This is a genomic window from Pseudomonas sp. NPDC078416 (genome assembly GCF_050268485.1).
GTDB lineage: Bacteria > Pseudomonadota > Gammaproteobacteria > Pseudomonadales > Pseudomonadaceae > Aquipseudomonas.
Genome location: NZ_JBNNGV010000003.1, coordinates 173,015 through 230,509, shown reverse-complemented (window position 1 = coordinate 230,509; position 57,495 = coordinate 173,015). Strand labels below are relative to the sequence as shown.

Below are 57,495 nucleotides of genomic sequence, written 5' to 3'. Positions count from 1 at the left end.
GTGAAGGGGCGCACGTCGAGCACTCTGACCTGCGCCATGGCGGGGTGACGGGGGTTGAGCAGCAGGTTACGCGTGTGGGTGATGGTCGCGGAAGGCACGATCAGACCGAGTTGCTCGCGCCGTTCCAGCCAGGCGCTGCCGAAATCCATGCTGGGCCGGTCAGCCGGCGTGACGTCCCAGCCCGGCGGCAGCTGCGCGAGGGCAGGCTGCCAATACAGCGCCGGGTCATCGGGCAACTGCAGGTGAACGAGCTGAAAACCCGGCTGCGGCAGGCTCGCGCATTGAATGAGCGTGTCCAGCGCGCAGCCTGACGCGCTCAGCGCCAGGTAGACCGCAGGCTGGTCGGCATGATTCCAGCGTCCGCCGAACTGCGCGGCGCCCATGCCCGACAGATCATTCGCTGCACTGTTCTTGCTGATCCTCCAGGCCTGCATCAGACGACCCCGCCGTGCTGCAATGCGCTGAGCACCCGGCGTGCCTGGCGCGCGCCGATTTCGGTCTCGCACAGGGCGATGGGCGTTTGCCCGTTGAGCGCGCGGTTGGGGGCGACCATCCAGCGGCGGGCGGTGTTCTGGTCTTCAAAGAGTTCGGCGGCGTGGGTGGCGAGGGCGGCAACCCGGTCGAGGCGCTCGGAGCCGACGATGTCCAGCGGACGTTGCTGACGCTGGCGGCGCTCCAGGGTGGAGACCGAGGTTGCCAGCAAGGCTTCCAACTGGCTGTTGCTGAGGCGGAAGGCATTGCGCAGCACCTTGACCCAGCCGGGCGGGAAGCCCGAGCGGATGTAGTCCAGCCGTTCGGTTTCGTTGCGTGCGTTGAGCTGGTCGGCGATCAACCAGAATGAGGGGGCGGTGTCGGTTATCGCTGCTTGAAGAGTCGAAGGCACGTCCATGCTCCTTGTGAGATCCGGTGCAGCGACCTTACGCCGCTGTCAGGGTTTCTCAAGCGAGAAGCTGTTACCGGCGTTTGCATGCCCGGCTTCTTTTGTATGCCTGGCTTCTTTTGTAGGACCGGTTTCAGCCGGGAAAGCGTCCGAGCACATCGCTACCTGTTCGGTGGCCTGCTCCGATACCGGACTCTCGCGATCAAGAAGCGCACGTTTGCGCTCGACACCCCAGCGATAACCCGACAACGCGCCATCGCTGCGCACCACGCGGTGACAGGGAATCGCCACGGCAATGCGGTTTGCCCCGCACGCCTGAGCAACCGCGCGGCTGGCGGTCGGCGCGCCGATCCGTTGGGCGATTTGCGCGTAGCTCGCGGTGGTGCCCGGCGGGATCTGCGCCAGTGCCTGCCAGACCCTCTGCTGAAACGCCGTGCCTTGCAAATCCAGCGGCAGATTCAGGCCCAGCTTCGGCGCCTCGATAAACCCTACCACCTCGGCCATCATCCGCTCGAAGTCGGCATCGCCGCCGATCAGCGTGGCGCTGTGAAACTGATTCTGCAGGTCTTGCACCAGTCGATCGGGGTCATCGCCGAGCAGAATCGCGCACACGCCGCGCGCACTTTGAGCCACCAGAATTGCGCCAAGAAAGCACTCGCCGACGGCAAAACGAATCGCCAGGTTGGCGCCGCCCGTGCGGTAGTCCGTGGGGCTCATGCCCAGCAGGCCGGCGCTGGCTTCGTAAAAACGGCTGTTGGAGTTGAAACCGGCGTCGTACAGGGCGTCGGTGATGCGCCCGTGGTCGATCAGTTTGCTGCGCACTTTGTCGGCGCGGTGGGCGTTGGCGTAGCCCTTGGGCGTCAGGCCGGTGACGGCTTTGAAGACGCGGTGGAAATGCCAAGGGCTCATGCACGCATGGGCAGCCAGCTCGGCGAGGGGCGGCAGCCACTCCGCTTCGGCGATCAGTCGACAGGCGCCAGCGACCACGGCAGCGTGCTGCTCGGCCAGACCGGTGCGGTCGGCGGCGGCACGTTTGCTCGGGCGAAACCCGGCGGCTTCGGCCTCGGCGGCACTGTCGAAGAACACCACGTTCTCCGGGCGTGGCAAGCGTGCGCTGCTGCTCGGGCGGCAGTAGACACCCGTTGTGCGCACGCCATAGACGAACTGCCCGTCGGCGCTGGCGTCCCGGGACACCACGGCGTTCCAGCGCGGGTCGAGCTCGACACTTTCGGAGGACTGATTGCTCGGTTGGCGGCTCATTGTCGGCAGCTCTCTGACGGTTCACTGGCCTTTACGTTAGCCGCCGCAATGAAAGGCGACACCCCGAGTCTTGCGTTCAAACTCTTGTGTTCAAGCCCACGCGCTCACGTCAGCCCGGCATCGGCGGCAAGGTGCCAAGCAACGACACTGCCGCAAGCGCGCCGGCGCCAAACAGGCATTCCAGAAAGACGCTCAGCCTCAGGCGAGCCATGGGCAGATCAGCCGACCGGGCCAGTTGCCGGTTCAGCGCGGCGAGCGACAGCATGCCCAACACCATCGTTACCTTGACGGTCAGTACCAGGCCGAACCCGGCAAACGCCGGCTCAGGCCAGAGCCCGCCGCTCAGCGCACGAACGTTGATCAGGCCCGTGGCGATGATGACTGCCACCAGTCCGTAGCCGATGCCGCTGAAACGCCGCAACACGAAGGCGAGGTCAACCCCATCATCAGCCTTCAGCAGCAGGGCCAGCATTAACAAGCCGCCGAGCCAGGTGCCGACGCCGAGCAAATGCAGCATCTGGTTGACGATCAACAGCTGGCCTTTGAGCCCATCGAACATTGCGCCGTGACCGACGGGTGCCAGGGTCAGCAGCAACAAGGCATTGAGGACGAGCAAGAGGCTCGGCTTCACCCGGCGATTGAGGATGACCACCAGCGCGTTCAGCAGCAGATGAACCACCCACACATGACCGAACCAGGTACTGCCCAGCACCAGCCCAACAGTGGACGGATCGATTGCGCTGCTCCAGTCGCTGCTCAGGTAAGCAGCCGTCAGCATCAGCCAGGCCAACGCGCTCGCCAGGGCGAGGGCGGCGACCCACCCGAGCAACTGACCCAGGCGAGGCCCCGCGGGGCTGGCCTCAAACGGTAGCAGGTGCCGGGCAAACAACAGGCTGCGGAACGCGCCGACCCCGAACAGCAACAGCACTGCGCCGAAGTGGAGGAACCGGCACAGGATCAGTCCTTCGTGCATGGGGTTATGGCGTCACCTGAAAGCGGTAGGTGCCTTCGCTCTTGTGGGTGTCGACCGACACGGCGTGCCATTCCACCTTGTATTTGCCCGGGACCATCGGCACGGCCGGGGTCACGATCAGGACTTTCTGGTCGTTGGGATCGGTTTCGACGTTGCGCGTCTGGATGATTTCCGTCGGCGTATCGGGCGCGTCCAGGCTGATCACTACTTTGGTGAATGTGGCTTCGACGCCTTCGGAGAAGACCAGACGCAGCTCTTTGGGCGCGCTCACTTCGCTGTCGGCAGCGGGCTGCTGGCTTTCCAGATGGGCGTGGGCGGAGGCGGCAGTGGAGGTCAGACAGGCCAGCAGGGACAGGCAGGAGAGGATGTGCTTGAAACGTTGGGCAGACATCGGCGGGACCTTTGCTTGGGCGGCAGTTGCAGCGAATGGATGACGGAATCGACCACGGTCGACTCGGGATGATCGGATCGCTACTAGACCAGAAAGTGCAGAGGGACTCCAGCGATTAAGCCGGGTGCGACGTCGGAACCAAGACGTCTTAAGAAAGGAAACCAAGGCGGCGGGGTGAGGGCGCAAATGGGCTGCGTCGCCTGAACGACGCAGCCTTGCAGGATCAGACCTTGAAGAAACTCACGCGGTCGGTGAGCACGTCGGCCAGGGTCGACAGCTCGCGGCTGGAGCGTGCCACCTGATTGGAGCCGACGGCGGTTTCCAGTGCCGAATCGTGGATGCGGTTGATGTTGACGCTGACGTCATCGGCCACCGTCCGTTGCTGCGCGGCGGCGCTGGCGATCTGCGCGTTCATGTCGTTGAGCGCGCCGACTTCGTGGCGGATTCTGACCAGCGCGGTTTGCGCTTCGTGGGTCTGCTCGACGGTACGCTGGGCCATTTCGCGGCTTTCGCGCATCAGGTCAGCGGTCTTCACCGCACCGCTTTGCAACTGACCGACCATGTCGCGGATTTCCTTGGTCGACTCTTGAGTGCGGTTGGCCAGGGAGCGGACCTCGTCGGCCACTACAGCGAAGCCGCGGCCTGCCTCGCCGGCGCGAGCGGCCTCGATGGCAGCGTTGAGCGCCAGCAGGTTGGTGCGTTCGGCGATGGAGTTGATCACCGCCACCACGTTTTCGATGGCGCGGCTGTCGCTGGACACCTGGCCCACCGAATCCGCCGCGCTTTCCAGCTTGCGTGCCAGTTGGTCCATCGCCTGGGCGGTGCCTTCAACCACACGCTTGCCGTTCTCGACTTCGCTATCGGCGGTCTGGGTGGCATTTGCCGCCTGATTGGCGTAGCCCGCGACTTCTTTTACGGTGCTGGCCATCTGGTTGATCGCCGTGGCCATCTGCTGGGTTTCGCTGGCCTGCAGGCGCATCTGCTCGCTGTTGCTGTCGGAACTGGACAGCAGCTGGGCGGAGGAGTGAGTCAACGCCGCTGCGGCCGAGCGCACTTCGGTAATGGTGGCGGACAGGTGCAGGTTGGTTGCCTTGAGTGCTCCCATCACGCTGTCGGGGTAGGACGTTTCAATTTTGTCGGTCAATTCGCCGGCTGCCAGACGGCGGATCGAAGCCGCGACCTGGTGGGGTTCAGCACCGAGGGTCGACTTGAGGCTGCGGATGATCAGCAGCGAGGCGATGATGCCCAACACCACGGCGATGCCGGTGGCCAGCAACATCAGCGACGCAAATTGCGAGGCCGTGGCCCGTACCGACGTGATGTGGTCACCAATGGACGCTTCTTCGAGGTCGATCAGTGCGTTGATGCGCGCGAGCCAGTCTTTGTAGGCGCCGGACACTTGTTCCATCAGCAGCGTCTGGGCCTGATCGATCTCGCCTCGCTGACGCAGTTTCAGCAGCGTTTCGGTGGCGCTCAGTGCAGTGCGTTCGGCCGTCTTGATGTTGGCCAGTAGCTCTTGCTCACGGGGCGACGCGCCCTTGGTCTGGTAGATGCGGTCCATGGGCGCGGCCGAGGCTTGATAAAGGCCGTCCAGTCGCTCGATGTCACGCAGGTGGGTGGCGAGGCCTGCGTCGTTGCGCACCAGCACGGCATCGCGCAGGGCAATGGCGCGGTCATGCACGCTGCCGCGGAAGTTAATCGCGTAACGCTGTTTGACGGAGGCGTCTTCACTGACGTCGGTCAGGGCGGATTCCATCAAGTGGACCCGGTTAACGCCCACCAGGGTGACGAGAATCATCAGCGCGAGAACTAGTCCGAAGCCCAAACCCAGGCGTTTGGCAATTGAAAGATTTTTAAACATGGAGTGCACCAAAAATGAAGGCGTCCGTGATATTAGAACGCTATTACTTGGTGCGCTTTATATCGGAGTTTCCAGGGGGCTGCTGAGGTATTTTCGCTATTAAGGCAATAGAGCCCGTTGGTCTTTTTAGAGGGAATTTTTCTGTTGTTGAGTGTTCGGGGATAGTCCGCGAATGCTTTGCAGGGGGCGGGCATAAAAAAAGCCACCGCACTGACGTGAGGTGGCTAAAAGTCTTACCAAAGGAATGATGAAGCGGAGCATGATTCGATTGCCTGACGCTGCGGAGTCGTCCGGCAATTGATTCGTGTTCTTCATCGCCGACGACGGTAACACCGGCGTAAAGTTTTCGACTATTACGAAGATTGATAGTGACTATCAAGACGTGTTGGGAATCCCGTCGGTCGGATAGTGCTACAAGATTTTCGGCCCTCAAGTGCGTGGTATACCCTGAACAGAGCGGTCATCAACAATAATCAATGTGCTCCTTTGGCTGGAACAGCCGTCCAGTCACTGGCATGTGTGTTTCTTTTCCATCTGCCGCAACGCCCGCTCCAGCGCTGAATCATCGTGTGAGTTTGAAACAGTGCCCCGGATCCAGGGGGCGCACGCGCTGGGGCTTAATCGAGACAGGGGATAACAATGACTTTCGTGAAATGGAATCTGATGACGCTGGCGGTTTCGCTGGGTGTCAGTCAATTGGCAACGGCAGCGGTTGTCAGTGATCAATCGGAGGCCAAGGGCTTCGTCGACGACAGCAGTCTGACTGTTCACCTGAAGAATTATTATTTCAACCGGGACAACAAGAACGGCAAGGATGACAGCAAGGACTGGACCCAGGGCGTGCTGGGTAATTTCAGTTCCGGCTTCACCCAGGGCACCGTGGGTTTTGGCGTTGATGCCTACGGTTATTGGGGCCTGAAGCTTGATGGCGGTGGCGGGACCACCGGCACTGGCAACCTGCCGGTGGACAGCCATGGCAATCCCCAGGATGAATACGGCACGGCCGGCGGGGCGCTGAAGATGCGCATCTCGAAAACCGAATTGCGTTACGGCAATCTGCAGCCCCAGGCCCCTGTGTTTGCTGCGGGCGGCTCGCGACTGTTTCCGCAAACCGCGACGGGTTTTAACCTGCTGAGCAGTGACATCGCCAATCTGGAACTCGACGGCGGCCACTTCACCGGCAGCAACGGCCCGATCACGACCAACAATGATCACGGCATCTGGGCGGCGTATGCCAACGTCGAAGCCAGCAGCATTGATTACGCAGGCGGTAAATATGCGCTCACCGATAATCTTTCGGTCAGCGTGTACGGTTCGGATCTCAAGGACGTCTGGCATCAGTACTACGGCAATGCCAATTACACGTTACCTATCTCTGATCAACAGTCGCTGAACTTCGACTTCAATATCTACCGCACCAATGACAGCGGCGCCGCGAAGGCGGGCGATATCAGCAACACGACCTGGTCGCTGGCGGCAGCTTATTCATTCCTGACTGCCCATACGCTGACCCTGGCGTATCAGAAAGTGCATGGCGACACGCCGTTCGATTATGTGGCCTTCGGTAATAACGGCGCGGGCGACACCGGGGATTCGATACTGTTGGCCAACTCGGTTCAGTACTCCGACTTCAACGGTCCGGGGGAAAAGTCCTGGCAGGCGCGGTACGACCTGAACATGGCGAGTTACGGCGCGCCGGGGCTGAGTTTCATGGTCCGTTATATCCACGGTGACGACATTGATGGGTCTCATATCCCGTCGAACAGCACTTACACCGGTTATGGCGATGACGGCGACCACCACGAAACCAACCTTGAAGCGAAGTATGTTGTGCAATCCGGTCCGGCCAAGGACTTGTCCCTGCGCATGCGTCAGGCCTGGCACACCGCCAACGGCGATCAGCCGGATGGCGACGTGAAGGAATTTCGTTTGATCGCGGATTATCCGATCAATATTTTCTGATCGGGTGGCGGGGTGATTTGAATCCCCGCTGCATAAAAAAGCCAGGCTGTCCGCGAGGAGGCCTGGCTTTTTTGGTTTTGTCACTGGCCCAGAGATGTGTCGGCAGGGCGGGCCTCTTCCCGGCTGAAGCCGGTCCTACAACGGCATCGCGTGCAATCAGCGGGGAGGCCGCGGCATGCACTGTGTAGGACCGGCTTTAGCCGGGAAGAGGCCGGTATGAACGACACACCTCTCAATGCCAGTCAGTCAGGCTTGTGATCCCCGCGAATCGAAAAATTCGCCATGTGCTCCAAGCCTTTGATCAGCCCCGAGTGGTCCCAGCCGCTGCCGCCCAATGCCGCGCAGGTGCTGAACACTTGCTGGGCATTGGCCGTATTGGGCAGGTTCAGTCCCAATTCCCGCGCGCCTTCGAGGGCCAGGTTCAGATCCTTCTGATGCAGCGCGATCCTGAAGCCCGGGTTGAACGTCCCCTTGATCATCCGCTCGCCATGCACTTCCAGAATCTTCGACGAGGCAAAGCCCCCCATCAGCGCTTCGCGCACTTTGGCCGGGTCGGCACCGTTTTTCGAGGCGAACAAGAGGGCTTCCGCCACCGCCTGAATGTTCAGCGCAACGATGATCTGGTTGGCGACCTTGGCGGTCTGGCCGTCACCGTTGCCGCCGACCAGGGTGATGTTCTTGCCCATGGTCTGGAACAGGGGCAGGGCGCGTTCGAAGGTCGCCTGCTCGCCGCCGACCATGATGCTCAGCGTGGCCGCCTTGGCGCCGACTTCGCCGCCCGACACTGGCGCGTCGAGGTACTGCGCGCCGGTGGCGTTGATTTTCTCGGCGAACGCTTTGGTCGCCGAAGGGGAGATCGAGCTCATGTCGATGACCACTTTGCCGCCACCGGTGCCTTCGCTCAGACCGTTTTCGCCGAACAGCACGTCGTTGACCTGCGGGGTGTCGGGCAGCATGACGATGACGAATTCCGCCTCTTGCGCCACTTCCCGCGGGTTGGCCAGCACCGTCGCGCCGCCGTCCACCAGTGACGCGGGCGGGGCAATGAAATGCCGGGAGAGAATCAGTTGATGACCTGCTTTCTGCAGGTTTTCTGCCATGGGCAGGCCCATGATGCCGGTGCCGATGAATCCGATGTTAGCCATGAGAGGTGACCTCTTAGTGATGTCTTGCGCGGTTCCTGTGGGAGCGTGGCTTGTCCCGCGATCTGCTGCGTAGCAGCAGTAAAATCTGTTAGCGCGGTGTGCCAGACGTACATCGCGGGTTGATTCACGACCGGTTCCCGGCCGATCGCGGGACAAGCCACGCTCCTACAGGACTGCATTCCGGGCAACGCCAGGTTGAGTTTTGGATCAGGTATCGCGTGTCAGATCAGGTTGTGCTCTTTCAACCACCCAAGCCCTGCTTCGGTGGTGGTCAGCGGCTTGTATTCACAACCGATCCAGCCGCGATAACCCAACCGGTCCAGGTGCTTGAACAGAAAGCCGTAGTTGATCTCGCCCGTGCCCGGCTCATGTCGACCGGGGTTGTCCGCCAGCTGCACGTGACGGATCGCCGGCAGGTGGTTTTCGAGGGTGCGGGCCAAGTCGCCTTCCATGATTTGCATGTGGTAGATGTCGTATTGCAGCGACAGATTGCGGCTGCCCACCTTCTCGCGAATCGCCAGGGCCTGTGCGGTGGTGTTCAGGTAGAACCCCGGAATGTCCAGGGTGTTGATCATTTCCATGACCAGATCGATACCCTGGGCTTGCAGGCGGTCGGCGGCGTATTTGAGGTTGTCGACGAAGGTCTTTTCGATCAGCCCGTCGTCGAACCCCTGGGGCTTGATCCCCGCCAGGCAGTTGATCTGGGTGTTGCCGAGCACTTTGGCATAGGCGATGGCCAGGTCGACGCCGGCGTAAAACTCCTCGACCCGATCGGGGTGACAGGCGATGCCGCGTTCGCCCTTGGCCCAGTCACCTGCCGGCAGATTGAACAGCACTTGGGTCAGCCGGTTGCGGTCCAGTTCGGTCTTGATCTGGGCGGAGCTGAAGTCATAGGGAAACAGGTACTCGACGCCGCTGAAACCGGCGTCGGCGGCGGCTTCGAAGCGTTGCAGAAACTCCACTTCGGTGAACAGCATCGACAGGTTGGCGCATAAACGTGGCATGACGTACTCCTTGTTCGTGTTCTGAGCTCTTTTTCGGAATTCTTATTGGCAACCGGCGCGATCAATCCAGCAGGCTGACGGCGGTGGGAGCGTCGGCGCGGCTCTCGGCCAGTGACTCGAATTCGTTGATCGCGTTGATCTCGGTGCCCATCGCAATATTGGTGACGCGCTCCAGGATGATCTCCACCACCACCGGCACGCGGTGGTGCTGCATCAGGCGGGTGGCTTCGGCGAAAGCGGCCTGCAGGTGCGCCGGGTCCAGCACGCGAATCGCCTTGCAGCCCAGGCCTTCGGCAACCGCGACGTGATCGACGCCATAGCCTTCCAGCTCGGGCGCATTGATGTTGTCGAACGCCAGCTGCACGCAGTAATCGATGTCGAAGTTGCGCTGGGCCTGACGGATGAGGCCCAGGTACGAGTTGTTCACCACCACGTGGATGTACGGCAGCTTGAACTGCGCACCGACGGCCAGTTCTTCGATCATGAACTGGAAGTCGTAATCCCCCGACAGCGCGACGACGTTGCGACTCGGGTCGGCCTTGACCACGCCCAGCGCCGCCGGAATGGTCCAGCCCAGCGGCCCGGCCTGTCCGCAGTTGATCCAGTGACGCGGCTTGTAGACGTGAAGGAATTGCGCGCCGGCGATCTGCGACAGGCCGATGGTGCTGATGTAGCAGGTGTCCTTGCCGAAATACTGGTTCATCTCCTCGTACACGCGCTGCGGCTTGACCGGGATGTTTTCGTAATGGGTCTTGCGCTGCAGCGTGCGCTTGCGTTCCTGGCAGCTCGCAAGCCAGTGGCTGCGGTTCTTCAGCTTGCCGGCGGTGTGCCACTCGCGCGCCACTTCGATGAACATCGCCAGCGCGGCGCCCGCGTCGGAAACGATGCCCAGATCGGGGGTCAGCACGCGGCCGATCTGCGTCGGCTCGATGTCCACGTGGATGAACGTGCGGCCTTCGCTGTACACCGGCACGGTGCCGGTGTGGCGGTTGGCCCAGCGGTTGCCGATGCCGAGGACCAGGTCGGCCTCCAGCATCGTTGCGTTGCCGTATCGGTGCGAGGTCTGCAGCCCGACCATGCCGGCCATCTGCGGGTGATCGTCCGGGATCGTGCCCCAGCCCATCAGCGTGGGGATCACCGGAATGCCGGTCAGCTCGGCGAATTCCACCAGCGCGTCTGACGCATCGGCGTTGATGATGCCGCCACCGGCAACGATCAGTGGACGCTCCGACGCGTTGAGCATCGCCAGGGCTTTTTCGACCTGCTTGCGGCTGGCCTGGGGCTTGACCACCGGCAGCGGTTCATAGGCGTCGATGTCGAATTCGATCTCCGCCATCTGCACGTCGAAGGGCAGGTCGATCAACACAGGGCCGGGCCGGCCGCTGCGCATCAACTGAAAGGCCTTCTGGAACACGTACGGCACCTGGCCGGGTTCCATGACCGTGGTCGCCCACTTGGCGACCGGCGCGGCGATGCTGGCGATGTCCACGGCCTGGAAGTCTTCCTTGTGCATCCGTGCCCGCGGTGCCTGGCCGGTGATGCACAGAATCGGAATCGAGTCGGCTGAGGCCGAGTACAGACCGGTGATCATGTCGGTACCCGCAGGGCCCGACGTGCCGATGCACACACCGATGTTGCCGGCGATGGCGCGGGTATAACCCTCGGCCATGTGCGAGGCGCCTTCGACGTGGCGCGCCAGGACGTGGTCGATGCCGCCGAGTTTCTTGAAGGCGGCATACAGCGGGTTGATCGCGGCGCCCGGAATACCGAAGGCGGTGTCGACGCCTTCGCGACGCATCACCAGAACGGCGGCTTCGATGGCTCTCATGACGGTCATTTGTTAGTCTCCTGAACTCGATAGTTTTTGTACGTAAACAGCCTGATTTGAATCCGATGTTTTGTGAATGGCTGTTTTTATCCGTTCTATCGGTATCTGGAGTATCGAATGGATCGCTATACGGAATTGCGCAGCTACGTCCTGGTGGCCACCCGTGGCAGTTTTGCCGCGGCGGCGCTGGTGGAAGGGGTGACGCCGGTGATCATGGGCCGGCGGTTAAGCGCGCTGGAGGATCGTCTGGGCGTCAAGCTGATTCATCGCTCGACGCGGGGCCTGACCCTGACCGATGCCGGCGAGTCGTACCTGGAGAATGCGAAGCTGGTGCTGCAGTCGTTCGAGGAACTGGACGCCAGCATCAGCGAGAACGAAAGCAGCGTGCGCGGGCACCTGGTGGTGTCGGCGCCGGCAGGGTTTGGCCGTCAGCACGTCGCGCCCCATGCGCCGGAATTTCAGGCGCGGTTCCCGGATTTGCAGCTCTCATTCAACCTCACTGACAACGTGGTGGATCTGGTGCGCGAGGGTTATGACATGAGCATCCGCATCGGCGAGGTGCTGGACCCGAACTACGTTGCGATCAAGCTGTACGCCAACAAACGCGTGGTCTGTGGCTCGCCTGCTTACTTCGCCGAGCATGGATTTCCCCAGGCGCTTGAAGATCTGGCGCAGCACAATTGCCTGTCGTTCAACCTGCAGGGTGGCCAGCATCGCGGCTGGACATTTCAGCGAGACGGCAAGCCGGTGGCGATCAAGGTCGCGGGCAACCTGTATTGCAATGATGGCGAGCTGTTGTATGACTGGGCCAAGCGCGGGCTGGGCCTGAGCTGGCGTTCGACGTGGGAGATTCAGAACGAGGTTGAAAGCGGCGCGCTGGTCACCGTGCTGGATGAATTCGCTTTGCCCAGTTACGACATCCAGGGCGTGTACCCGCAACAGCATTACCTGCCGGCGAAGGTGCGTTTTTTTATCGCGTTTCTGAAAGAGGTCTACAACCGCCCGGGGTATTGGCGGCAGGGGTGAGCCGTGATCCCCTAAACACCCGAATCAAAAGCTTCCCGGCTGAAGCCGGTCCTACGGGGTAATCGCATTCTCTGCAACGCCACGTTGTCTCTGTAGGAGCCGGCTTGCTGGCGAATGCGCTGGGTCAGTCACCCTCGCAGTGTCGGAGTGATCGGGTTCGCCAGCAAGCCGGCTCCTACGGACTGTGTGTGGGGCAAGTGCGCGCTGCCGTGCAGATCCCCGAGCTGGAGGCGGTTAAATCAACTCCACCGACACCGGTGGCAGCCCGCGAATCTCGCCAATCGCCAGACCCGGCGCGCGGGTCTTGTACATGCCGGTGTAGGAACCGGTCGTGATCACCATCTCCGGCGTCACGCTTAACCCATTCTGGGTGTGGTGATTGACCAGCCACGGCAGCAAACGCCGAGGGTCGCCCGCCGGGTTCGCTCCATCCCCCGGAACGATATCTTTATCACCATAGGTAAAGCTGAGCGCAGGCTCATCAAACGGAAAACGGGCGTCGTAATCGATGAATTCCCCGATGATGAGCGCCCCATGGTTGAGCAGGTCGCCCAAGGCCAGCAACGGTTCGATCTTCGGCCAGGCTGCGAAACGGCTCGACACCACTTCAATGGTCGCGCCCATCGTCGCGATGCTGCCCAGCACTTCTTCATCCGAATACGCTTCGTCGCGAGGGGTGAATTCGCGACCCAGACGAAAAGCGATCTCCAGCTCCAGAATCGGCGACGGATAGTCGACGCACTCCACCTGGCTGCCGCTGGCGAAAATACCGTCGTCCGGCAGCAGCGCGCCATTGATTGGCCCGGTCGGCGACTTGGCGCCGACCTTCCAGCCGCCCACAGTTGTGTCGCGCAGACGCAGAATCTCGCGCTGCAGGGCATAGGCACTGGCCGCATCGGCGGGCACGTATTCAGGGCGGATGTCGGTGATTTTCTGACCGGCGCCCATGGCGGCGACGATCAATTCGGCAATGTTCGCTGGGTGAGACGATGGGTTCACGCGGGTCTTCCTTCAGGCAATTGATGGAGAGCGCCCCGGTTCCGTTGCCGATCAGGCGAGGGACGGCGGAGCCAGCGTGACTACTCTAACCCTATTTCAACCGGTCGGCAGAGGCTGGGCTGCGGACGCGTGCCCGCGCTCAAACTCGCCCGGCGCTGTAATCCAGGTCCGCGCGTAAACGCTGAACGCAGAAATCAACGAACGAGCGCACTTTGGATGAGCCTCTTCGCCCTTCGACGTAGACCACGTAAACCGGCATCGGTGTGATCTCGAAGTCTTCGAGCACGGCGCGCAATGTGCCCGCCTGCAGGTGTCGGCGAATCTGATAGGACGGCACCTGAGTCAGGCCCCAGCCATCAAGGGCGGCATGAATGGAGGCTGTGAACGACGTCAGGGACAGGCGCGATTGCACCTTTACTTCCTGATGCTGGCCGTCGATGCGGAAGGTCCACGGCGGGTGGCGGCCGGTGATTATCACGGAAACGGTTTCGCGCTCGATGAGTTCGTGGGGATGACGGGGGGTGCCGTGGGCGGCGAGGTAGGCGGGGGAGGCGCAGACCATGCGCCGGACGCTGCCGACCTGAATGGCGGTCATCGATGAGTCGGGCAGCTCGCCGATGCGCACCGAGACGTCGATGCCTTCTTCCAGCTGCCCGGCAACCCGGTCCATCAACAGACCACGGATCTGAACCTCGGGATGCTGACTGAGGTAGTCGGTCATGACCGGCGTCACGTGCAGGTCGCCGAACACTTGTGGCGCGGTAATGGTCAGCAACCCGCGCGGCGTTGCATGAATGCCGGCGGCGGCGCTTTCGGCCTCGTGCAGGTCGGCCAGCAGGCGCCGGCAGTCGTCGGCGAAGCGCACCCCGGCCTCGGTCAGGCGCAATTGTCGGGTGGTGCGCACGATCAGCAAGGTGCCGAGCCGCGCCTCCAGCTGCGCGACGGCCCGGGTCACGGTGGCCGTGGACACGTTCAGGTTACGCGACACCGCCGCGAAGCTGGGGCCTTCGGCAACAGCGGCGAAAAGGGTCATTTCCTGAATGCGGTCCATTGAGCGTCCGTTTTTCGAGCCGACGATAGCGGCAGTCTGCGGCAAATCCGGGTGAGCGGAAAGGTCTGATCCAGACGGTCAGAAAAACACCCGGGCGGTCATGTTTGCTTGGTGCTCCGGCGGTGCCTTCTATATTCTTGCTGACGCTGGACGCCTCGAACGAAAGCCGGCGCTCGACACGGCAAGGGACAGACCCGCATTCACGCACGGCCAAAGGAACGCAGATGAGCACCACCAGCACGCCGCTCTCCGGCGTCAACCAGCCATTGAAGGGCATCGCACTGATTCTGTTCGCGACCTTTCTGTTCTCCAGTCATGACACGCTGTCCAAATACCTCTCCGGCATCTACCCGATCATGATGGTGGTCTGGGTGCGCTATGTGGTGCACACCGGGTTGATGGCGTGCATTTTCATGCCCTCGGCGGGGTTGCGCGTATTGCGCACCAAGCGCCCGGGGCTGCAGGCTCTGCGGGCGGTGTGCCTACTGGGCACCAGTCTGCTGTTCACCAGCGGCCTGATGTTCATCCCCATCGCCGAAGCGACGGCGGTCAACTTCCTCGCGCCGCTGTTGGTCACGGCCTTGTCAGTGCCGCTGCTCAAGGAGACGGTCAGCCGTGGTCAGTGGATCGCCGTGCTGGTGGGCTTCAGCGGGGTACTGGTCATCGTGCATCCCGGCGGCGAGCTGTTCCGGCCGGCGGTGTTACTGCCGCTGGGCTCGGCCTTCTGTTTCGCCTGCTATCAGTTGCTGACCCGTCTGGTCGCGGCCCACGACAGCCCGACCACCAGCAACTTTTTCGCCGGGCTGTTCAACAGTCTGTTGATGAGCGCCATCGTGCCGTTCTTCTGGCAATCGCCGGAGTGGAAGCACATCCCGTTCATGCTGGCCCTGGGCACCTGCGGCATGGTCGCGCACCTGATGCTCACCCAGGCGTTTCGCTTCGCCGCGCCGGCGATGCTGGCGCCGTTCGGTTACTGCCAGATCGTCTTCGCCGGGCTGTGGGGCTACATCGTGTTCAACCATTCGCCGTCGCTCGTCGCACAGGCCGGCATCGCGATCATCTGCCTCAGCGGCCTGGCGGCGGCGTGGCAGCAGCGCAAAAAGGGCGGCTGAGGGAGCATCGCCCCGCGCAACGCCCCCTGTAGGAGTGAGCTTGCTCGCGATAGAGGGCGGGTCAGGCGCCTGAGGGGTGATGTACAAACCGGTTCGCCAGCCAGTCGGCGCCTGCGGATTCAACCCACTTCTACCGGTTTACGGCGCCACCTCGCGCGGCGCCATGAAATACATCCAGATCAGCGCAATGAAGTACATCACCGGGATCAGGGTGAACAGCACGCTGTAGTTGTTGTGCGTCGCGGTCAGCACGGCGCCGACGATCTGCGTCATGAACATCCCGCCAATGGCCGCGCACATGCCGCCGAAGCCGAACACCGTGCTGATCATGTGCCGGGGCGTGTAATCCATGACCAGGCTCCAGATGTTCGCCGTCCAGGCCTGATGCGCACCGACCGCCAAGGCGATGGCCGCCACGGCAACCCACAGACCGCTGGCATTGGCGGCGAACACCACGCTAATGATCGTCAGCGCGAACACCAGCATCGACAGCAGGCGCGCGGTCATCGGGCGCATGCCCCGGCCGATCAGCCACGAAGACAGTATCCCGCCGCCGACACTGCCGAAATCGGCGGTCAGCCAGATCAGCATCAGCGGGATGCCCATCTGCGTTACGCTGATGCCCAGGTGGTATTGCTGATTCAGAAACGGCGGCAGCCAGTACAGGTAAAACCAGAACACCGGCGCGGTGAGGGCGTAGGCGAGGGCAAAGGCCCAGGTGCCGCGCATTTTCAGGATGCGCGAGAACGGTACTTTCTCCCCTTCAGGCTGCGTTTGCGCTTCGGCATCGCCGTTGATGTAGGCCCGCTCACTGGCGCGCACGGTGGGATGTTCCTGGGGATTGAAGTACGTCAGCCGCCAGGTGATGACCCAGACCAGCCCCAGCGAGCCCATGCAGATGAACGCCGCCTGCCAGCCCCACACCGTCAGGATCAGCGGCAACAAGGCAGGCGTGACCATCGCACCGACGTTGGTGCCGGCGTTGAAAATGCCGGTGGCGACGGCGCGCTCGCCGGCCGGGAACCACAGCCGGGTGACCTTGACGCAGGCGGGGTAATTGGCGGCTTCGGTCAGGCCGAGAATGAACCGGCAGACCATGAAGCCCGCCGCTGAAGTCGCCAGACCGTGGGCGCCGGTGGCGACACTCCACAACAGCACCGCGAGAAAGAACGCGCGCTTGACCCCGACCCGATCGATGAAACGCCCCTGCAGCAGAAAACCGATGGCATAGCCGACCTGAAACCAGAAATTGATGTTGGCGTAATCCATCGCCGTCCAGCTCATCTGCGCCGCCAGGATCGGCTGCATCACGCCCAGTGCGGCGCGGTCGATGTAGTTCAGCGTGGTGGCGAAGAACACCAGTGCGAGCATGCCCCAACGGGTTTTGCCGACGGCCAGGGCGCTGCGAATCTTCTCGTTCATGCCGGCATGAGGGGGCGCGGGGCTGGAGGCGGCCGGGGCAGGCGAAGCAGAGGGGGAACGCATAAGCATCAAGCCTGTTGTTGAAATTGTTATGGTGGTGTCTGCGCAGCAGGGGTTGCATGGGCCCGCGAAGCATCATGTCGCTAACCGGACGCTTCATTTCATCTGATGTCGCGTCCAGCGGCGCGAATAATCCCACGAACACCCGCCAGGTTCGAGCCTCATCGATTCGATCCGATACCGACGTTCCGCTGCCCGGTCCTCACGGTCTGGTGAAACGCTCGGGCGCGGCCCATAATCCCGCGCTCCCATCGTGGACGTGAGCCCTGCATGAAAACCGTTGACGACAGCCTCGCCGAGGCGCCCGCAGATGACATTACCGAGCCGGCACGCAAGTCCCGCAAGAACAACCCGGAAAAAACCCGCGACGACATCCTTCAGGCGGCCGTCGCCGAGTTCGTCGCCCAAGGGCTCTCCGGCGCCCGCGTCGATGCGATTGCCGAGCGCACGCAAACCTCCAAGCGAATGATCTATTACTACTTCAACAGCAAGGAGCAGCTGTACACCGAAGTGCTGGAGAAGCTGTACGGCGACATTCGCACGACGGAAAGCAGCCTTGATCTGGACGTGCTCGCGCCTGAAGAAGCGATCAGGCGGCTGGTGGAATTCACCTTCGACCACCACGACCGCAATGTCGACTTCGTGCGCATCGTCTGCATCGAAAACATCCACAACGGTGCCAACGTCAAACAATCCACCACCATCCGCGAGCTGAGCCGGAATGTCTTGCAGGCGCTGGACCAAACCCTGCGGCGCGGCGAGCAGGACGGCGTATTCCGCCCGGGCGTACAGGCCGTTGACCTGCACATGCTGATGAGTTCGTTCTGTTTCTATCGCGTGTCGAACCGCCATACGTTTTCCGAGATTTTCCAGATCGACCTGGATGACGAAGCGGTCAAGGCCCGGCAGAAGGTGATGATCTGCGAAGCGGTGATGCGTTACCTGCTGCCCTGACCCGGCGAGTTCTACACCGCGCTTGCCTGAGGACCCAACGATGTCGCAACGCCCAAGCGCGCGGATCGCCACTGGCCAAAACCGCCAGGCGTTCTGCGCGCTTTGACCATTGCCCATCGGCGCGGCAGAGCGGAGTATTTCGCCACTCCAACAAGAAAAGTGTAAGGACGACACAATCATGCAGATCGACGGCAAGGTATTTCTGGTCAGTGGCGGCGCGTCCGGGCTGGGTGCGGCCAGCGCACAGATGCTCATCGACGCAGGGGCCAGCGTGATGCTGGTGGACGTCAACGCCGAGGCGCTCGCGGCCCAGGTAGCAAAGCTGGGCAACAAGGCCCGCGCCAGCGTCAGCGACATCACCCAGGAGAGCGCCGTTCAGGCCGCTGTGGACGCGGCGCTAAGTGCGTTCGGCCAGATCAACGGCGTCATCAACTGCGCAGGTATCGTCGGCGCCGAGAAAATCCTCGGCAAAGAATGCCCCCATGGCCTCGACAGTTTCAGCCGGGTGATCAACGTCAACCTCATCGGCAGCTTTAACCTGCTGCGCCTCGCCGCCGTGGCCATCGCCGAAAGCACGGCCGATGCCGATGGTGAGCGCGGGGTCATCATCAACACGGCGTCGGTCGCGGCCTATGACGGCCAGATCGGCCAGGCGGCGTATGCAGCCTCCAAGGGCGCCATTGTCAGCCTGACCTTGCCCGCCGCCCGTGAACTCGCTCGGTACGGCATTCGCGTCATGACCATCGCCCCGGGCATTTTCGAAACCCCGATGATGGCCGGCATGACCCCCCAGGTGCGCGAAAGCCTGTCCGCCGGCGTGCCATTCCCGCCACGCCTGGGCAAGCCCGAAGAGTACGCCGCGTTGGCGCGCCACATTATCGAAAACAGCATGCTCAACGGCGAAGTGATCCGACTGGATGGCGCCTTGCGCATGGCCGCTCGCTAATCGAGGAAACTCCATCATGTCTTTGAACAAACGCCAGACGTTGAACGACGACCCCGTGGTGATCGTGAGCGCTGCGCGCACGCCCATGGGCGCCTTTCAGGGCGATCTCAAAAGCCTGACCGCGCCGCAACTCGGCGCCGCCGCCATCCGCGCTGCGGTTGAGCGCGCAGGGATCGATGCAGCGCAGGTCGATGAAGTGCTGTTCGGTTGTGTGCTGCCGGCCGGACTGGGTCAGGCGCCGGCGCGTCAGGCGGCATTGGGCGCCGGGCTCAGCGACGCCACGACCTGCACCACGCTGAACAAGATGTGCGGGTCGGGCATGCAGGCGGCCATCCTCGGCCACGACATGCTACTGGCCGGCAGCGCCGACGTGGTCATCGCCGGCGGCATGGAGAGCATGTCCAACGCACCGTATTTGCTGGAGAAAGCCCGCAGCGGTTACCGCATGGGCCACGGCCAGATCATCGATCACATGTTTCTCGACGGCCTCGAAGATGCCTACGATCGAGGTCGACTGATGGGTACCTTTGCCGAAGAGTGCGCGGGGCTGGAAAACTTCAGTCGAGAAGCCCAGGACGGTTTTGCGGTCGCCTCGCTGACCCGGGCGCAGGAAGCCATGACGCGCGGCTGGTTCAACGCTGAAATCGTCCCGGTGGAAGTCACCGTCGGCAAGGAGCGCAAGACCATTCACCAGGACGAACAGCCGCCCAAGGCGAAGCTGGACAAGATCCCTCAGCTGAAACCGGCGTTCCGCGAGGGCGGCACGGTGACGGCCGCCAACTCGAGTTCGATCTCCGACGGCGCTGCAGCCCTGACCCTGATGCGCCAGTCCGAAGCCCGGCGACGCGGGCTCACGCCGCTGGCGGTCATCCATGGCCACGCCGCTTATGCCAATGAGCCCGGGCTGTTTCCGACCGCACCGGTAGGCGCCATCGACAAACTGATGAGCAAGACCGGCTGGTCCGTGGCTGACGTGGACCTTTTCGAGATCAACGAAGCGTTCGCGGTCGTTGCACTGGTCACCATGGCCCGCCTGGAGCTGCCCCATCACAAGGTCAACGTCCATGGCGGCGCCTGCGCATTGGGCCATCCCATTGGCGCATCGGGGGCAAGGATTCTGGTGACGTTGCTGTCGGCGTTGAAGCAGCGTGGACTGAAGCGAGGGGTTGCGGCGATCTGCATCGGTGGCGGCGAAGCGACTGCGATGGCTGTTGAGCTTATCGTTTGATATCAATGCCTTATGCAATGTTTTGCATCTCGATTCTGTGAGAGCGGCTGTTTGGCTCACGAAATAACAAAGGTTTATAAAACAATGAATTACATGACAATCCTAAAAGAAGTCAGAGGTCGTGTTGCGCTCCTGACCCTTAATCGCCCAGAGGCGCTCAACGCCCTGAATGCGCAGCTCATCAGCGAACTCAATCACGCCCTTGATGAACTGGAACGCGATCACGGCATTGGCTGCATCGTCCTGACCGGCTCGGCGAAAGCTTTTGCTGCCGGGGCTGACATCAAAGAAATGGCCGAGCTGAAGTACCCGCAGATTTATCTGGACGACCTGTTCAGCGACAGCGATCGGGTGGCCAATCGCCGCAAGCCGATCATTGCGGCCGTTTCGGGATTTGCCTTGGGCGGCGGCTGCGAGCTGGCGCTGATGTGCGACTTTATTCTGGCGGCGGACAACGCGCGCTTCGGTCAGCCGGAAATCAAGCTGGGCGTGCTGCCGGGCATGGGCGGGACCCAGCGCCTGACCCACGCGGTCGGCAAGGCCAAGGCCATGGAAATGTGCCTGACCGGGCGCCTGATCGACGCCGTCGAAGCAGAGCGTGCCGGGCTGGTGGCGCGCATCGTGCCGCAAGAGCAGTTGCTGGATGAGGCGCTTAAAGTGGCAGCCGGCATTGCGGCGAAGTCGTTGCCGGTGGCCATGATGGTCAAGGAAAGCGTGAATCGCGCCTTTGAAGTCAGCCTGGCCGAGGGGATTCGCTTCGAGCGACGGGTGTTCCATGCGGCGTTTGCCAGCGAGGACCAGAAGGAAGGCATGGCGGCGTTCATCGAGAAGCGCGAGCCGGCGTTCAAGCATCGCTGATTCAGGTCAGGGCGGTGGCGCGTCTCAGGGGTGTCTTCTTACGCCAGCGTGTATAAAATGCGCCGGTCGCCGCGGTTCACCCCCGGCCTGTCATTACCGATCCCCCTATTTTCAGCGTTTATCGTCATCGGCCCGGCGTGCAGGATGCGTCGGATCCGAGCGATTTATCGCCACCGGAACAAGAGAGCAATCATGGGCGCACAGTGGAAGGTCAAACACAAAGAAGCGGCAGCCAACGCCAAGGGGCGTATTTTCGGCAAGCTGTCCAAGGAAATCATGATTGCCGCGCGCTCCGGCGCTGACCCCGACATGAACGCGCGCCTGCGTCTGGTGGTCGAGCAGGCCAAGAAAGCCTCGATGCCGCGCGAAACCCTTGAACGCGCCATCAAGAAAGGCGCTGGTTTGCTCGGCGAGCACGTGCACTTCGAGAAACTCACCTACGAAGGCTTCGCGCCTCACAAAGTGCCAGTCATCGTTGAGTGCCTGACTGACAACATCAACCGTACCGTGTCCGAGATCCGCGTGCTGTTCCGCAAGGGCCAGCTGGGTGCCGAGGGTTCGATTACCTGGGATTTCGATCACCTGGGCATGATCGATGCGGCTGCCGCATCACCCGAAGCGGACGCCGAGGAAGCCGCCATCGAAGCCGGCGCCCAGGACGTTGAACAAGGCGAAGAGGGCGTTGCGACGTTTTACACCGACACCACCGACCTCGACGCCGTGTGCAAGGCACTGCCTGAGTTTGGTTTCACCGTTGAATCCGCCAAGATCGGCTACCGCCCGAAAAACCCGGTCGAAGGCCTGAGCGAAGAGCAGATGGCCGAGGTCGAAGCCTTCCTCGAAGCGATCGACAGCCACGATGACGTGCAAAACGTGTACGTCGGTCTGGCCGGATAAGGCTGACTACCCCGGTCCCACAGGTTGCACGGCGTCCTCTGGATTGTGTGCCGCAGACACGGCCTGTGCGTTGCGCGGTTCTGACTGGCACACCGGGTGCGTTGTATGTGGCTGACTGGCACACCGGGTGCGTTGTATGTGGCTGACTGGCACACCGCGGGCTTTTAGTGGGACCGGCTTTAGCCGGGAATCCGTCGGTGGGCACACTGAGAAATCCAGGGCGTCGATGCTGGCCTCTTCCCGGCTGAAGCCGGTCCCACAGGTTGTGCGGCGTCCTCTGGATCGGGTCTCGCTGACACGCCCCCATGCATGCATGGTTCTGACTGGCACGCCCCGTGCGTTGCGCGGTTCTGACTGGCACACCGGGTGCGTTGTATGTGGCTGACTGGCACACCGCGGGCTTTTAGTGGGACCGGCTTTAGCCGGGAATGCGTCGGTGGGCACACTGAGAAATCCAGGGCGTCGATGCTGGCCTCTTCCCGGCTGAAGCCGGTCCCACAGGTTGCACGGCGTCCTCTGGATCGGGTCTCTCTGACACGCCCCCATGCATTGCATGGTTCTGACTGGCACACCGGGTGCGTTGTATGTGGCTGACTGGCACACCGCGGGCTTTTAGTGGGACCGGCTTTAGCCGGGAATGCGTCGGATGGTACGCCGCGAAATTGAGGGTGCTCATGCTAGCGTCTTCCCGGCTGAAGCCGGTCCCACAGGTTGCACGGCGTCCTCTGGATCGGGTCTCGCTGAAACGCCTCCATGCATGCATGGTTCTGACTGGTACGCCCCGTGCGTTGCGCGGGTCTGACTGGCACACCGCGTGCGTTGTATGGGTCTGACTGGCACACCGCGGGCTTTTAGTGGGACCGGCTTTAGCCGGGAAGGGGCCGGTCGTCACACCCAAGTCTTCAGGGTTTAAAACTGCCTGTCTATCTCCGCAAACCCGGGTCGCTGCATCACCTGCGCCTGCACGCAACGCTGCTCCAGCGCCCGTAGCGCCGCAGTCTGCGAATCGCTCTCCGGGCAGCAATCCAGCAATTCTCCCAGCAATACCCCGAACGCCCGGACTTCAATGCGTTCCAGCCTTCGTCCGGTTTCTTCATCCGGGTAAAACGCCGCCGCGCCGAAATCCCCCAGCAGGCTATCCCCATCCTCGTTCCAGAGGATGTTGTGACCGTACAGGTCGCCGTGGTTGATGCCATGGGCGTGCAAATGGGCGCACGCCGCTGCAATTCCGGCAGCCATTCGCTTCACGGTCGAAACGCTCAGCCGAGTGCCGACGTAAGTGTCCCGTGTGCAGGATTCCAGGGTCGGCGGGCGTGCGAGTGTCACGAAAGAACGCGAAATCAGCTCCATCACCAGGCCGCGAGCGCCCTGCGGATGGTCCTGAATCTGCCCGAGCACCGGAATCAGATGAGCATGACGGCCCGCCGCAATGCAGGCCTGCATCTCATTCAACGGCGAGCCGTCGCTGGTGACGTCGCCTTTGTACAGCTTCACGGCAACGTCCAGCGCCGATACGTCGGCATTCGGGCGCCACTGCGCTTGCTGAATCACTCCGGAAGCCCCTTCGCCCAGCACCTGTTGCAGCGCCAGTTGCGGCCACGGAATCTGCCGGATCGGCGCTTCGGTGTGGATGTCGTTCAGCGGATTGCCGGCAAAAGCCAGCCACGCGAGCGCCGGCATTTCCAGCAACCAGCGCGGTAGTTCATGGAGGTCGTTGACCGCGATCCGCACCAATTCCAGGCGCTGGCAGCGAGCCAGTGATTCCGGCAGTTGCCGCAGCCGGTTGCCCGCAAGCATGACCTTCTGCAAGTGCGCACAGTCGCCGATGGCTTCAGGCAGGTTCTCGATGCAGTTGTCGGTCAGCACCAGCGAGCGCAGCGAGGGTGGCAACGCGCTGGCGGGCACATCAGTGATTTCACAGGCCTTGAAGCCGACGAAGAACAGCTGCTCGCACAGGCCGAGGCATTCCGGCAGGCGGGTAAACGGGTTGTTGGAGCAGAACAGGATCTTCAGGCGCTTGAGACGGTGCAGGTCGGCGGGCAATTCGGTCAGCCGGTTGCCGCTGAGGTCCAGCACTTCCAGCGAATCGGCGAGGCTGAATATCTCCTCGGGGAATTCGACAAGGTCGGCGCTGAGGTTGAGCCGCGTGATGCCTGCCAGTTTGCCGGCACGCAGGTCTGCAAGGGTGTGCATGGGGGGAAGGGCGCCTGTGATCGATGGCCGTCCATGATACCCAGTCGTCGCGGCCGATGCTCGTTCGGCCGCGAGCACAAGTGGCGAAGGATCAGCTCAGGCAGCGATCCAGCAGCTGGTGCATGCGCTCAAGGGACGGTGCCGATTCGGCGTACAGAATGCGATAGACCATGGGCGCGACAACGGCATCGACCAGTTCATCCGCCGAAGGACTCTGTTCACCGCGGTCCCGGGCGCGGTCGATGATGATCTGCAGTTGATCGCGGACCATGTTCAGGCACTTGCCCGAGCAAAGGGTCGCGCTACTGGAAACCACGTCGCGCATCATCTCGCGGCCGGGCGCCGAATTGGTTTCTTCGAGATAGACCTCGACCCAAGTGCGCAGATCGTCGCGCAGGTTGCCGCAATCCACCGGCTCGTCGGGGCGCAGACGCTCGACAGCGGCGTCGGCCAGCAGGGAAGTCAGGTCGCCCCAGCGCCGGTAAATGGTGGACGGCGTCACACCGGCCCGGGCCGCAATCATGGGCACGCTGAGGGCCGAACGCTCCTGCTCCTGAAGCAGATCGCGAACCGCCGCGTGAATCGATGTCTGCACCCGGGCACTGCGGCCGCCGGTGCGAATGCCTTCTTTGATAGCCATGCTGCGGACCCTAACACAAAGTATTTGCTTTAAGCAGACGCTGCTCGCACACTGCTAAAGCTAATTAATAGCTTTTGTGGTGTGCTTTTTCGGGAGAGTGTACTCGTGTCTGATTCTTTGCAGAACCCGCAAGTCGATGGTCGGGGGCGGAGCCACTTGGGTTTTCTGGCTTTTGTGCTGCTGTGTTTCTTCGCCGCGTCCAGTGCGCCCACGCCGCTTTACCACCTCTATCAACAAGCGTGGGGTTTTTCCTCGGCCCTGTTGACGGTGATTTTCGCGGTGTATGCCCTGAGCCTGCTGGCGACGCTGCTGGTGTTCGGCTCGCTGTCCGATTATCTCGGCCGCCGCCCGGTGATCTTTATCGGGCTGCTGCTGGAGATCGTCTCGATGCTGCTGTTCATCGCCGCCACCGACGTCAGCTGGCTGATCGTCGCGCGAGTGCTGCAAGGCGTGGCGACGGGCATTGCAACCAGCGCGCTGGGTGCTGCAATGCTCGACAGCGATGCGCAGCAGGGTCCGCTGCTTAACAGCATCACACCGATGTTCGGCATGGCACTGGGCGCCCTCGGCACCAGCGCACTGGTGGAGTACGCGCCGCTGCCCATGGGCCTCGCCTATGGCTTGCTTCTCGCGGCGTTTGTGGGTCAGGCCATGTATCTGTTGCGGATCGCTGAAACGGTGACGCCGCAGCCGGGCGTGCTGAAAACCCTGCGGCCGCGGCTCGGCGTACCTGCGCAGGCGAGGGGCACGTTGTTGCTGGTGCTGCCGGCCGACATCGCCGCCTGGGCGCTGGGCGGATTCTTCCTGTCGCTGGCACCGTCGCTGCTGACGGCCGCGACCGGGTCGACCTCAGTCCTCAACGGTGGTTTTGCCGTTGCAGCGCTGACCCTCAGTGGCGCGATTTCGATCCATAACCTGCGTCTGCGCGCGCCCCGTCTGGCCTTGTTGGTGGGCTGCAGTTTTCTCGCGGTCGGGGTTTCAGTGATTCTGGCGGCGGTGAATCTGGGCTGGTTGTGGCTGTTCTTTACCGGCGCGGTGGTGGCGGGGATCGGCTTCGGTGCGAGTTTCCTCGGTGCCTTGCGGCTGTTGCTGCCGCTGGCCCACGCCCACGAGCGGGGCGCGTTGATGGCGGCCTTCCTGGCCCTGAGTTATCTGGCGTTCTGCATTCCGGCGCTGCTGGCCGGTGTGTCGATCAAGACGGCTGGGCTGGTGACCACCACCAATGTCTACGGTGGAGTGGTGGTCCTGCTGGCGGTGTCGGCGCTGGCCGGTCTGCTGATTCAGCAAGCCGGCCGGGCCAGGGCTGGCTGATTCGCGTTACCGGTTATGACGCAGAATCGAAAAATTCAGCGCCGAAGCGACGGTCAACCAGACCAGATAGGGGAACAGGATCAGCCCGGTAATGAGGTCCAGCTGGATCCCCAGCACGACCATGGCCGCCACCACCAGCCACAGCAGCAAGATGATGATCATGCCCGCCAGGATGCGATGGGCGCCGAAGAACACCGGCGTCCACAGGGTATTCAAGGCAATCTGCGCAGCCCACAACGCCAGCACGGTTTCGCTGCCGGGGATCAGTGTCAGGCGATAACCGGCCCAGGCCAGCAACAGATAGATGGTCGTCCAGGCCACCGGAAACAGCCAGTTGGGTGGGGTGAAACGTGGTTTTTGCAGCGACTCGTACCAGCTGCCGGGTTTGAAAATGATGCCGGTGCTGGCCGCCGCGCAGCAGGCGATGAGGTAAATGTAGAAAGTCATGTGGGGTCCTTTGCTGAAACCATTCGAAATGCAGGCCGTGGGGCCGTCTCGGCATTGGATACGTCTGCGCCGGAAAAATCCTGCGCGTGTGCACAGATTAACCACGCGGCAGGTGCGCCCGTGCCCAACCCTCGGCATCGGTGACCGCGATAGCGTGCTGGCCATTGAAGGTCTGCGCCACGTTCCACGCCACGCCTTGCCCCAGGGCGAACACCGCCCGGTACTTGCGCAGGTTGTCGTCGGGCATTTCCTCAAGGGCCGCACGTAACTGCTGCACGCTGGAGACTCGGCGCTCGAATGTCCGTCCGGTGACACGCTCAAGCAGGTCAGCCAGGTCGCCGTAGGTGAGGGTGTTGCCAGCGGTATACACCACTTGATTGATGAAATGCGGGCGGTGAAGCACGATGGCGGCGGTGAGGTTGCCGATGTCTTCCGGCGTTGTCACCGTGACCGCCGTGTCCAGGCTGCCCAGTGCATTGACCCGCCCGCCAGGCAGATCAACGACGCCGAACGCCGGATCGAACAGGAAGCTGGTGAACATGCCGGTGGAAATGATCAGCCATTCGGTTCGGGACTGAGTGCGCAGCAGGTCGCGCACATCCAGTTGCTCATCGAACAGGTCCTGTGGGCTGCCACGGCCGATGACGTCGTAGTCGACGCCGAACTGCCAGGGGACGTAGCGTCTGACCCCTGCGGCGAGGGCGGCCTGGGTCAGCTTGCGCTGAGTGCCGCGGCCTGCGGCGAATCCCACGCAGCTGATCACGGTGTCGTAGCGGCTGAGTACCGCAGCGAGTTCCTCCACCGAGGCGTCGGCAATGTCAGCCACTTCAATGGCCGCTCCAAGGGACCTGATCGCGGCGATTTCCTTTTGCTTTTCCGCGGAAGCGCTTTCGATACTGGCCTGGCGCAACAGCACGCTGATGCTCGCTGATTCGTCCGCACGGGCGGTGAGTCCTCGCAGCACGGCGAGGCCGAGTTCGCCCGCGCCCAGGACCAGAATGTGTGGTTTGACGTTTTGAATATCAGCCTGCATGGTGAGCCCCTTTTTGACGCACTTAACGTGAGGCTGGGGATCTTGTCATGGACATCGGCGGGCAAAAAGTAGGCACAGCGGTGATACCGAGCGGCCTGGATGCGCAGGAAATCGTGCGTCGGTCGCAGAGCGCCTGTCGGGCACTCAGCGACGATGAAGACGGCCTCAAGCGCGATATTCTCGGCCACTCCGGCAACCGATGGTCACTGGGTGTGGTGCATGCGCTGGGCGTGACCAGCCCATTGCGCCACGCAGAGCTCCGTCGCCAACTGCACGGCGTCACCCAGCGGATGCTCACCCACACCCTGCGCCAGTTGGAGCGCGACGGGCTGATCAGTCGTCATGACTTCGGCGAGAAGCCGTTGCGCGTCGAATACGCGCTGACCGAGCTGGGCATGGGCTTGCTGGTGCAGATGATTCCGCTGTGGACCTGGGTCATCGAACAGGCGGAGGGGTTTACAGCGGCGCGCCGACGCTATGACGCGGCAACGCTACGGCGCGCCAGTGAGGGACGCTGCGAGCCGTCCGATCAGGATTGATCCGCCAGTTGGCTGAGCCGTTCCTGCACGGCGTCGTCGAAGATCATGTACAGGGTTTCAACATCGGCCGGGCGCAGCCGTTTGCTGGTCTCCAGGCTAAGGATGAAGCTGATCTCCATGGCGGCCTCGCGTTCGAGGTCTTCCTTGGTGGTGGCGGCGTTCAACGCTCGCACCAGATCATCGATCGGACCCTGGATGGGTTTGGGTAGCCGAAGTGCAGCGATTCGCTCTTGGGGCATTGCTCAGTCCTGGGGGGTGTCGGGTTTGGCGGCGAACCGAAAGGCGTGAAGCCCTGGAGCCTCGGATCGGTGCGTATTGTGGCCGACTTACGGCGCAGATCCCACCAGAGAAACAAAATAGTGAAATGACAGCCCTTGCTCTCGCGCTTGCCTTGGGCGGCGTCAGTGCTTCCAGGTTTTCACTGTGTCGCACTTGCATCGGCTTCGTATCGCTCAAGTTACAAAGGCGTCCGCCGACACCCTGTTCAGGAAGTCTATTACTCACTTGAACAGGGAAGTGCCATGTCAGCGATTTCTTCGGTCACCTCATCCGCCCAGTTGATGCCGGTAGTCAAACCGGCGGCCGCCGTGGCGCTGAATGACAACGCTGCTGCTGGCAACACCACCAGCGCCACGCCATCGTCCGTCGTGATGCTCGGCCAGGACGACAAGGACAGCGCCTCTTTGGTCTACAACGTCCGGGGACTGATGCCTGACGCCAACGTACCCCCCGCCTGGGAGTACACTCGGCAGGACAAAGTCTCGCTGGCGATGATGGGCAATCTCAGCACTTCTGCCACAGCGGGTCGCTTCCAGGGCCTGGGCGCGACGCTGCTCAGTCAGTTGGCCCAGACCGGCCAGAATATTTCCCAATCGGTCCTCCGCTCGACGACCGGCAAAGCGCTGGAGCCTGCAGAGCTCGCTGCTGCTCAGGACCGCCTGCACAGTAATCCGGCCAACAGCATCAGCCTGACGTTGAAAACCGCCAGCGGCAAAACCATCGAGCTGAGCCTTTCCAGCCAGGACGACGGCCTGGCGGTGCAGGCCCAGGTGAGCGGCGGCAAGCTCAGCGACGACGAGCTGAATGTGCTGAATGCCATGGCGGACGGTTTTCAGTCGGCCATCGACGGCCTGACGTCCAAACCGCCGACACTGAAGCTCGACGCCCTGACGCAGTTCGACACCAAGACCTTTGCCTCCGTTGATTTGAAAACCAGCCTCAAGCTAGAAGACGGCAGCGCCCAGACCCTCGAATTGCACGCCGATGCCGATCAGCGTTCGGTGCGCATGAGCGGCGCGCTGGGCAATCTCGACCTGTCCGTGGACCTGAAAAACGCCGTCATTCGGGGTGACAGCGCTCAGCAGGCCAAAGCGCTGGACGGCTACGTCAGCCAGATCGAGGCGGCGCGCAAGCGTGGCGACGGCGATGCACAGTTGCTGTCGATGTTCGAGGACGCCTTCAAAACGCTGCACAGCCATTACCCGGACACGCGGGTGTCCTCGGCGCCGCAGACGATCAATTCGATCGAGCTGACCGACACCGATCACGGCCTGTTGACCGGGTTGGGCGACTTCAGCGCGTCGGTCAGCGAGAAAAGCGTCGAAGGCAACCCGGGCCGCCCCGGCGAGCTCGATTCCTTTGCCTACACCTTGTCGCAGAGCACCCAGTCCAAAGGCCGCGACCAGATGAATCGGACCATCGTTCAGGACCAGCAATCGCGCCTCACGGCCAGTTATCACAAGCCCCTGCCAGGCGGGCAAAAGCTGGCATTGAGCACTGATCCCACCACGCAGAATTACCTGTATTACCAGGTCAGCGATCAGGCGAGCAGCAAAACCAGCATCGGCTATAAAAAGGGCGAACTGGTCGATGCGACGCTGAGTCAGTCGGCCAGCCAGTCGACCCGCATTGCCAAGTACGTGATGGGGCGTCTGGAAAAAGAAACCCATACGCCGATCTCCACCTCCAAGACCCAGAATTTCCTCAGCGCGCTGCAGCAGGCCTTGCAACAGGACAAAGAGGCGAAGCAGGGCCGCGGGGCTTCCACGCTAAACGGCACCCTGGCGAGCCTTCATGCCAAGGTGTTGCTGCAGAGCGAGCCGTCGAAGCTGAATGGTTGATGCCGTAAGACCCTCGGTTTTGCAGCGTGACGCATGACGCCTTCCCGGCTAAAGCCGGTCCTACAGTCGCACGCGGTCGGTTAGTGGGACCGGCTTCAGCCGGGAAGGGGCCAGTAAGATCAGCCGCAGATTCTGGCCGTGCTCCGGCAGCGAACTGCTCTAAGTCCTTAACCTGACAAAACCCGAGCATCCGGCTATAAACAAGCGTGCTGCGCACCTTGCTGTCCCCAGAGGCTAAAAGCCCGGAGTGTTATCGATGATTGACCGTGAGCCACCGTATCCCCGTAAACCGCCGCTCAGTAATTCCCAAAAGCTCGCACGTCTGGCCGGTATTGGCCTGATCGTGCTGGTCGCCGCTGGCGCCTTCGCCTACGTCAATGGCAGCCTCGACCCACAGCGACTGACGCCGGCGCGTGTGGTTGACGTGTTCGAGCGCAACAACGGCGTACACCCCGGTTACCGTCGCAATCACCCGAAAGGCATCTGCGTTGCCGGCGTGTTCGAGAGCAACGGTGCTGCTGCCAGCCTGTCCAAAGCCGAAGTCTTCGCTAGCGGACGCACGCCAGTGATTGGTCGTCTGGCCGTGCCCACCGGCAATCCGTATTCCCCCGACAGCGGCGCGCCGCTGCGCAGTTTTGCCGTGCAGTTCACTCAGCCCAACGGACAGCAGTGGCGCACCGGCATGAACAGCATGCCGGTGTTTCCGGTCGGGACCCCCGAGGCCTTTATCGATCTGCAAATCGCCACCGGACCTGACCCCAGGACCGGCAAGCCCGACCCGGCGAAACCCCCGGCTTTCTTTGCCGCGCACCCGGAAGCCCAGCCGTTTCTGGCCTGGGTCAAAACCGCCAAGCCTTCGGCCAGTTTCGTCACCGAGACCTACAACAGCGTCAACGCATTCGTGCTGGTGGATGCCAACGGCAAGCGTCAACCCGTGCGCTGGAGTCTGGTGCCGGAAGCGACCGATGCGGCACCTGCGCCCGACGCCAAGGACTATCTGGACAAGGACCTCAGCGAAAGACTCGCCAGCGGCCCCCAACGCTGGAAACTGATGCTGACCCTGGCCAACCCTCAGGACCCGACCAACGACGCATCCAAAGCCTGGTCCGGTGAGCACAAGACCGTGGACGCCGGTACCCTTGTGGTCAATTCCGACAGCCCGCAGCTGAATGGTGACTGCCGCGACATCAATTACGATCCGCTGATCTTGCCCAGTGGCATTGAAGGCTCGGATGACCCGCTGCTCGCCGCGCGTTCGGCTGCCTATGCCGCGTCGTATATGCGTCGCACGAGTGAAGTCGATCAGCTCAAAGCCGAGCCCGCCCAGGAGAAACAGCCATGAGTACGCCCGTCAAGCATTTCGCCCCACTGGCGCGCCTGCTGCACTGGCTGATGGCCCTGATGGTTATCGCCATGTTGTTTATTGGCGCCGGCATGGTCGCGTCGGTGTCCGAGCGGCACGAGTGGCTGCTGAACCTGCACAAGCCCCTGGGCATCGCGATTCTGCTGTTGGTCATCGTCAGGATCATCGTTCGTGTGACCACTCAAACGCCGCCGTTACCGGCTGACTTGCCGGCTGTGCAGGCGCTGGCCGCCAAGCTGTCCCATTACGTGCTGTATGGGTTGATGCTGGCGATGCCGCTGATTGGCTGGGCGATGATTTCCGCCGCAGGGGATCCGGTCATGCTCGGCAGTTCGGTGCGGCTGCCGTCCATCGTTGCCGCCAACCCGGACACCTTCGCACTGCTGCGCAAGGCCCACGCCTACCTGGCGTACCTGTTCTTCCTGACGATACTGGTGCATCTGGCCGCCGCGCTGTTTCACGGCTGGGTGAGGAGGGATGAGGTGCTGGACAGCATGTTGCGGGGGAAATCGCGGGGTTGATGTCTGTTGTCACCGCAATCGACGCCATCGCCAGCGGGCACAAACCCGCTGGCGATGACGTTTCTACAGGGCACGAAATCTCAGCTCACGCCTCAGCGCAGTACCGAAACCATCTGTCCCAGCGTGGTCAGCACATCGCGGGCCAGCTGTTTCGAGCGCTGGCCTGACCAGCCGGTGATGACATCCGGCGCGTCATCATTGTCTTTGAACGGCATTTCCAGGGTCAGCGACAGGCACTGGTAGCGCTCGCCGACGCTGTTGCATGCCAGGTTCATGTTGGCCTCGCCCGGCGCCGATTTCGGGTAGCCGTATCGGCTCTGGAAGTCCCGGGTCAAGCCACCCAGCCGCGCGCGGAAATCCGCTTCCAGTTGCGCTTGCTGGTCGGTGTACCCCGGATTGCCTTCGCAGGCGGCGGTGAAGACATAGGGGATTTCTTCATCGCCGTGGACGTCGAGGAACATGTCCACGCCATATTTTTCCATCTGCGCTTTGACGAAGAACACTTCCGGGCTGAGCTCGGGGGTCGCGTCCTGCCAGGCGCGGTTGAGGTCCTTGCCTTGAGCGTTGGTGCGCAGATGCCCGTGGAACGAGCCGTCCGGGTTCATGTGCGGCACCAGGTACAGGTTCGCCGAGGCCAGCAAGGCCTGCAACTCAGGGTCGTTTTCCTGCAGCCGCTCGATGATGCCTTCCATGAACCACTCGGCCATGTGCTCGCCGGGATGCTGCTGCGCGATGATCCATATGTTGCGCTTGCCCGCAGCGCCGTCGCCCTTGCGCAGCAATGGAATGTCCCGGCCCTCGACACTTTTGCCGGTGGCCAGCACCTCGGTACCGGCCTTGTTCAACGCTTCGTTCACCAGCCAGTCGTGGCGCTCGCGGCTGTAGGGTTCGAAGTAGGCGAACCACACTTGGGGTTCGCTGGGCGTCAGCTCGAAGTTCAGCGCCTTGCCGTCGAACCGGCTCGGCACGCGGAACCAGGTTTTCTGATCGTAGGAGGCCACTGCGTTGTAGCCGGTCCAGGCGCGGTTATAACTCGACTCGCCGGCGTTGGTCAGGCTGAAGCCGTGGGCCTCGCCGATCTGCAGGCCGTCGACCTTGAAATGGAACCACTGGAAATGCGCGCTGCGGGTGTCGGGACGAATCGCCAGTTGCACCGCTTTAGGGTTACTGGCGTCCAGAACGACGATGTTACCGCTGTCGAAATCGGCGGAAATGGAAAGGGCGGTTTGAGTCACGGGAGCGTCCTGATTGCATGATCTACCATTACGAGGCCATCGGGAGGCAATCGACGCAGGTCTGATTGCCTCGCTGGGCTGTTATGACAATCACTTTACACGCATCAGGTTGAAGGGCAGCGACAGAATAGTTCGCCAAAGAGTCAGGGCTTGCCTCAGCTGTAAGCCTCGGCGGTGACCAGCAGGCCGCACAGCAGCATCGTCACCAGCAACCAGCCGAAATAGACGCGGGGTTTGCGCCGATGCCATCCGCTGGCCCCCATAATCGCAGCCGGAGCCTGCAGCGCGCGCCAGAACTGCTCGCTGTGCTGAAACGCCGCCAGGTGTCGTGGATCGGCGTCGAGCCAGTGACGAAACTCGATACGCTGGCTGGCCGTGGCTTGAGGGCTTTGCAGGTGCACGTACCAGCCCAGGGCCTGAAGCAGAACCGCCCGCGCCGGGTCATATTCGGCGGATTCGCTGACGCAATGCTCAAGCGCAACCGTCATGCAGCGCTCGATGGTGCGGGCGTCCACGTCAAGCATCTGGGCGATATCGGTGTAGGAAAGGTCGTCGAGACGGCTCAGCAGAAACACCTGTTGAACCCTGCGCGGCAGCCGCTGGAGGCGGCGTCGGTACAGGTCGGTTTCGGCGCTCGCGCCCAGGGCGGGCGACACGGGAGCGTTGGTTATCAACGAGTCGAGGAGCTGAGTCATGGCGTCTTGCTCACTGTTTAAATAGCGGCGGTCGCGGAAAACAACGTCGTGAATTCGGAATTTTTTACTGAATGTGTCGGTTTTTGACAGCGGCATCGGCCCATCGCTCGATCCATTTGCTATGATACGCGCCATCGAAAAGACAGATCACTGTCAAACCCTCTTCATTAGCCTGAAGACGCAACACCCGACCGAACCCAGACCCGAAAAGGGCATAAAAAAAAGACCCGGCTATAAGCCGGGTCAAAAACCGTGATTAGCCTGATGAGGAGATAATCCGGAAGCCGACCTAAGGCTTCTGGGTTACCAACCAGTCTCGCGACCGGTTGCGCTCAATAATAATCATTCCCATTTGAGAGTCAATGCTTTTTTCGCGCCTGAGCGAAAAGAGTTTTCCCCGTGGGCGGTTTTTGCCTTTGCCTCCCAGTCGATCGGCAGCCTAGTCGATCGGCAATTCTGTCGTGCGCTTCACCACACTCATCGCAATGTTCGAATGCGCCTCCTGCACATGGGGGCTTTGCAGCAGGTGGTCGCGCAGAAAACGCTCGTAGCTGGCGATGTCCTGCACCACCACTTTCAGCAGAAAATCCATGTCGCCGGCCATGGTGTAGCACTCCAGCACCTCGCGAAATCCGGTGATCGCCTCCTCGAACTCGGTCAGGTACTTGCGCCCGTGGCCGGACAGCTTGACGTCGACGAACACCGTCATGGTCAGCCCGAGCTTGGCCGGATTGAGCAGGGCGACCTTGCGCTCGATGACGCCTTCTTCTTCCAGACGATTGATGCGCCGCCAGCAAGGCGACTGCGAGAGTTCGACGCGCTCGGCGATCTCGGCGGCAGAGAGATCGGCGTCGTGCTGCAGCAGACGGAGGATCTTGCGATCGATGGGGCTGAGCTTAACCTGCATGAATTGACCCTTTTTTATTCTTGAACGGGAACGGGCATGCACGATATGAGCAGATTCACAGCGATTTAGGAAGAAAAAGCCTGCGCCGGGCAGGCAGTATTTTGTTTGTGACCGTCGGGCTGAACCGTCCTGACGGCGAGGCGCCAGCAAGGCTGCAAACGCCGCTGGCGCCGCATTCAAAACGCACTAATAAAAACAAAGGAGTGCCTGAATGTCCCTGGCTGATATTCGTCTGGACGATAAGTACCGACTCGCAACCGGCAATCTGTACCTGACCGGAACCCAGGCGCTGACCCGCCTGCCGATGCTGCAGAAGCAGCGCGACGAAGCCCGCGGGCTCAACACTGCCGGGTTTATCTCGGGCTATCGCGGCTCGCCGTTGGGCAACCTCGACAAGAGCCTCTGGGACGCCAAGGATTATCTCCAACAGAATGCCATCCATTTCCAGCCCGGCGTCAACGAAGAGCTCGCCGCGACGGCGGTCTGGGGCAGTCAGCAAGTCAATCTGTTCCCCCACGGCAAATACGACGGCGTCTTCGCCCTCTGGTACGGCAAGGGCCCGGGCGTTGATCGCTGCGGCGACGTGTTCAAACACGGCAACTCGGCCGGCGTCGCCGAAAATGGCGGCGTGCTGATCCTCGCTGGCGACGACCATGGCTGCAAATCCTCGACCATCGCGCACCAGAGCGAACACGCCTTCATCGCCTCGATGATCCCGGTGCTGAACCCCAGCAACGTCCAGGAGATCCTCGACTACGGCATCATCGGCTGGGAGCTTTCACGCTACAGCGGTTGCTGGGTGGCAATGAAAACCATCGCCGAAAACGTCGATTCCTCGGCCGTGGTCGAGGTCGATCCGCTGCGCATCCAGACGCACATCCCGGAAGACTTCCAGATTCCCGAAGGCGGCCTGCACATTCGCTGGCCCGACCCGCCCCTCGCTCAAGAGGCGCGGCTCAACACTTACAAAATCTACGCCGCCCGTGCGTTCGCCCGGGCCAACAACCTCAATAAAGTGGTCATCGATTCGCCGCAGCCGCGTCTGGGCATCATCACCACCGGCAAGTCGTACCTCGACGTGCGTCAGGCCCTGGAAGAGCTGGGCATCGACGAGGACCTGTGCGCGTCGGTGGGCATTCGCGTGCTCAAGGTCGGCATGAGCTGGCCGTTGGAGCCGGTCTCGGTGCACGGCTTCGCGGAAGGGCTGGATGAAATCCTGGTGGTCGAGGAAAAACGCAGCGTGATCGAGGATCAGCTCACCGGCCAGCTGTACAACTGGCCGGTGGATCAGCGCCCTCGCGTCGTCGGTGAATTCGACGAAGAAGGCCGTTCACTGCTGCCGAACCTGGCCGAGCTGACGCCGGCGATGATTGCCCGGGTCATCGCCAAACGCCTTGCGCCGATCTACAGCAGCCCGAAAATCGACGCGCGCCTGCAGTTTCTGGCCGACAAGGAAAAAGCCCTTGCTGCGCCGTTGTTCAGCACCCAGCGCACACCGCATTTCTGCTCGGGCTGCCCGCACAACACCTCGACCCGCGTACCGGAAGGCAGTCGCGCCCTGGCCGGCATCGGCTGTCATTACATGACCATCTGGATGGACCGGGAAACCGAGACCTTCACCCAAATGGGCGGCGAGGGCGTGACCTGGATCGGCCAGGCGCCGTTCACCGAAACGCCCCACGTGTTCCAGAACCTCGGTGACGGCACTTACTTCCACTCCGGGCACCTGGCGCTGCGGGCGGCGGTCGCGTCGAAGGTCAACATCACCTACAAGATTCTCTATAACGACGCCGTCGCCATGACCGGCGGCCAGCCCATCGACGGCGTCTTGCGCGTCGATCAGCTCAGCCGGCAGGTGTTCAACGAGGGCGTGCAGCGCATTGCCCTGGTCTCGGACGAGCCGGAGAAATACCCGAGCCGCGAGCAGTTTGCGCCGATCACCACTTTCCACCATCGCAGCGACCTGGACGCCGTGCAGCGCGAGCTGCGTGAGTTCAAGGGCGTGTCGGTGATCATCTACGACCAGACTTGCGCCACGGAAAAACGCCGCCGCCGCAAACGCGGGACGATGGTTGATCTGGACAAGCGCGCCATCATCAACCCGGCCGTGTGCGAAGGCTGTGGCGATTGCGGCATCAAGTCGGGTTGCCTGTCGGTGCTGCCGAAGGAAACCCCTGAAGGGCGCAAACGCGAGATTGATCAAAGCGCCTGCAACAAGGACTTCAGCTGCGTCGAGGGTTTCTGCCCAAGCTTTGTCACCGTGCATGGCGGCAAGCTGCGCAAGCCGCAGTTGCCCAAGCAGGCCCAGGCGTTCGCTGAGTTGCCGCAGCCGACACTGCCGAGCCTCGCCCAGCCGTACAACATTCTGCTGCCAGGCGTGGGCGGCACGGGCGTGACCACCGTGGGCGCGATGCTCGGATATGCGGCCAATCTGGAAGGCAAGGGCTGCAGCGTGCTCGACCAGGCCGGTCTGGCGCAGAAGTTTGGCCCGGTGGTCAGCCACATTCGTATCGCCGCGCGCCAGGAAGATCTGTTCGCCGTGCGCATCGCGGCCGGTGAGGCCCATCTGCTGCTGGGTTGCGACCTGCTGGTGGCGTCGGGCCCCGATGCCATTGCCAAGCTCAACAGCGCGAAAACCCATGCGGTGATCAACAGTCAGCAGACGCCGACCGCTGAATTCACCCGCAACCCCGATGCCGAGTTCCCGGCCGAAGCGATGATGCAGACCATTCGCGAAGCCGTCGGCGCTGAGAAAACGCACTTTGTGCAGGCGACCGACCTAGCGACCAAATTGATGGGTGACAGCATTGCCAGCAACCTCTTCATGCTGGGTTATGCCTTCCAGCTGGGGTTGATCCCGTTGACCTCTGCGGCCATCGAAAAAGCCATCGAGCTTAACGGTGTGGCAGTCAATCTGAATCAGCAAGCGTTCCTGTGGGGGCGTCGTGCAGCGTTTGACTTGCGAGCGGTGCAAGCCGCTGCCAGTCCACAGAGCCAGCCCACGCCGGACCCTGAGCACCTGACCCTGGAAGAGCGCGTCACGCGCAACGTCCACGGCTTGATCGCCTATCAGAATGGCGCGTTGAGCGAGCGTTACCTGACGCTGGTGAATCGGGTGCGGGATGCCGAAGCGCGGCTGTTCCCGGGCCAGCCCCCTGCGCTGACCGAGGCAGTGGCGTTCAACTACTTCAAGCTCTTGGCCTACAAGGACGAGTACGAGGTGGCGCGGCTGTACAGCAACGGCGACTTCACCCGTCAGCTGGAAGCGCAGTTCGAAGGCGATTACCGCATCGAGTTTCACCTGGCACCGTCCTGGCTGGCCAAGCGCGACCCGAACAACGGCACCCCGCGCAAACGCAGTTTCGGTCCGTGGATGCTGAAGGCGTTCGACGTGCTGGCGCGATTCAAATTCCTGCGCGGCACAGTGCTGGATCCGTTCGGGCGCAGCGTCGAGCGTCGTCAGGAGCGCGAGTTGATCGATGCTTACGTGGGGGACATCGAGCTGATCCTCGGCAACCTCAGTGCCAGCAATCGGCACACCGCGCTGAGTCTTGCGCGACTTCCGGAGCGCATTCGTGGTTACGGTCACGTCAAGGAAAGCGCCATGAAAGCGGCGGCACTGCAGGCGGCGCGGATGCGCCAGAGCCTGGTCAGTGGCGAGGTGGAAGTGCTGAAGTTGTATGAAGTAGCGGCGTAAAAACAATGAGGAGGTCGTTCAGGCCTCCTCATTTCACTGGCTGCACGCGATATCTTGGTAGGACCGGCTTCAGCCGGGAAGAGGCCCGTGTTAACACCCTTAGTTTTGCGGTGTGACCAATGCCGCCTTCCCGGCTAAAGCCGGCCCCACAATTGGAGTTCAGTCCCGATCTCACTGACTGCGCGCGATGCTTTTAGTGGGACCGGCTTTAGCCGGGAAGAGGCCAGTGTTAACACCCTCAATTTAGCGGTGTCATGACCGACGTCTTCCCGGCTAAAGCCGGTCCCACATTAGATTGCAGCCAGCCAGCAGCCGATCATTCGGCCGGTACCATAGCTTCCAGCTCCACCAACACCATCCCTTCCTTGACCATTTCCCCTTCGGCGCAATACAGCGCTGCCACGGTGCCCGCTGTGTTCGCGCGGATGCTGTGTTCCATCTTCATGGCTTCCAGCACCACCAGCGGTGTGCCGACTTGCACTTGTTCGCCCACGCTGACCAACACCCGAACGATGCTGCCGTTCATGGGTGCGGTGAGGCCGCCTTGATGGCCGTGGCTCGAATCCACGTCGGCAATCGGATCAACCGGGCGAATGGCATGCACGTCGCCCTGCCAGCGCAAGTACAAGGTGTCGGCCCGACGGATCGCCATCGTCTGGTGACGCACGCCGTCCTGCTCGATCAACAAGCGTTCGCCGTTCAGCCGAACGCCTTGCTGCGAATCACCCCGCAGCACGATGCTTCGGCTCTGCGTGCCACACGCCAGGTGCAACGTCACTTCGGCAGGGGCGGCGAGGCGCAGGCCTTTGGTGGTTGACCAGGGTGAATGGGTATCGTCGGTTCTGACGGTCACTGGCGCGGTGCTCACGTAAGCCTGCGCCGCCAACTGCCAGAATTCCTCCGTCAAACCCTCGGTCGCTGGCAGCAGATCGGTCTGATAACGCGGGATGAACCCGGTGTCGAGCTCCGCTTCGGCGAAGGCCGGGTGCGCGATGATGCGGCGCAGAAACGCGAGGTTGGTGCGCAGGCCGCCGATGGCGAACTCGTCGAGCATCGCCAGCAGTCTCAAGCGCGCTTCTTCCCGGGTCTCGCCCCAGGCAATCAATTTGCCGAGCATCGGGTCGTAGAACGGCGAAACCTCGTCGCCTTCCGCCACGCCGCTGTCAACGCGGCGTCCCGGCCCCGAGGCCGATTCGCGATACAGCGCTAGCGTCCCGGTCGCAGGCAGAAAATCGTTGGCTGGATCTTCCGCATACAGCCGCACTTCAATCGCATGGCCGTTCAGCGGCACTTCCGCCTGGGTGATCGGCAGCGGCTCGCCCTGGGCCACGCGAATCTGCCAGGCCACCAGGTCCAGCCCGGTAATCGCCTCAGTCACCGGGTGCTCGACCTGCAGGCGCGTGTTCATTTCCATGAAGAAGAAATCGCCCCGGGCGTCCAGCAGAAACTCCACCGTGCCGGCGCCAACGTAGCCGATGGCCTGTGCCGCGCGCACCGCCGCCTCGCCCATGGCCTGACGCATTTGTGGGGTCAGGCCCGGCGCGGGCGCTTCTTCGACGACCTTCTGATGACGGCGCTGAATCGAACAGTCGCGCTCGTTGAGGTACAGGCAGTGGCCGTGCTGGTCGGCAAACACCTGAATCTCCACGTGGCGCGGCTTGAGCACGTACTTTTCGACGAGCATGCGCGAGTCGCCGAACGACGACTGCGCCTCACGTTGCGCGGACGCCAGCGCTTCGGCCAGATCCTCGTCGCGCTCGACCACCTTCATGCCCTTGCCGCCACCGCCGGCCGTAGCCTTGAGCAGCACCGGGTAGCCGATACGGGCGGACGCTTCGCGGAAGGTCGCGGCGTCCTGGGCATCACCGTGATAGCCGGGCACCAACGGCACGCCAGCGGTCTCCATCAGCGACTTGGCCGCCGACTTGCTGCCCATGGCGTCAATGGCCGAGGCGGGCGGACCCAGGAAAATCAGGCCGGCCTGTTCCACGGCGCGGGCAAAGCCAGCGTTTTCCGAGAGAAACCCATAACCGGGGTGAATGGCCTGGGCGCCACTGGCCTTGGCAGCCTCTATCAGCTTGTCGATTTTCAGGTAGCTCTCGCTGGCCTTGCTGCCGCCGAGGTTCACCGCGATGTCAGCTTCGCGGACGTGCCGCGCGTTGCTGTCGGTGGCGCTGTGCACGGCAACGGTGGTCAGGCCCATGGCCTTGGCCGTGCGCATGACGCGGCAGGCGATTTCGCCACGGTTGGCGATCAGCACCGAACTCAGCGGTTGTGTGTGGGGGACGCTCATCAGTGCGACTCTCCTTGTGGGGTGCGCGTGGCTTGTGGAGTGTCCGCATCGCCGCGCCAGGCGGGTTCGCGCTTCTGCAGAAACGCGCGCAGACCTTCCTGGCCTTCGGAACTGACGCGAATACGCGCAATGGCGTTCTCGCAATAGCGGCGCAGGGCAGGGGTCAGCTCACCGTCGGCGACTTCGCGCAGCAGGTCTTTGCTGACGCGCATGGCCTGGGGGCTGTTAAGCAGCAAGTTGGCGATCCAGTGTTCCAGGTGCTGTTCCAGCTCGGCGGCGGGGTAACACTCGGCCAGCAGGCCGATTTCCCGTGCCCGGTTGCCGTCGAAACGCTCAGCGGTCAACGCATAGCGTCGCGCGTGACGTTCGCCGATGGCTTGCACAACGAACGGGCTGATCACTGCCGGCGCCAGGCCGATCTTCACTTCCGACAGACAAAACTGCGCGTCGTCGGCGCCGATGGCCATGTCGCAGCAACTGATCAGGCCCAGCGCGCCGCCATAGGCCGCCCCTTGCACCACGGCGAGGGTCGGCGCCTTGAACTTGGCCAGGTTGTACATCAACTCGCCCAGTTCCCGGGCGTCGCCCAGGTTGGTGTTGTAGTCGAGATTGGCCGACTCCTGCATCCAGGCCAGATCGGCGCCGGCGCTGAAGTGCCGGCCGCGTCCGCGCAACAGCAGAAAGCGAAGGCTGTCGTCCTTCTGCAGCTGATCCAGAGCAATGATCAGCTCGCGAATCATCTGCGCGTTGAAGGCGTTGTTTTTCTCCGGCCGGTTGAGCCAGAGCGTGGCGAACCCGCGTGGGTCGAGGGCGATGTCGAGGGTGGCGAAATCAGTCATGGGGCGATTCTCTCGGGTCACATCCGGAACACGCCGAAGCGGGTCGGTTCGATGGCGGCGTTGAGCGAGGCGCTGATGGCCAGGCCGAGAATGTCGCGAGTCTGCGCGGGGTCGATGACACCGTCGTCCCACAACCGGGCGCTGGAATACCAGGGATGGCCCTGATGCTCGTACTGATCGAGGATCGGCTGGCGCAGGGCCGCTTCTTCCTCGGCGCTGAAGGTCTGGCCGCTGCGTTCGGCCTGTTCACGCTTGACTTGCACCAGCACCCCGGCGGCCTGTTCGCCGCCCATGACGCCGATCCGCGCGTTGGGCCACACCCACAGAAAGCGCGGGTCGTAAGCGCGGCCGCACATGCCGTAGTTGCCCGCACCGAAGCTGCCGCCGATGATCACCGTGAACTTCGGCACGTTCGCACAGGCCACGGCGGTGACCAGCTTGGCGCCGTGCTTGGCGATGCCGCCGGCCTCGTATTTCTGGCCGACCATGAAGCCGGTGATGTTCTGCAGAAACAACAGCGGAATGCCGCGCTGGCAGGCCAGTTCGATGAAGTGCGCGCCTTTCTGAGCGGCTTCGGCGAAGAGGATGCCGTTGTTGGCAAGGATGGCGATCGGGTAACCATGCAGATGGGCGAAGCCGCAGACCAGCGTGGTGCCGAACAGCGCCTTGAACTCATCGAACACCGAGCCGTCCACCAGCCGCGCGATGACTTCGCGCACGTCGAAAGGCTGCTTGGCGTCTGCCGGGATTACGCCGTACAACTCGTCACCCGCATACAGCGGCGCCTGGGGCGGGCGGCTCTGCAACTGGCCGAGCTTGCGCCAGTTCAGGTTGGCGACGCAGCGCCGTGCCAGCGCCAGTGCGTGATCATCGCTGTCGGCGTAATGATCGGCCACCCCGGAAATTTTGCAGTGCACATCGGCCCCGCCGAGGTCTTCGGCGCTGACCACTTCGCCCGTGGCGGCTTTCACCAACGGCGGCCCGGCGAGAAAGATGGTTGCTTGTTCGCGGACCATGATGGTTTCGTCGGCCATGGCCGGCACGTAGGCGCCGCCGGCGGTGCAGGAGCCCATGACCACCGCGATCTGGGCGATGCCCTCGGCGCTCATGTTGGCCTGATTGAAGAATATCCTGCCGAAGTGTTCACGGTCGGGGAACACCTCGTCCTGACGGGGCAGGTTGGCGCCGCCGGAGTCCACCAGGTAGATGCACGGCAGGCGGTTTTGCTGGGCGATGGTCTGGGCGCGCAGGTGTTTTTTCACGGTGAGCGGGTAGTAGGTGCCGCCTTTCACCGTCGCATCGTTGGCGATGATCATGCATTCGACGCCTTCGACCCGGCCAATGCCCGCAATGAGCCCTGCGGCCGGGACGTCTTCGCCGTACACATCATGGGCGGCGAGCTGGCTGAGTTCGAGAAACGGCGAACCAAGGTCGAGCAGGCGATTGATTCGCTCGCGGGGCAGCAGCTTGCCTCGGGAGGTGTGGCGTTCCTGCGCCTTGGCACCGCCGCCGCGCTGAACGTGGTCGAGCAGGCTGTGCAACGCGTCGAGCTGCCTGCGCATGGCCTCGCTGTTGGCAGCGAATTCCGGCGAGCGCGGGTTGATCAGGGTGTGCAGAGTGGTCATGGGGCCTCCGGCGCTGTCAGCGGGTTTCGTTGAACAGCTCACGCCCGATCAACATGCGGCGGATTTCACTGGTGCCGGCGCCGATCTCGTAGAGCTTGGCGTCGCGCAGCAGTCGTCCGGCCGGGAATTCGTTGATGTAGCCGTTGCCGCCGAGAATCTGGATGGTGTCCAGGCTGAACTGGGTCGCCCGTTCGGCGGTGTAGAGGATCACCCCGGCGGCGTCCTTGCGCGTGGTCTCGCCGCGCTCGCAGGCCTGGGCCACCGCATACAGGTAGGCGCGGCTGGCGTTGAGCTGGGTGTACATATCGGCGACCTTGCCCTGAATCAGCTGGAACTCGCCGATGCTCTGGCCGAACTGTTTACGGTCGTGAATGTACGGCAGCACCACGTCCATGCACGCCTGCATGATCCCGACCGGGCCGCCCGATAGCACGACGCGCTCGTAATCCAGGCCGCTCATCAGCACCTTCACGCCCCCGTTGAGCGCGCCGAGGAGGTTTTCTTCCGGCACCTCGACGTCATCGAAGAACAGCTCGCAGGTGTTGGAGCCGCGCATCCCGAGTTTGTCGAACTTGTTGCCGCGAGAGAAACCGTGCCAGTCGCGCTCGACGATGAACGCGCTGATGCCGTGGGCGCCTTTTTCCAGGTCGGTCTTGGCGTAGATCACGTAGGTGTTGGCGTCAGGGCCGTTGGTGATCCAGGTCTTGCTGCCGTTGAGGACGAAACGGTCGCCGCGTCGGTCGGCGCGCAGCTTCATTGAGACCACGTCGGAACCGGCGTTGGGCTCGCTCATGGCCAGGGCACCAACGTGCTCGCCGCTGATCAGCCTGGGCAGGTAGCGGGCTTTCTGTTCGGGGGTGCCGTTGCGGTTGATCTGGTTGACGCAGAGATTGGAATGGGCGCCGTAGGACAGCGCCGCGGAGGCAGAGCCCCGGCTGATTTCTTCCATGGCGATGACGTGGGCCAGGTAGCCGAGGCCCGCGCCGCCGTACTCCTCGTCGACGGTAATGCCCAACAGGCCCATGTCGCCGAACTTGCGCCACATGTCGGCGGGAAAGAGGTTGTCTTTGTCGATCTGTGCAGCGCGCGGAGCCAGCTCGGCGGCAACGAATGCGCGCACCTGATCGCGGAGCATGTCGAGGGTTTCGCCGAGGCCGAAATTGAGCGTGGGGTAATTCATGGACTGCATCCCGAGTTGTTATTGGAGGGCTGTCAGGGGGGAAGATGATGTGCACCTTTACGTTAACGTAAGCCTGCGCTCATGTTGATGTCAACGGGAACGAGGTGTTGGCCCGGGGAATAACGGAAGGGGGAGAGGTTTACAAATGCCGGATAGCACGAAGGGGAGCCTGGGCTCCCCTTCAAGTTCGATTGCATGCTCGTTTTTATTATTAGGTGGCCTGTTGTTGTATTTTTTATTGTTGTAGACGGCCAACCTTTTTTGCTTTGGGAGCGACCCCCAAGCGGGGCCAAGAGCAAACGTATTTTTTTGAGCGCTGATCCGCTTCGATCTTTTGATCCGACTCGTCTGGTAGCTGCCTAAGCGCAGTCTTGTTGTTCTCAGTCAGGTCGTGAGGCCAGGGCCTCAAGTAAAGCGATCCACTCCAAAAAAATCAGTTAGCTGCGTCTCTGTCCGTGTTGTTCTTGTTATGTCAGAGCCGATACGTCTTGTTTTTATTGGGTTATTGCATTTGTTATTTTTGTTGTACGTAAGACATAGCAGAAGCCATGCCAACTTTTCAGAGTTCCCGGATTCCGGGGCTTTGCGGATTTCACCGGCCTTGATTCACTGCTGAATCTGTCGCCAGGTGTTTCCGTGTTACCCGTTTCCCTGAACGCGATGGCGGGCAGGGTAACACTGTGTGACAACTTGTCGCACATCAGGCCGACAGACGTGCCCTTGCCACGCGCGATCCGTTTGCCCGACCGAGGGTGTCGCTGATGCGCTGACCGGCTGCAATCAGCTTGTCCAGGTTGATACCCGTCTCGATGCCGAGGCCATTCAGCAGGTACACCACGTCCTCACTGGCCACGTTGCCGGTCGCGCCTTTGGCGTAGGGGCAGCCGCCGAGGCCGGCCACGGAGCTGTCGAACACCTGAATGCCTTCCAGCAGGCTGGCGTAGAGGTTGGCCAGCGCCTGGCCATAGGTGTCGTGGAAATGCCCGGCCAGTTTGCCGCGCGGGATCTGCCCGGCCACCACGTCGAACAGCGTGCGGGTCGCGCCCGGCGTGCCGGTGCCGATGGTGTCGCCGAGGGACACCTCGTAGCAGCCCATGGCATACAACTCGTTGGCGACTGCCGCCACTTGTTTCGGCGCAATCTCACCTTCATAGGGGCAACCCAGCACGCAGGACACGTAGCCGCGAACGCTGATGCCGTGCAGGCGCGCGGCCTCCATGATCGGCAGAAATCTGTCCAGGCTCTCGCTGATCGAGCAGTTGATGTTGCGCTGGGAGAACGACTCCGAGGCGGCGGCGAATACCGCGACTTCTTTCACCCCCGCTGCCAGCGCGTCTTCGAACCCCCGCAGGTTGGGCGCCAGTGCGGCATAGGTCACGCCGTCCTTGCGCTGAATGCCGGCGAAAAGTTCAGCCGAGCCGGCCATCTGCGGCACCCATTTTGGTGAAACGAAACTGCCCGCTTCGATGTAGCTGACGCCCGCGTCGGCGAGGTCATGCACCAATTGCAGTTTGTCGCTGACGCTGACGGGGCGGGATTCGTTCTGCAGGCCGTCCCGGGGGCCGACTTCAACCAGACGCACACGTTGAGGGAGAGACATAGCGGCATGGTTCCTGAGAGATTTTGCTTTAGGTTGTTGTTCTAATGAATTGATTCAGCTGGTTATTTCAAGCGCGGCCTTGCAGCGTTCTTCTGCTGTGTCCAGCTCCAGCTGCATCTGCTGAATATCCAGAAGCTGCTGATCCAGCTGCGCGCGACGCTCGGCGATTTTCTCGAGCATGGTGCTCAATTGTTTGTGATTGCCGCCGGCAGGGTCATACAGACCGATGAGGTCGCGGCACTCGGCGAGGGAGAAACCGATGCGCTTGCCGCGCAGAATCAGCTTGAGGGTGACCTTGTCACGGGCCGAATACACACGTTCCAGCCCGCGCCGTTCAGGGGTCAGCATGCCTTCTTCTTCGTAGAAGCGGATGGTGCGGGTGGTGATGTCCAGCTCGCGGGCGAGGTCGGAAATGCTGTACGTAGTGGCGGTCATGGCAGTGCTCGATACGGAAGGCCTGGGCGTAACGTAAGTGGGGCTTTACGTTAACGTCAAGCGGCGTATCAAGGCTTGGACCTTCTTCCCGGCTAAAGCCGGTCCAACTGATTGACCGCGCTCTGATAGTGGGACCGGCTTCAGCCGGGAAGGCGTCGGCAGTCACACCGCAGAATTGATGGTGTTCACGCCGGCCTCTTCCCGGCTAAAGCCGGTCCCACAAAGACCGCGTGCGCCGCTGAACGCCTATTTCACCGCCGCCTCAAGGGTCTTGCCCAGCTTGCGTTCCTGCGCGGTCACCAACTGACAAAGCTCGATGATCTGCTCGCGCATCCAGCGGTTCGCCGGGTCCTGATCGGTGCTTTCGTGCCAGTAGAGGTGAGTCTCCACGGTTGGCACGTCGTTTACCGGCAGATACACGAAATGCAGGTCGTTGCGGCGGGCGAAGCGCTCGGGAACGGTCATCACCATGTCGGTCTGCTGCAGCACCTGAGAGGCCATCAGGTAATGCTGCGAGCGCAACGCCACCTTGCGCTGAATACCCATTTTCCCCAGCGCGAGATCCACATACCCCAAGCCACTGCGCCGGCTGGAAATATGAATGTGCGCCACGCCGAGGTAGTCATCCAGGCTGATGGCCTCCTTGTTCGCCAGCGGGTGGCCGCGGCGCATGGCGCACACGTAGCGGTCTTCCATCAGCTTGACGTGGCGCACCTGTGGGTCGGTGTTCAGCGGCGCATCCACGGCGAAATCCAGTCGGCCCGCCGCAAGTTCCTTGGTCGTTTCCCGGCGCTTGGACAAAAAGCTTTCGATGGTCACGGTGGGCGCCAGACGCCGCAGCCGCTGGAAAAGCGCCGGCAGTATCACCGCTTCGGTAAGGTCGGTCATGCTGATGCGGTAATTCTTGTTGGCCTGCAGCGGATTGAAAATCCGGCTCTCCTGAACTGACACTCTCAGCAATGACAACGCGTTGCGGACGGGGCCGATGATGTTCTGCGCCATGGGGGTGGGCACCATGCCCTGGGCAGTGCGCACGAACAGCGGATCGTTGAAGGTTTCGCGCAGGCGTGCCAGGGCGTTGGATACGGCAGGCTGGGTGATGCCGACGATCTGACCGGCGCGGGTCAGGTTGGCTTCGGTGTAGATGGCGTCAAACACAATAAAGAGATTGAGATCGACCTTGCTCAGGTTCATTGCTGTGCGCCTCGTGCAGTTCTTGTTGTTTGGAATGCGCCGAATCATATATCGGTTATGAATGTTTATACACGGCGAGAATAGGTTAGATAAATGGGGGGCGCTGTTCTAGCATCGGATCACGACCTGACAACACCTCACAGAAGGCAGCTGCCCCATGGATTTCGCTTACTCCCCCAAGGTTCAGGCACTGCGCGAGCGCGTGACCGCCTTCATGGACGCTTACGTGTACCCGGCCGAGCCGGTGTTCGAGCGCCAGGTGGCCGAAGGCGACCGCTGGCAACCGACGGCGATCATGGAGGAGCTCAAGGCCAAGGCAAAGGCCGAGGGATTGTGGAACCTGTTCCTGCCGGAATCCGAACTCGGAGCAGGGCTGTCGAACCTCGAATACGCGCCGCTGGCGGAAATCATGGGCCGCTCGCTGCTGGGCCCGGAGCCCTTCAACTGTTCCGCGCCGGACACCGGCAACATGGAAGTGCTGGTGCGCTACGCCAATGAAGCGCAGAAGCAGCAGTGGCTGGAACCCTTGCTGCGGGGCGAGATTCGCTCGGCTTTCGCCATGACCGAGCCCGATGTCGCGTCCTCGGATGCCACCAACATGGCCGCCACGGCGGTGCGCGATGGCGATGAGTGGGTCATCAATGGCCGCAAGTGGTGGACCTCCGGCGCCTGTGATCCGCGCTGCAAGATCATGGTCTTCATGGGCCTGAGCAACCCGGACGGCCCGCGTCACCAGCAGCATTCAATGATTCTGGTGCCGACTGACGCTGCCGGCGTGAAGATCGTCCGTCCGCTGCCGGTGTTCGGCTACGACGATGCGCCCCATGGCCACGCCGAAGTGCTGTTTGAAAATGTGCGCGTGCCGTACGAAAACGTCCTGTTGGGTGAAGGACGCGGCTTCGAGATTGCCCAGGGACGCCTTGGTCCGGGAAGGATTCACCACTGCATGCGCTCGGTCGGCATGGCGGAGCGCGCGCTGGAATTGATGTGCAAACGCTCCGTGCAGCGCACCGCGTTTGGCCGGCCTTTGGCACGACTGGGCGGCAACATCGACAAGATTGCCGACTCGCGCATGGAAATCGACATGGCCCGCCTGTTGACCCTAAAGGCCGCTTACATGATGGACACCGTGGGCAACAAGGTGGCGAGAAGCGAGATCGCGCAGATCAAAGTGGTCGCGCCGAACGTCGCCCTGCGGGTGATCGACCGGGCGATCCAGATGCACGGCGGCGCGGGAGTGTCCGGCGATTTCCCGCTGGCCTACATGTACGCCATGCAGCGCACCCTGCGCCTGGCCGACGGCCCGGACGAAGTCCACCGCGCGGCGATCGGGAAGATCGAGGTCGGCAAGTACGTGCCGAAGGAGATGATGCGCAGCGAACATCGGTGATCCCGCTTATGCCGTTGTCGACTGACACACTGCAATTTGTAGGAGCCGGCTTGCTGGCGAACCCGGTCAACCAGCGATGAACATGTCGACTGACCCAACGCGTTCGCCAGCAAGCCGGCTCCTACAGTATGTGCGTTCAGTGACCGGTATACAGCGGACTGAACCCCTCATTCCACCCACACCTCGACCCTGCGGTTCTTGATCCGGCCTTCATCGCCATCATTGGTCGCCACCGGCATTTCGTCGCCAAACCCGCGCACTTCACGCAACACCACCTGTTGTTTCAGCAACTCCCGGCGCACCGCCATGGCGCGAAGTTTGGACAGCAACTGCGCCCGCGCCGGGTCGCTCTTGGCATCACCAAACCCCACCAGCGTGACCTTCTGGTCCAGCTTGCCATGGGCCTTCAGGTACTCGACCACGCGCTTGAGATCGAGCATCGCCTTGGTGTCGAGGTTCGCGCTGCCCTGGGCGAATCGGAAATTCACCGACAGCCGCTCGGCCTCCCGCGCCAGATTCTGATATTCCAGCGGCATCTGCGCTGTCGCTCGCACTTTCACGGCCTGAACCGTCTGCGCCACAAACCCGTTTTGCGCGACGATGGACTGTCCCTGTGGACTCTGGGCGAATCGCACCAGCGCCCTGGCCCAGCGCTGCTTCGCATCAGGCGGCAGGTAGAAGTAAAGGCGACGTGACAGCGGATAATCTTCGGTGGCAATCAGGCTGACCGTGGGCAGCATCGGTTTTGACTCGCCATCGATGATTGCTACGGCCTTGGCCTGCCTGACGTAGGGCAGGCCGATGAAGCCGATGCCCTGACGGTCCTGGCTGACCTGATCGGACAATGCCTCGCTGGACTCGAAGCGCTTGGCGTCCTTCGACAACGTCTTGGCGGACTTGGCCAGCACCAGCTCGTTAAAGGTGTCGTATGTGCCGGATTGCTGATCCCGTGCGTATAAATGGATAGCCCCGGCCGGGCCGCCCAATTGCTCCCAGTCGCGGATCTCCCCGGAAAAGATTTTCGCCAGTTGCGCCGTGCTCAGTTCGCGCAGCGGGTTAGCGGGATGAAGAATCACTGTCACGCCGTCGATGGCGATGACTTGCTCGGCCTCATGGCTGCGCAGATCGCCCAAGGCCGCCAACTCGATGGCTTCGCTGTTCTTGATGGGTCGGGAGGATGCCGCCACATCGGCCAAGCCGTCCTTCAACGCCACGAAACCAGTGCTCGATCCGTGGGCAGCGATGTCGATGCTGACGTTCTGGCCCGAGGGCAATTGGGCGGTAAGACGCACCTCGTTGAGGTGCGCCCCGGGTTGCTCTTGGATCGACAATGCGCCTTGCTGCGCCAGCAAACCTTTGACCAGCGCTGGCCCCAGTTGCGCGCCAATCGTGTTCGAGCCCTGAATGCGCAGGGCCGGCGAGCCGTCAGTGGGCGCGGGCAGGGCAGCGGCGTTCGCGGATGTGGCGACCGCGAGCACTGAAGAGAGCACAAGGAAAACGAGGGTGCGCAGCATGTGCGGCATCTTTATAGGAGGTGAGGTGGCCGGAGAGTAAGACAGGCCGATGACCGCTAGATGACAGCCGGTATCCCACGAACCTCGTAGGGGCCGGCTTGCTAGCGAACGCGGTCAGTCTGGCATGGAGATGTCGAGTGACGTCAGGGGTTCGCCAGCAAGCCGGTTCCTACAGGATTGTCGTATTGACGGACTTGTGTGCCAGCCAACGCAATTGTCATCGCCGTTCGACAACGAGCCCAACAGCGCGTGTGGCTGTCGGGCCAGTTGCCCGGTAATTACTCCAGCTCAAGCCAGATCGGCGCGTGGTCGGACGGTTTGTCCATCGATCGCAAGTGATAATCCACACCCGCTGCCTTGATGCGTGGTTGCAAGCCGTGAGAGGCGAGGATCAGGTCGATGCGCAGGCCACGCTTGGGCTCGTCTTCAAAGCCGCGACTGCGGTAGTCGAACCAGCTGAATTGATCGACCACTTCCGGGTACAGATGGCGGAAGCTGTCCACCAGGCCCCAGTTCTTGAGTTTGCCGAGCCACTCGCGCTCTTCCGGGAGAAAGCTGCATTTGCCGGTTTTCAGCCAGCGCTTGGCGTTGTCGGCGCCGATGCCGATGTCGCTGTCTTCCGGGGAAATGTTGACGTCGCCCATCACCACCAAGGGCTGGTCATTGCTGAAGTTCGTTTCCAGCAGGTTCTGCAGGTCCGCGTAGAAGCGCAGCTTCGCCGGGAATTTGGTCGGGTGATCACGGCTTTCGCCCTGTGGGAAATAGCCGTTCATGACCGTCACCGGATTACCGTTGCGGTCGGCGAATGTGCCCCAGATGAAACGGCGCTGGGCGTCTTCATCGTCGTTGTCGAAGCCCTTGTGAATCGACAGCGGTGCCTGACGGGAGAGCAGGGCAACGCCGTAGTGACCTTTCTGGCCGTGGAAATGCACGTGGTAACCCAGCGCTTCGATATCGGCCTGGGGAAATTGCTCGTCGGAGACCTTGGTTTCCTGCAAACCAATGACGTCCGGCTGATGCTTCTCGATCAACGCCGCCAGTTGATGCGGTCGGGCGCGAAGGCCGTTGATATTAAAAGACACAATTTTCATGGGCGACGGTCCTGGCGAAAACAAACGGCGATGCTAGCCGACCTGCCCGGCAACGGCCAGCGCCCGGTTCGCTTGCCAGCGTCGCAAACGGCGGGGGTGCATTTCCGAAAGGCGGCCAAGTCGTGGGAACTGCGCTGGCGGGCGGCGACTCGAAGCCTTGAAGACCACCACCCAGAGCGCACCCGAGCGGCCGCCCCGGGGCTCATCAAAAGGACGAACACCATGCCAGTACTGCCCGGCGAAACGGCGCAGATCCGTCAGCTCGACAGCGGCTACTCCCGCGAAACCCGCGCACTGCTCTACCTCGCCTACCGTCAGGAACCGAGCTTCGCCTACCTGTTCGAATCCGGCCGCGCCGGCTATGAGCACCGGGTCAAGGCGACAATCCGTGCGCTGGTCAAGCAGCATTTTCTTCAGGACATGCCGGCGTTGGGGCTGTTCGTCGCGGACCGTCTGGCCGGCGTTGCCCTGATTGCGCCACCACAGCGGCGGCTGGGCATCACCGAAAGCTGGGCCTGGCGCATTCGGATGCTGATGAGCACCGGCCTGCGCGGGACTCAGCGGTATCTGGAGTATTACCACGACGTGCTGGCTTGTGCCCCGTCGGAAGCGGTTCACGTGCTGCCGTTGTTCGGCGTCCATCCTGATTTTCAGGGCCAGCACTATGCTGAGCAGTTGCTGCTGGCGTTGCATGACTGGTGTGCGCAGGACAAGAACTCGAAAGGCATCGTCCTCGACACGGGAAATGGCCATTATCTGGATTTCTATAATCGACACGGTTATCAGGAAATCGGTGAAGTGGAAGTAGGACCCGTCCGAGAACGCATATTTTTTCACCCAAACCCCCAGGTTTCATTGGGTTCGGCGGCTTGAGCTGCACAAGCTTGTCAATTTCAGCGGGTTCCAGCAGCCCGCTTCGCTCGTGTAGCATTCGCGCCTATGAAGTTTCCCCATCGATACACCAGCGGCTTTATCTTGATGTTGTCCAGCTGTGCGGCATTCGCCGATGCGCAGCTGGAAGTCCGGATCAAGCCGTCCAATGCCGCGCTCAAATCCAACATCGAAGGGTATGTGGGCAGCCTCGGCGAGCGCGACGAGCCGGCGCTCGAACGCTTCAGCGTGGGGGCCGTCGAGCAGGCGCAAAAGGCCGCTCAGGCCCTTGGGTATTATCAGGCGCAGATTGACAGCGAAGTCCGTCATGTCGACAACAACCTGCAATTGCTGCTGAAAGTCCAGGCCGGCGAGCCCGTCCACCTGCGCAATGTATCCATCCGCGTGACCGGGCAGGCGACCCAGCTCAAACGCTTCCGGGTGCCAAAGGGCGATGCCCTCAAAGCCGGCGCGGTGCTCAATCATGGCGTCTACGAGGACGCCAAGCATCTGATCGAAACCCAGGCCGCGCGCTACGGCTTCTTCAATGGCCGGTTCGTGACCCAGCGCCTTTCCGTTGACCCCCGCGCCGGGGTTGCCGACATCGAACTGGTCTACGACAGCGGGCCGCGTTTCTCCCTTGGCAAAGTGACCTTCAGCGGCGACGCGCCGTTCGACGAAGACCTGCTGCGGCGCATGGTGCCGTTCAAGCAAGACACGCCCTACGACTCCGAACTGATCGCCGAGCTTAACCAGGCCATGCAGTCGAGCGGCTATTTCGAAGGCGTGCGGGTCAATGCATCGCCCACCGACGCCCAGGCCCAGGTCATTCCGGTGGACGTGCAGTTGCAAACCCGCAAGCCGCGGACCATGGGACTGGGCGTGGGCTATTCGACCGACGTCGGCCCACGGGTGAAGGCCAATTGGACGCGCCACTGGGTCAATCCACAAGGCCACAGTTATGGCGCTGAAGCCGAAATCTCTGCCCCTCGGCAGAACGTCGGCCTGTTCTACGACATTCCGCTGGACCCGCCCCTGACCGACAAACTGCGTTTCGCCGGCGGCTATCAATATGAAGAGATTGCCGACACCGACAGCCTCAGCAAACTGCTGACCGTCGGGCCCGAATGGCACAGCAAGCTGCCCAGCGGCTGGGAGCGGGTGATCTCGCTGAAGTGGCAGCGCGAAGAATACCGACTGGGCAACGACTCAGGCCTGAGCACGTTGCTCATGCCCGGCGTCAGCTATTCATACCTGCGCAGCGATAACCGCATCGACCCGCACAATGGCTACCGGCTGCAGTTCGATACTCAGGTGGCCAAGGAAGGACTGGGCTCTGACGCCAACCTCTTGCACGGCACGGTCATGCTCAAAGGGCTGACCACCGTAGCGCAGAACCACCGCTTTCTTGGGCGGGTGCAAGTCGGCGGCAGTGCCACCAACGGCTACAAATCGATCCCGCCTTCGCTGCGTTTCTTTGCCGGTGGCGACCAGAGCGTGCGCGGTTATGACTACCAATCGCTGTCCCCGGAAAACTCCGACGGCGACAAGATCGGCGGCCGCTACATGATTGCCGGCAGCGCCGAGTACCAATACTCCATCGCCGAAAAATGGCGCGTGGCCGCGTTCGTCGATCAGGGCAACTCGTTCAATTCCCTGGACCTGCCGAGCCTGAAGACGGGCGTCGGCATTGGTGTGCGCTGGGTGTCTCCGGTCGGGCCGTTGCGCCTTGACCTCGCCCACGCGCTGGACGAAGACGGCGGTATTCGTCTGCACTTCTCGATGGGACCTGAACTGTGACGAATAGGGATTTGCTGAAACGCACCGCTGCGATAATGGCGATTACGCTGCTGTCGTTGGTCATCCTGGTGATGCTGACATTGACGCTCGTTCTCGGCACCCAAAGTGGCAGCCGTTGGGCCATCGGTCTTGTACCGGGTCTTTCGGTCGAAGGGTTTTCCGGTCGCCTGGGCGGCGCATGGCAGGCGGATCACCTGGTCTGGCAGCAAGGCCAGAGCAAGGTCGAAGTGGATGCACCGGTGTTTGACTGGACCCCGGCGTGCCTGGCGAGCATGACGCTGTGCATCGACACCCTGCAGACGGGCGACATCAGGCTGCAATTCCCGCCCTCCAGCGACGAGGCAAGCAGCGGCCCGATCACGCTGCCGAATCTCAAGCTGCCGCTGGCCTTGCAGCTGGGTCGCGTGCAGATCGGCAGCCTGCACCTGGACGGCACCGAGCAGGTTCGCGACGTGCAACTGGCGGCCCACTGGACCGCCGAAGGGTTGAAGATTGATTCGCTGCACGCCGGTCGTGATGACATCGTCCTCGACCTGTCTGGCCTGCTCAAACCCGAGGGTGACTGGCCGCTGACCGCCGAAGGGCAGTTGAAGCTACCCGACGTCAGTGGCCAGCCGTTGTCACTGGCGCTAAACATTCAAGGGGACTTGCTAGCGACATTGAATCTGAACGCGCAGAGCAAGGGCTACATCGACGCCAGCCTCGTCGGGCAGTTGCAACCTCTGGTGGAAAACCTGCCGGCCAACATCGCCATCACCAGCGCCGCGTTCAAACCCAGTGCCGATTTGCCGGACACGCTGCAGCTCAATCAGTTGGTTCTCAATGCGAAGGGCGACCTTGCCCAAGGCTACGCCATCACCGGCAGCGCGAGCCTGCCCGCTGAAAAAGGCCCGGTGGCGCTGGCATTACAAGGCCGGGTCGATGCCAAGGGCGCTGACATCGCGGCGCTGGACCTGACGGCGAATGACAATCAGCGTCTCAAGGCCAGCGGCAAGCTGGACTGGCAGCAGGGCCTGCGCGCCGACGCAAAAATCGACTGGCTCGACTTCCCCTGGCATCGCCTGTATCCGTTGATCGACGAGCCCCAGGTCAGTGTGCATACGTTCACCGGAGAGGTTTCCTACACCGACGGCAAGTACCTCGGCCATTTCGCCGGCGACTTCAAAGGCCCGGCCGGTCCATTCACCTTGCAGAGCCCCTTCAGCGGCGATCTGCAGGAGATCTTCCTGCCACAAATCGAGCTGGCAGCCGGGCAGGGCAAGGCCAGCGGTCACCTGAACCTGCAATTTGCCGATGGCATCGCCTGGGACACGGCTCTGGATCTCAGCGCCATCGATCCCGCTTACTGGGTCGCGGAATTGCCGGGCTCCCTGGCCGGTCCGCTGCGCAGCAAGGGCTCGGTGCGCAATGAACAACTGACGCTGAACGCCGATCTGGATCTTAAGGGGCGCCTGCGCGGCCAGCCTGCGGTGTTGCAAGCCAAGGCCGATGGCGCCGACGGCACATGGAATCTCAACGCCCTGAATATCCGGCTGGGCGACAACCGGATTCAGGGCACGGGCAGCCTTCAGCAGAAAATCGCCGCACAGCTGGACATCAACCTCCCGCGGCTGGGACAACTGTGGCCAGGCCTTCAAGGGCAGATGAAAGGGCGCCTCGATGTTGCCGGCACGGTCCAGGCGCCCCAGGGGCAACTGGCCTTGCAGGGCACTCAACTGGCCTTTCAGGCAAACACGCTGCAAAGCCTCACACTGGCGGCCAAGCTCGACAACGCTCAGCGCGCGACGGTTGATCTGAAGACCACCGGCATCCAGGCCGGCGATACCGCACTGGGCGCGCTGACCGTCAACGGCCAAGGCGACATCAAACGCCAGCAAGTCAAACTCGATCTTAAAGGGCCGCTGCTCAAGCTGGCCCTCGCGCTGGATGGCAATCTGGACAAAGGCAACTGGCGCGGGCGTCTCGCCAGCGGCGACATCCAGAGCGGCGGGCAGGACTGGAAGCTGCAACAGCCGGCCAAGCTGGAGCGCCTGGCTGATGGCAAGGTCAACTTCGGTGCCCATTGCTGGGTCTCGGGGCCTGCCAGCCTGTGCGGCGAAGACCAGCGTCTGCAGCCGGAGCCGCGGTTGCGCTATCACCTCAAGCGCTTCCCGCTGGACAGTCTGGCGCAATGGCTGCCCAAGGATTTCGCCTGGCAGGGCGCCCTGAATGCCGACATCCAGCTGGACGTTCCGGCCGCCGGGCCCAACGGTCAAGTGGTCATCGACGCCAGTGGCGGGACGCTGCGGGTCAAGGAGAAGAACCAGTGGCTGGACTTCCCCTATGAAACGCTGAAACTGACCAGCAGCCTGACCCCGAAAAAGGTCGATACCAGCCTGAATTTTCGTGGCGGGAAGCTCGGTGAATTGCTGGCCCGATTGAGCATCGACCCGATCGCCAGGAACAAACCCGTCACCGGTGACTTCACCCTAAGCGGCCTGGACGTGTCGGTCGCACGGCCCTTCGTGCCAATGGTGGAAAAGCTCAACGGTAAGCTCAACGGCAGCGGCCGGATTTCGGGCAGCCTGATGGCGCCGCAGATTAACGGCAATGTGACGCTGAATGACGGCGAAGTATCCGGCCCCGAGTTGCCGGTCAGTCTTGAAAAACTCAATGTGCAGGCATTGATTGCGGGCGAGCGCGTTGATCTGACCGGCAACTGGCGCAGCGGCCCGACAGGTCAGGGCAGCATTGGCGGGCATGTGGCCTGGGCCGATACGCTGGATGTCGACGTTGCCCTGAAGGGCACGCACCTGCCGATCACCGTTGAGCCTTACGCCAAGCTAGAGGCTGCGCCGGACCTGAAGATCACCCTGCAGGGCGACCGGCTCGCGGTGTCGGGCAAGGTCTTGATCCCGAAAGGCGAGATCACTGTCCGTCAGCTGCCGCCTTCAACCGTCAAAGTCTCCGATGACACGGTGATCGTCGGCCAGCAGACCAAACAGGGCAAAACCCCGCTGGCCATCGCCATGGACGTGAATGTTGAGGTGGGGCAGGAAACCCTGAGTTTCTCCGGCTTCGGCCTGACCGCCAATCTCGTCGGTCACGTGCACATCGGCGACAACAT

47 protein-coding genes and 1 pseudogene (2 of these 48 only partly in view) are annotated in these 57,495 nt (G+C 62.2%); 18 read left to right on the top strand and 30 right to left on the bottom strand.

Translation table 11 applies throughout. The annotated features are described in order from the left end of the window. The 7 genes and pseudogenes from ACQKEN_RS06510 to ACQKEN_RS06480 all read right to left on the bottom strand — a co-directional run. A protein-coding gene (locus ACQKEN_RS06510; protein WP_427684524.1) for an RES family NAD+ phosphorylase crosses the window boundary here: on the bottom strand, window positions 1-434 show its 5' portion. The gene continues 10 nt to the left of window position 1, outside the view; the window shows 434 of its 444 coding nt (coding positions 1-434); its start codon is at window positions 432-434; the stop codon falls past the left edge of the window. Then, the gene (gene parS, locus ACQKEN_RS06505; protein ID WP_237254483.1) at window positions 434-883 is read right to left on the bottom strand and encodes a type II RES/Xre toxin-antitoxin system antitoxin; all 450 of its coding nucleotides are present in this window, start codon (window positions 881-883) and stop codon (window positions 434-436) included. Before parS ends, ACQKEN_RS06510 begins: the two co-directional genes overlap by 1 nt. A 45-nt stretch (window positions 884-928) precedes the next feature. Next, complete coding sequence (ada, locus tag ACQKEN_RS06500; protein WP_427684522.1) at window positions 929-2,140, bottom strand: bifunctional DNA-binding transcriptional regulator/O6-methylguanine-DNA methyltransferase Ada; 1,212 nt, start codon at window positions 2,138-2,140, stop codon at window positions 929-931. A gap of 109 nt (window positions 2,141-2,249) precedes the next feature. Continuing rightward, window positions 2,250-3,113: a copper homeostasis membrane protein CopD gene (gene copD, locus ACQKEN_RS06495; protein WP_427684521.1), complete on the bottom strand. Its 864-nt coding sequence runs from the start codon at window positions 3,111-3,113 to the stop codon at window positions 2,250-2,252. A 4-nt stretch (window positions 3,114-3,117) separates the two neighbouring features. After that, the gene (gene copC / locus ACQKEN_RS06490; RefSeq protein ID WP_427684520.1) at window positions 3,118-3,504 is read right to left on the bottom strand and encodes a copper homeostasis periplasmic binding protein CopC; all 387 of its coding nucleotides are present in this window, start codon (window positions 3,502-3,504) and stop codon (window positions 3,118-3,120) included. A gap of 223 nt (window positions 3,505-3,727) precedes the next feature. Continuing rightward, on the bottom strand, window positions 3,728-4,432 hold the full coding sequence (locus ACQKEN_RS06485; RefSeq protein ID WP_427684596.1) for a methyl-accepting chemotaxis protein: 705 nt from the start codon (window positions 4,430-4,432) through the stop codon (window positions 3,728-3,730). 423 nt (window positions 4,433-4,855) lie between these two features. Then, window positions 4,856-5,365 (bottom strand): annotated as a pseudogene (locus tag ACQKEN_RS06480) (MCP four helix bundle domain-containing protein); the annotation flags it as partial. A 639-nt stretch (window positions 5,366-6,004) separates the two neighbouring features. Here ACQKEN_RS06480 and ACQKEN_RS06475 point away from each other — a divergent pair. Then, on the top strand, window positions 6,005-7,327 hold the full coding sequence (locus ACQKEN_RS06475) for an OprD family porin (RefSeq protein ID WP_427684519.1): 1,323 nt from the start codon (window positions 6,005-6,007) through the stop codon (window positions 7,325-7,327). A gap of 242 nt (window positions 7,328-7,569) precedes the next feature. Here the strand turns inward: ACQKEN_RS06475 and ACQKEN_RS06470 are convergent, their stop codons facing one another. The 3 genes from ACQKEN_RS06470 to gcl form a co-directional block, all read right to left on the bottom strand. Beyond that, on the bottom strand, window positions 7,570-8,472 hold the full coding sequence (locus tag ACQKEN_RS06470; protein WP_427684518.1) for a 2-hydroxy-3-oxopropionate reductase: 903 nt from the start codon (window positions 8,470-8,472) through the stop codon (window positions 7,570-7,572). 221 nt (window positions 8,473-8,693) lie between these two features. Continuing rightward, a complete protein-coding gene (hyi, locus tag ACQKEN_RS06465; RefSeq protein ID WP_427684516.1) occupies window positions 8,694-9,476 on the bottom strand; it encodes a hydroxypyruvate isomerase in 783 nt (260 codons plus the stop codon). A 61-nt stretch (window positions 9,477-9,537) separates the two neighbouring features. Continuing rightward, entirely contained in the window at window positions 9,538-11,313 is a 1,776-nt protein-coding gene (gene gcl / locus ACQKEN_RS06460) for a glyoxylate carboligase (RefSeq protein ID WP_427684514.1), read from the bottom strand. A 108-nt stretch (window positions 11,314-11,421) separates the two neighbouring features. Between gcl and ACQKEN_RS06455 the strand changes: the two genes are divergently transcribed. After that, window positions 11,422-12,330: a LysR family transcriptional regulator gene (locus ACQKEN_RS06455; RefSeq protein WP_427684512.1), complete on the top strand. Its 909-nt coding sequence runs from the start codon at window positions 11,422-11,424 to the stop codon at window positions 12,328-12,330. A gap of 234 nt (window positions 12,331-12,564) precedes the next feature. Here the strand turns inward: ACQKEN_RS06455 and ACQKEN_RS06450 are convergent, their stop codons facing one another. Further along, window positions 12,565-13,329, bottom strand: a complete 765-nt coding sequence (locus ACQKEN_RS06450) for a 2-keto-4-pentenoate hydratase (protein ID WP_427684510.1) — start codon at window positions 13,327-13,329, stop codon at window positions 12,565-12,567. A 139-nt stretch (window positions 13,330-13,468) separates the two neighbouring features. Beyond that, window positions 13,469-14,380 (bottom strand): LysR family transcriptional regulator, encoded by a 912-nt coding sequence (locus ACQKEN_RS06445; RefSeq protein ID WP_427684508.1) that lies wholly within the window; start codon window positions 14,378-14,380, stop codon window positions 13,469-13,471. Between the two features lie 224 nt (window positions 14,381-14,604). Here ACQKEN_RS06445 and ACQKEN_RS06440 point away from each other — a divergent pair, with 224 nt between their 5' ends. Further along, window positions 14,605-15,492, top strand: a complete 888-nt coding sequence (locus tag ACQKEN_RS06440) for a DMT family transporter (protein WP_065990546.1) — start codon at window positions 14,605-14,607, stop codon at window positions 15,490-15,492. A gap of 138 nt (window positions 15,493-15,630) precedes the next feature. Here ACQKEN_RS06440 and ACQKEN_RS06435 read toward each other — a convergent pair whose 3' ends face one another. After that, a complete protein-coding gene (locus tag ACQKEN_RS06435) occupies window positions 15,631-16,977 on the bottom strand; it encodes an MFS transporter (RefSeq protein WP_427684506.1) in 1,347 nt (448 codons plus the stop codon). 267 nt (window positions 16,978-17,244) lie between these two features. Between ACQKEN_RS06435 and ACQKEN_RS06430 the strand changes: the two genes are divergently transcribed. The 5 genes from ACQKEN_RS06430 (at window position 17,245) to ACQKEN_RS06410 (ending at window position 21,857) form a co-directional block, all read left to right on the top strand. Further along, window positions 17,245-17,928: a TetR/AcrR family transcriptional regulator gene (locus ACQKEN_RS06430; protein ID WP_427684504.1), complete on the top strand. Its 684-nt coding sequence runs from the start codon at window positions 17,245-17,247 to the stop codon at window positions 17,926-17,928. Window positions 17,929-18,106: 178 nt separating this feature from the next. Continuing rightward, window positions 18,107-18,874, top strand: a complete 768-nt coding sequence (locus ACQKEN_RS06425; RefSeq protein WP_108119340.1) for a 3-hydroxyacyl-CoA dehydrogenase — start codon at window positions 18,107-18,109, stop codon at window positions 18,872-18,874. 16 nt (window positions 18,875-18,890) lie between these two features. Next, entirely contained in the window at window positions 18,891-20,102 is a 1,212-nt protein-coding gene (locus tag ACQKEN_RS06420; protein ID WP_427684502.1) for an acetyl-CoA C-acyltransferase, read from the top strand. 84 nt (window positions 20,103-20,186) lie between these two features. After that, window positions 20,187-20,960, top strand: a complete 774-nt coding sequence (locus ACQKEN_RS06415; RefSeq protein ID WP_074883191.1) for an enoyl-CoA hydratase — start codon at window positions 20,187-20,189, stop codon at window positions 20,958-20,960. Between the two features lie 192 nt (window positions 20,961-21,152). Further along, the gene (locus ACQKEN_RS06410) at window positions 21,153-21,857 is read left to right on the top strand and encodes a YebC/PmpR family DNA-binding transcriptional regulator (RefSeq protein ID WP_108119337.1); all 705 of its coding nucleotides are present in this window, start codon (window positions 21,153-21,155) and stop codon (window positions 21,855-21,857) included. Window positions 21,858-22,766: 909 nt separating this feature from the next. On the opposite strand, the gene ACQKEN_RS06405 is transcribed toward ACQKEN_RS06410, so the two are convergent. After that, window positions 22,767-24,050 (bottom strand): leucine-rich repeat-containing protein kinase family protein, encoded by a 1,284-nt coding sequence (locus tag ACQKEN_RS06405; RefSeq protein WP_427684500.1) that lies wholly within the window; start codon window positions 24,048-24,050, stop codon window positions 22,767-22,769. A 91-nt stretch (window positions 24,051-24,141) separates the two neighbouring features. Continuing rightward, entirely contained in the window at window positions 24,142-24,690 is a 549-nt protein-coding gene (locus ACQKEN_RS06400; protein WP_074883200.1) for a TetR/AcrR family transcriptional regulator, read from the bottom strand. 105 nt (window positions 24,691-24,795) lie between these two features. On the opposite strand from ACQKEN_RS06400, the gene ACQKEN_RS06395 reads away from it, so the two are divergent. Continuing rightward, window positions 24,796-26,001, top strand: coding sequence for an MFS transporter (locus tag ACQKEN_RS06395; protein ID WP_427684498.1), 1,206 nt, complete (start codon window positions 24,796-24,798; stop codon window positions 25,999-26,001). A gap of 6 nt (window positions 26,002-26,007) precedes the next feature. Here ACQKEN_RS06395 and tspO read toward each other — a convergent pair whose 3' ends face one another. Both tspO and ACQKEN_RS06385 read right to left on the bottom strand, forming a co-directional pair. Continuing rightward, window positions 26,008-26,448 (bottom strand): tryptophan-rich sensory protein TspO, encoded by a 441-nt coding sequence (tspO, locus tag ACQKEN_RS06390; protein ID WP_133775055.1) that lies wholly within the window; start codon window positions 26,446-26,448, stop codon window positions 26,008-26,010. A gap of 97 nt (window positions 26,449-26,545) precedes the next feature. Next, a complete protein-coding gene (locus ACQKEN_RS06385) occupies window positions 26,546-27,481 on the bottom strand; it encodes an aromatic alcohol reductase (RefSeq protein ID WP_427684496.1) in 936 nt (311 codons plus the stop codon). A gap of 47 nt (window positions 27,482-27,528) precedes the next feature. On the opposite strand from ACQKEN_RS06385, the gene ACQKEN_RS06380 reads away from it, so the two are divergent. After that, window positions 27,529-28,020 (top strand): winged helix-turn-helix transcriptional regulator, encoded by a 492-nt coding sequence (locus ACQKEN_RS06380; protein ID WP_427684494.1) that lies wholly within the window; start codon window positions 27,529-27,531, stop codon window positions 28,018-28,020. On the opposite strand, the gene ACQKEN_RS06375 is transcribed toward ACQKEN_RS06380, so the two are convergent. Next, on the bottom strand, window positions 28,011-28,259 hold the full coding sequence (locus ACQKEN_RS06375; protein ID WP_427684493.1) for a hypothetical protein: 249 nt from the start codon (window positions 28,257-28,259) through the stop codon (window positions 28,011-28,013). The two genes, ACQKEN_RS06380 and ACQKEN_RS06375, sit on opposite strands and share 10 nt — an antisense overlap. 282 nt (window positions 28,260-28,541) lie before the next feature. Between ACQKEN_RS06375 and ACQKEN_RS06370 the strand changes: the two genes are divergently transcribed. From ACQKEN_RS06370 to ACQKEN_RS06360, 3 genes are all read left to right on the top strand, one after another. Beyond that, complete coding sequence (locus ACQKEN_RS06370; protein ID WP_427684491.1) at window positions 28,542-30,140, top strand: lactate dehydrogenase; 1,599 nt, start codon at window positions 28,542-28,544, stop codon at window positions 30,138-30,140. Window positions 30,141-30,396: 256 nt separating this feature from the next. After that, the gene (locus ACQKEN_RS06365; RefSeq protein ID WP_427684490.1) at window positions 30,397-31,482 is read left to right on the top strand and encodes a catalase family peroxidase; all 1,086 of its coding nucleotides are present in this window, start codon (window positions 30,397-30,399) and stop codon (window positions 31,480-31,482) included. Continuing rightward, window positions 31,479-32,024, top strand: a complete 546-nt coding sequence (locus ACQKEN_RS06360; protein WP_427684488.1) for a cytochrome b — start codon at window positions 31,479-31,481, stop codon at window positions 32,022-32,024. Before ACQKEN_RS06365 ends, ACQKEN_RS06360 begins: the two co-directional genes overlap by 4 nt. Before the next feature lie 92 nt (window positions 32,025-32,116). Here the strand turns inward: ACQKEN_RS06360 and ACQKEN_RS06355 are convergent, their stop codons facing one another. The 3 genes from ACQKEN_RS06355 to ACQKEN_RS06345 all read right to left on the bottom strand — a co-directional run bounded on the left by ACQKEN_RS06355 (window position 32,117) and on the right by ACQKEN_RS06345 (window position 34,861). Continuing rightward, window positions 32,117-33,259, bottom strand: a complete 1,143-nt coding sequence (locus ACQKEN_RS06355; RefSeq protein ID WP_427684487.1) for a M14 family metallopeptidase — start codon at window positions 33,257-33,259, stop codon at window positions 32,117-32,119. A gap of 155 nt (window positions 33,260-33,414) precedes the next feature. Next, window positions 33,415-33,954 carry a DUF4880 domain-containing protein gene (locus ACQKEN_RS06350; RefSeq protein WP_427684485.1) on the bottom strand — a complete coding sequence of 180 codons (540 nt, stop codon included), beginning with the start codon at window positions 33,952-33,954 and terminating at the stop codon, window positions 33,415-33,417. Window positions 33,955-34,393: 439 nt separating this feature from the next. Then, on the bottom strand, window positions 34,394-34,861 hold the full coding sequence (locus ACQKEN_RS06345; protein WP_074883228.1) for an Lrp/AsnC family transcriptional regulator: 468 nt from the start codon (window positions 34,859-34,861) through the stop codon (window positions 34,394-34,396). 211 nt (window positions 34,862-35,072) lie between these two features. On the opposite strand from ACQKEN_RS06345, the gene ACQKEN_RS06340 reads away from it, so the two are divergent. Then, on the top strand, window positions 35,073-38,558 hold the full coding sequence (locus tag ACQKEN_RS06340) for an indolepyruvate ferredoxin oxidoreductase family protein (RefSeq protein ID WP_427684483.1): 3,486 nt from the start codon (window positions 35,073-35,075) through the stop codon (window positions 38,556-38,558). A gap of 316 nt (window positions 38,559-38,874) precedes the next feature. Here ACQKEN_RS06340 and ACQKEN_RS06335 read toward each other — a convergent pair whose 3' ends face one another. The 7 genes from ACQKEN_RS06335 to ACQKEN_RS06305 all read right to left on the bottom strand — a co-directional run bounded on the left by ACQKEN_RS06335 (window position 38,875) and on the right by ACQKEN_RS06305 (window position 47,724). Further along, window positions 38,875-40,851: an acetyl/propionyl/methylcrotonyl-CoA carboxylase subunit alpha gene (locus ACQKEN_RS06335; RefSeq protein WP_427684481.1), complete on the bottom strand. Its 1,977-nt coding sequence runs from the start codon at window positions 40,849-40,851 to the stop codon at window positions 38,875-38,877. Then, window positions 40,851-41,690 (bottom strand): gamma-carboxygeranoyl-CoA hydratase, encoded by an 840-nt coding sequence (locus ACQKEN_RS06330; protein WP_427684479.1) that lies wholly within the window; start codon window positions 41,688-41,690, stop codon window positions 40,851-40,853. The genes ACQKEN_RS06335 and ACQKEN_RS06330 overlap by 1 nt, the downstream gene beginning before the upstream one ends. A gap of 17 nt (window positions 41,691-41,707) precedes the next feature. Beyond that, on the bottom strand, window positions 41,708-43,315 hold the full coding sequence (locus ACQKEN_RS06325) for a carboxyl transferase domain-containing protein (protein ID WP_427684477.1): 1,608 nt from the start codon (window positions 43,313-43,315) through the stop codon (window positions 41,708-41,710). A gap of 16 nt (window positions 43,316-43,331) precedes the next feature. Continuing rightward, entirely contained in the window at window positions 43,332-44,495 is a 1,164-nt protein-coding gene (locus ACQKEN_RS06320) for an isovaleryl-CoA dehydrogenase (protein ID WP_427684475.1), read from the bottom strand. Window positions 44,496-45,195: 700 nt separating this feature from the next. Beyond that, window positions 45,196-46,095, bottom strand: a complete 900-nt coding sequence (locus ACQKEN_RS06315; RefSeq protein ID WP_427684473.1) for a hydroxymethylglutaryl-CoA lyase — start codon at window positions 46,093-46,095, stop codon at window positions 45,196-45,198. Between the two features lie 54 nt (window positions 46,096-46,149). Beyond that, window positions 46,150-46,530, bottom strand: coding sequence for a MerR family transcriptional regulator (locus tag ACQKEN_RS06310; RefSeq protein ID WP_427684472.1), 381 nt, complete (start codon window positions 46,528-46,530; stop codon window positions 46,150-46,152). A 246-nt stretch (window positions 46,531-46,776) separates the two neighbouring features. Continuing rightward, window positions 46,777-47,724, bottom strand: a complete 948-nt coding sequence (locus ACQKEN_RS06305; RefSeq protein WP_074883252.1) for a LysR family transcriptional regulator — start codon at window positions 47,722-47,724, stop codon at window positions 46,777-46,779. A gap of 157 nt (window positions 47,725-47,881) precedes the next feature. On the opposite strand from ACQKEN_RS06305, the gene ACQKEN_RS06300 reads away from it, so the two are divergent. Continuing rightward, window positions 47,882-49,114, top strand: a complete 1,233-nt coding sequence (locus ACQKEN_RS06300; protein ID WP_427684471.1) for an acyl-CoA dehydrogenase — start codon at window positions 47,882-47,884, stop codon at window positions 49,112-49,114. A gap of 167 nt (window positions 49,115-49,281) precedes the next feature. Here the strand turns inward: ACQKEN_RS06300 and ACQKEN_RS06295 are convergent, their stop codons facing one another. Together ACQKEN_RS06295 and xthA are read right to left on the bottom strand one after the other, a co-directional pair. Next, complete coding sequence (locus ACQKEN_RS06295) at window positions 49,282-50,628, bottom strand: substrate-binding domain-containing protein (RefSeq protein WP_427684469.1); 1,347 nt, start codon at window positions 50,626-50,628, stop codon at window positions 49,282-49,284. 278 nt (window positions 50,629-50,906) lie between these two features. Next, the gene (xthA, locus tag ACQKEN_RS06290; protein ID WP_427684468.1) at window positions 50,907-51,719 is read right to left on the bottom strand and encodes an exodeoxyribonuclease III; all 813 of its coding nucleotides are present in this window, start codon (window positions 51,717-51,719) and stop codon (window positions 50,907-50,909) included. Window positions 51,720-51,941: 222 nt separating this feature from the next. On the opposite strand from xthA, the gene ACQKEN_RS06285 reads away from it, so the two are divergent. From ACQKEN_RS06285 to ACQKEN_RS06275, 3 genes are all read left to right on the top strand, one after another. Next, window positions 51,942-52,592 carry a GNAT family N-acetyltransferase gene (locus ACQKEN_RS06285; protein ID WP_427684466.1) on the top strand — a complete coding sequence of 217 codons (651 nt, stop codon included), beginning with the start codon at window positions 51,942-51,944 and terminating at the stop codon, window positions 52,590-52,592. 66 nt (window positions 52,593-52,658) lie between these two features. Next, window positions 52,659-54,389 carry an autotransporter assembly complex protein TamA gene (locus ACQKEN_RS06280; protein ID WP_427684464.1) on the top strand — a complete coding sequence of 577 codons (1,731 nt, stop codon included), beginning with the start codon at window positions 52,659-52,661 and terminating at the stop codon, window positions 54,387-54,389. A 35-nt stretch (window positions 54,390-54,424) separates the two neighbouring features. Next, window positions 54,425-57,495, top strand: partial view of a translocation/assembly module TamB domain-containing protein gene (locus tag ACQKEN_RS06275; protein ID WP_427684594.1) — the 5' portion only. 583 nt of this gene lie beyond the right edge of the window; the window shows 3,071 of its 3,654 coding nt (coding positions 1-3,071); its start codon is at window positions 54,425-54,427; its stop codon lies beyond the right edge, outside the window.

Coding starts and splice junctions, on each gene's coding strand:
- copD (WP_427684521.1), bottom strand. CDS start 3,113: ATGCACGAAGGACTGATCCTGTGCCGGTTCCTCCACTTCGGCGCAGTG.
- ACQKEN_RS06410 (WP_108119337.1), top strand. CDS start 21,153: ATGGGCGCACAGTGGAAGGTCAAACACAAAGAAGCGGCAGCCAACGCC.
- ACQKEN_RS06340 (WP_427684483.1), top strand. CDS start 35,073: ATGTCCCTGGCTGATATTCGTCTGGACGATAAGTACCGACTCGCAACC.
- ACQKEN_RS06380 (WP_427684494.1), top strand. CDS start 27,529: ATGGACATCGGCGGGCAAAAAGTAGGCACAGCGGTGATACCGAGCGGC.
- ACQKEN_RS06310 (WP_427684472.1), bottom strand. CDS start 46,530: ATGACCGCCACTACGTACAGCATTTCCGACCTCGCCCGCGAGCTGGAC.
- ACQKEN_RS06325 (WP_427684477.1), bottom strand. CDS start 43,315: ATGACCACTCTGCACACCCTGATCAACCCGCGCTCGCCGGAATTCGCT.
- ACQKEN_RS06425 (WP_108119340.1), top strand. CDS start 18,107: ATGCAGATCGACGGCAAGGTATTTCTGGTCAGTGGCGGCGCGTCCGGG.
- ACQKEN_RS06405 (WP_427684500.1), bottom strand. CDS start 24,050: ATGCACACCCTTGCAGACCTGCGTGCCGGCAAACTGGCAGGCATCACG.
- ACQKEN_RS06475 (WP_427684519.1), top strand. CDS start 6,005: ATGACTTTCGTGAAATGGAATCTGATGACGCTGGCGGTTTCGCTGGGT.
- ACQKEN_RS06435 (WP_427684506.1), bottom strand. CDS start 16,977: ATGCGTTCCCCCTCTGCTTCGCCTGCCCCGGCCGCCTCCAGCCCCGCG.
- ACQKEN_RS06430 (WP_427684504.1), top strand. CDS start 17,245: ATGAAAACCGTTGACGACAGCCTCGCCGAGGCGCCCGCAGATGACATT.
- ACQKEN_RS06285 (WP_427684466.1), top strand. CDS start 51,942: ATGCCAGTACTGCCCGGCGAAACGGCGCAGATCCGTCAGCTCGACAGC.
- hyi (WP_427684516.1), bottom strand. CDS start 9,476: ATGCCACGTTTATGCGCCAACCTGTCGATGCTGTTCACCGAAGTGGAG.
- ACQKEN_RS06445 (WP_427684508.1), bottom strand. CDS start 14,380: ATGGACCGCATTCAGGAAATGACCCTTTTCGCCGCTGTTGCCGAAGGC.
- tspO (WP_133775055.1), bottom strand. CDS start 26,448: ATGACTTTCTACATTTACCTCATCGCCTGCTGCGCGGCGGCCAGCACC.
- ACQKEN_RS06350 (WP_427684485.1), bottom strand. CDS start 33,954: ATGACTCAGCTCCTCGACTCGTTGATAACCAACGCTCCCGTGTCGCCC.
- ACQKEN_RS06485 (WP_427684596.1), bottom strand. CDS start 4,432: ATGGCCAGCACCGTAAAAGAAGTCGCGGGCTACGCCAATCAGGCGGCA.
- copC (WP_427684520.1), bottom strand. CDS start 3,504: ATGTCTGCCCAACGTTTCAAGCACATCCTCTCCTGCCTGTCCCTGCTG.
- ACQKEN_RS06320 (WP_427684475.1), bottom strand. CDS start 44,495: ATGAATTACCCCACGCTCAATTTCGGCCTCGGCGAAACCCTCGACATG.
- ACQKEN_RS06360 (WP_427684488.1), top strand. CDS start 31,479: ATGAGTACGCCCGTCAAGCATTTCGCCCCACTGGCGCGCCTGCTGCAC.
- ACQKEN_RS06440 (WP_065990546.1), top strand. CDS start 14,605: ATGAGCACCACCAGCACGCCGCTCTCCGGCGTCAACCAGCCATTGAAG.
- ACQKEN_RS06335 (WP_427684481.1), bottom strand. CDS start 40,851: ATGAGCGTCCCCCACACACAACCGCTGAGTTCGGTGCTGATCGCCAAC.
- ACQKEN_RS06420 (WP_427684502.1), top strand. CDS start 18,891: ATGTCTTTGAACAAACGCCAGACGTTGAACGACGACCCCGTGGTGATC.
- ACQKEN_RS06415 (WP_074883191.1), top strand. CDS start 20,187: ATGAATTACATGACAATCCTAAAAGAAGTCAGAGGTCGTGTTGCGCTC.
- ACQKEN_RS06470 (WP_427684518.1), bottom strand. CDS start 8,472: ATGGCTAACATCGGATTCATCGGCACCGGCATCATGGGCCTGCCCATG.
- gcl (WP_427684514.1), bottom strand. CDS start 11,313: ATGACCGTCATGAGAGCCATCGAAGCCGCCGTTCTGGTGATGCGTCGC.
- ACQKEN_RS06315 (WP_427684473.1), bottom strand. CDS start 46,095: ATGTCTCTCCCTCAACGTGTGCGTCTGGTTGAAGTCGGCCCCCGGGAC.
- ACQKEN_RS06400 (WP_074883200.1), bottom strand. CDS start 24,690: ATGGCTATCAAAGAAGGCATTCGCACCGGCGGCCGCAGTGCCCGGGTG.
- ACQKEN_RS06330 (WP_427684479.1), bottom strand. CDS start 41,690: ATGACTGATTTCGCCACCCTCGACATCGCCCTCGACCCACGCGGGTTC.
- ada (WP_427684522.1), bottom strand. CDS start 2,140: ATGAGCCGCCAACCGAGCAATCAGTCCTCCGAAAGTGTCGAGCTCGAC.
- ACQKEN_RS06345 (WP_074883228.1), bottom strand. CDS start 34,861: ATGCAGGTTAAGCTCAGCCCCATCGATCGCAAGATCCTCCGTCTGCTG.
- ACQKEN_RS06365 (WP_427684490.1), top strand. CDS start 30,397: ATGATTGACCGTGAGCCACCGTATCCCCGTAAACCGCCGCTCAGTAAT.
- ACQKEN_RS06280 (WP_427684464.1), top strand. CDS start 52,659: ATGAAGTTTCCCCATCGATACACCAGCGGCTTTATCTTGATGTTGTCC.
- ACQKEN_RS06375 (WP_427684493.1), bottom strand. CDS start 28,259: ATGCCCCAAGAGCGAATCGCTGCACTTCGGCTACCCAAACCCATCCAG.
- ACQKEN_RS06295 (WP_427684469.1), bottom strand. CDS start 50,628: ATGCTGCGCACCCTCGTTTTCCTTGTGCTCTCTTCAGTGCTCGCGGTC.
- ACQKEN_RS06455 (WP_427684512.1), top strand. CDS start 11,422: ATGGATCGCTATACGGAATTGCGCAGCTACGTCCTGGTGGCCACCCGT.
- ACQKEN_RS06300 (WP_427684471.1), top strand. CDS start 47,882: ATGGATTTCGCTTACTCCCCCAAGGTTCAGGCACTGCGCGAGCGCGTG.
- ACQKEN_RS06305 (WP_074883252.1), bottom strand. CDS start 47,724: ATGAACCTGAGCAAGGTCGATCTCAATCTCTTTATTGTGTTTGACGCC.
- ACQKEN_RS06370 (WP_427684491.1), top strand. CDS start 28,542: ATGTCAGCGATTTCTTCGGTCACCTCATCCGCCCAGTTGATGCCGGTA.
- xthA (WP_427684468.1), bottom strand. CDS start 51,719: ATGAAAATTGTGTCTTTTAATATCAACGGCCTTCGCGCCCGACCGCAT.
- ACQKEN_RS06385 (WP_427684496.1), bottom strand. CDS start 27,481: ATGCAGGCTGATATTCAAAACGTCAAACCACACATTCTGGTCCTGGGC.